Source organism: Staphylococcus pseudintermedius (genome assembly GCF_001792775.2).
Taxonomy (GTDB): Bacteria; Bacillota; Bacilli; order Staphylococcales; family Staphylococcaceae; genus Staphylococcus; species Staphylococcus pseudintermedius.
In genome coordinates, this window is the sequence record NZ_MLGE02000014.1 from 1 (window position 1) to 56,225 (window position 56,225).

Genomic DNA, 56,225 nt, shown 5'->3' on the forward strand with positions numbered 1-56,225 from the left:
AAATATCATACTAAGGCTATGATATTTCTGTTCGTCAGTGCGAGTGTTTGCGTCCGACTTCCTTCAGATTCCACTTCGCAATGGACACCCTTGTCTTTCGCTAACAGTTCCTACTACCAAGCCTGTAACGGACTTTCACCGTCAAGATGTTACCCATGCCGGGCGCACTGAAAAAGACATCTTCCCGCAATGAGAAGATGTCTTGAAACATAATATATAATCAATATTAACGTTTTGAGAATTGAGGTGAACGACGGGCTTTTTTAAGACCTGGTTTTTTACGTTCAAAAAACTTTAGGGTTTCGTATAGTTGTATAAACTATCGTAAGCCTTGAAATTAAAGGATTTCTAATTCTTTTCGATTGCATAGAATTAAACCAAATTATACTTAGGGGTAACTAAATAAACTGCTGGCCGGTGGTAAATACTCTTGTATCGTTCGATTATCGTCTGGTTATCACTGGATAAATTTATTAGCCTCTATATAAATAATTTCTAGTACCTAGGCCTCTACCTTCAGAACCGATAATCTCTATTTTCTTCAGTTCCGCAATTAAGTCAGATGTATAACTTTTTTGAAGACCCATTGTTTCTTGGATTTCTATTCTACTTGCTAACTTACCATCTGATAGAAATTCTACAATCTCTGTCAACTTTTGATTTGTAGGTATTTTATTTAACTTGTAATTCTTATTAAATAATACTACTCGAAAATTCCCCTCTTTACTCGAAAGCTTACAAAACCCTTGATATCATTGGTTTCACATGATTTTTTAATATTTTTCTTTTGAGTTACTCGAAAATTTTTTTCTTTACTCGAAAGCTCACAAAACCCTTGATATCATTGGTTTCACATGATTTTTTAGTATTTTTCTTTTGAGTTACTCGAAAATTTTTCTCTTTACTCGAATCCGAGTAAATAATATGTTCTCTTTGGATCATTTTTACTTGATCCATGTGTCGATATAATATTCATTTCCTCTAATTCTTTTAATCTTTTTCTAGCAGTAGGAACAGACCTTTGAATAATATTAGCAATTTTAGATGCTGTTAGTTCGCCTTGATTATATAAATGTCTCACAATTAATTCATGTTGCTCATTTAAACTTTCAAATAATTCAGGTGTTATTATATTACTCACTCTACCTGTTTCTCTTTCTTTTCTAGCTACGACATTATTCTTCAAAGTTAGTTGTACTGAACTATTATTAGGCTCTGAATAAACAGGATCATCTAAAAAATAATCCTTCATTTCGTCAAATATACGTCCCACGCCCTCATTTGATTCTCTCACCCATTTATATTGAGTTAATGCTGCAGCTAATTTTGGATTCCTTGAATATCTTTCTTCCTTAATATTCTCTAACGTAACAGAAGCAGGCAATACACCCGGGCTACTAATTTCTAACCTGTCGTCAAACATTTTTATTCTTATATGATCGCCTTGATTATCATATCTACGATGTATAATAGCATTTATCATTCCCTCAAACCAAGCAAATTCCGGATATTCCGGCAAAGTTACAAACCTTCCCTCTTTGCCTAAAAAAGTATATTCACGTAATTGTGTATTGATGAAAGCTCTCGCTTCTCTTATTGCTACTGGCAAAGCTTTGTCAAAAGTAATATCTTTTACAACGTTAAGTCTTGCCCCAGATTCTTCTTTTGTACCTTCATACCTCATGAATCGGATCCTAGCACTAGGTAAATAAACATTAATATTATTACTAAACAATAATAAACCTGCAACTGTCAATTTACCTTCACGCATAAACCCTCTAGCTTTTAATAATTTTTCATTATCTACATTAGTATCAAGTAATTGCTTAAACTCACTAACAAGGTTTTCATCCACATCTTCAATACTAGAATACTCGACCAATTCTTCTTCGAAACGACGTGAACCGCGATCGTATTCTAAATTGGTAATTTGATTGTGTGTCAATTTTCTACTTTTATCATTAATTCTTAAATATACTGAATCATCTTTTAAGGTGATAATAGCATCATAGCTAGGTTCAATGTCGAAAATAAGAATTTCATCCATAGTTCCATCGCGTTTCTTCACTTCTATTATTTCATGAGTATATTTAGGTATTCTATATAAATGTTCGAAAGGTGCTTCAATATATACCTCTTTATTTTTTGCTTTTGAATGATTAAATCCTGAAATTTCTCCATTATCTTCAATACCAATTACTAGTTTGCCACCTTCAGCATTTGCAAACGCACTAATATGTTGAGCAACATCTTTAGGATTTATAGACGCCCTCTTTCGATCTAGAAGCTGTCCTTCAACCTCATTTTGCAAATATTCAATATACTTACTACTAGTCATATATAAACCTCGCAATCACGCATCTTATTGACTTTATTATAACATTCAATAAGATATCTATCGAATATCATTATGACCTCTATCTGCTTGTCGTACAAACCCCAAAGTAATTTATCCAACCTCGCGTCACTTGGCTAATTTCAGTGATAATGTCTTTAAAGGTACCGGGTCTATTTCATTTCGTTATTTTCCTTAAGGTGCGTATTAAATTTCTTTTTGCTTCCGTAGTCGGTCTGAAACGACAAACCCCATTGACCTTGGTTATTAGACAAATCAAGAACTTTAAACGTGTGACTGCTCCTACTCCTACTACCAAAACTGTAACGGACTTTCACCGTCAAGATGTTACACATGCCGGGCGCACAATAAAAAGACATCTTCCCGCAATGAGAAGATGTCTTGAAACATAATATATAATCGATATTAACGTTTTGAGAATTGAGGTGAACGACGGGCTTTTTTAAGACCTGGTTTTTTACGTTCTTTCATACGTGGGTCACGTGTTAATAAACCAGCACGTTTTAATGAACCTCTGTATTCCGGATCAGCTTCTAATAATGCACGTGCGATACCGTGACGGATTGCTTGTGCTTGACCAGTGAAGCCACCACCGTGAACGTTAACTAAAACGTCATAGTTACCTTTCGTTTCTGTTACGTCGAATGGTTGGTTTAAGTCTAAGATTAATGATTCGAATGGTAAGTATTCACGTACGTCACGATCATTTACTTTAATGTTACCTTCACCTGGTACTAAACGTACACGTGCTACTGAGTTTTTACGACGGCCTGTGCCTCTATATTCAACTTGTGCCAATGTCATTTCCTCCTTCTAATTAACCACGTAACTCGTAGTTTTCTGGTTGTTGTGCAGCGTGTGGATGTTCAGCGCCACCATAAACGAATAATTTTTTACCTTGTTTTTCACCTAAACGTGAACTTGGTAACATTCCTTTAATAGATGTTTCAAGTAAACGTTCTGGGTTAGTACGTTTTAACTCGCCAGCTGTGATTGATTTTAAACCACCTGGGTGATTTGAGTGACGGTAGTAAATTTTATCGTTTTCTTTGTTACCAGTCAATTCGATTTTTGATGCGTTGATGATGATCACGTAGTCACCTGTATCAACGTGTGGTGTGTAAGTTACTTTATTTTTACCGCGTAAGATAGCTGCTACTTCTGATGATAAACGACCTAATGTTTGCCCTTCAGCATCGACAACGTACCATTTGCGCTCAATGTTTGATTCATTTGCCATAAATGTTTGACGCATAATTGAGTCCTCCTAGTGAATAAATGTTTCTATAGTTTTGGGGTGATTGTACGAAACAATCCAGTGCGCTATTTATTCCGTTAGCTGTTGCTCTTTCCTGCTTATATATCTTGTAACACAATAAGTTTCCGGGGCTTATCGTGGGGTGATATAAAACAATACCGTTAACTATGATATAGGTTTTAGCGCATAAAGTCAATGTGTTTCGTTAAATTTGTGTTGATTTTTTAGAGTGAATTTGAATGTGATCTCCAAAGTCCGCTGTTAACTGCTCTGCCGCTAAATAAATCTTCTCCAAATACAGTCCTTCTGCGGGTGCTGTATGAGGAACAAGATTTCTATCTTGCTGCGCTAACAAGTTGGGAACATCGTCTGCTGAACGTCTCCCTTTACCGACTTCTAATAGATATGCCATAATGACACGCACCATATTGTACAAAAACCCTGATCCTGTAATCACGAAATCGATACCGTCTGCAGTCTGTTCAACACGACTTTCATATATCGTACGTTCTTTGCTTTCAACTTCTGTTTTTTGTGAACAGAACGTCGTAAAATTATGTGTACCGACAAAATACTGAGCCGCACGTTGCATTGCTTCAATATCCAATGCTTTTGGCTCGAATGTTTTCAATTGTGACCAAAACGGGTTGCGATGTTCAGCTTGATAAATGCTATAGCGATAACGTTTCCCGACACAGTCATAGCGACAATGAAAGTCTCGATCAATAAAAGAAACATCATGAACATAGATATCATCAGGCAATGCACTATTCATCGCATGTTGCCAGCGTTCGGGCGTAATGTTTAAATGCGTATCAAAATGAAAATATTGTGCTTTAGCATGTACACCACGGTCCGTTCGACTGGATGGATGAATGCGTACATGTTGCTGATGCATGCGTTTTAATATTTTTTCAAAGTAGCCTTGAATTGTTCGCCCTTGATTTTGAATTTGAAATCCTAAAAATTGTGCACCGTTATAACTGATTTTAACGAGGACACGCTGCATAATATCGTCCTTTCTTTAAAAAGTATGGCCTAACCATAGAGAAACCGCTGCAATAGGAACGAGGCTGATAATTAATAATGTGTCTTTCAGCTGCCATTTTAAAATGCGATAACTCGTTCGTTCTGCATTGGCATCGTAACCTCTCACTTCCATCGCAATCGCAAGTTCTTCTGCACGTTGAAACGCAGAAATAAACAATGGAATGAGTAATGGAATAAATGCTTTAATTCTCGCAGCCAATGAACCTGAGCTAATGTCAGAGCCCCGTGATTTTTGAGATAAAATGATTTTATCCAATTCTTCCATTAATGTCGGAATAAAACGTAAGGCAATCGACATCATCATACTTAATGCTGCCACAGGAATTTTAATGTATTTTAACGGTTTAAACAGACGATCAAATGCATCTGTCAAATTGAGCGGACTCGTCGTTAATGTCAAAATCGTTGAGACAATCATAATGAATCCGAGTCGAAGCATGATAAGTATCCCTTCTCTAATCCCGTTTGAATCAATAGTAATGAAGCCCCATTCAATCAAACGTGTTCCACCTTTAGTGAGAAACAGATGCATCATAAAGGTTAAAATTAAAAAGAAGAATACCGGTAAGAGTCCTTTTATAAGAAACCATAATGGAATACGTGCAAGTTTAGTAACTGTGAGTAATATAAGTGCAAGCCACAAATAACTTAAAGACGCGTGACTAAAAAAAATAATGATAATAAACAAAAATACAAAAATCAGTTTCGCGCGCGGGTCCAATCGATGTATGACGGTATCGAGCGGAAGAAAACGTCCAATAATTAGCTTATCCTTCATGACGTTGCCTCCATTCTTCATAAATCGCTACAAACGATGCTTCTGTTAATGCCAACTTGTCGAACTGTACGCCCAATTTCGCCTCAACATCACGCTGTAACCGCACAATGTCAGGAAGGCATAAGTGCAAAGCATTGACGTCATCAGGGCGTTGGAAAAAGTCATACGGCGTCGTGGATTCTATTAAAGTTCCACCTTGCATGATTTTAATTTCATCCGCAAATTCAGCGACATCGTTCATATCGTGTGTCACTAGAATAATCGTTTTCCCTTCTTCCAACTGTAGTTTCTTAAACAACGCCATCACTTGAGCTTTACTTCGTGGATCTAAACCCGCTGTCGGTTCGTCTAAAATTAAAATATCCGGGTCCATCGCTAATATGGCAGCGAGCGCAATTTTACGCATTTGCCCTCCTGAGAGTAGAAACGGAGACTGCTGCATCACTTTTTCTGCATCAAAACCGAGTTCACCAAGCAACGTCATTGCTTTGTCACGTGCCTCTTCTATGTCAAGCCCATAATTACGTGGTCCGAACAATACTTCCTTTTCGACAGTTTCCTCAAATAACTGGGACTCCGGAAATTGAAAAACCATACCTATCCGTTGACGAATCGATTTCAGATGTTTATCTTTCGTTTTTCGGTTGACGGTGACATCTAGCACTTGGACCTTGCCACGGGTCGGTTTCACTAAACCATTGAAATGTTGAATCAATGTGGACTTGCCAGACCCCGTTTTACCGATAATCGCATAATAACGTCCAGGTAAAAACTCTGTTGAGATTTGATTTAACGCTTGATATTCATAAGGTGTATTCTTTTGATACGTATAGGAAACTTCTTCAAATTTAATCATGTCAACCGCTCCAATAATCCTTCATACGTTATAAACGATTGGCTAAGATTTAACTTTTGAGCCATGCGCATCTCAAAGGGCAAATCCAAACCAATTTCTACTAACGCTTCACCTTGCTCAAAAATCTTTTCAACCGTTCCTTCTAAAAACACTTCGCCGTGATTCATCACAATCACACGATCTGACGACACGACTTCTGAAAGGTCATGTGTAATCGCAATGACCGTAACACCTTTATGTCGATTGAGTGCTTTCACCATCGCTAGTATATCACGCTTACCTTCTGGGTCCAACATCGCCGTCGCTTCATCTAAAATAATCAATTGCGGTTCTAAAGCTAAAACACTCGCAATCGCGACACGTTGTTTTTGACCACCAGAAAGCGCAGTAGGTTCATGATGCTGTTTATCATACATATCTACATCTTTAAGGACTAAAGGCACAATGTCATGCATCTCATTGTAGGACAATCCTTTATTTTCTAAACCAAAAGCCACATCATAGCTTACTGTTGATCCTACAAATTGATTTTCAGGATTTTGAAACACGATGCCAATATGATGTTCAAAAGCTGAACGATCGACACCTTTAATCGAACTGCCGTTAATACGAATATCGCCTTGATAATCTTGTTCAATACCTGTGAGCAGTTTCGCTAATGTTGATTTACCCGAACCGTTATGACCGACAATAGATAACCATTCACCTTTGTTCACTTTGAATTGGATATCATTTAAAACTTTCGGTTGATCCTCATGATATTGAAATGAAACGTGATCAAATTCTATCAAGTGCTCGTGTTCCATTTCTAGTGCCTCCTTTATGTGCTAATATGACTATTTTACAAAAAACAACGCCATTTGTATATGTATCGGAAATGTTTGCCTGCGATTCAATCCCATCGTATGCCATTAGCGTTTCTGACTTGACTTAACGCTTATCGTCCCATTAAAAAAAGGATATGAGACAATCAACCATCATCTCACACCCTTGTCTATTATTGTCAGACTGAGACACATCTAAGTTTTCACAGTCTTGATCTTCTCATAGTCTTATTTTCAATCAGTAATGATAAAGCAGTCAAAAAAATGAGGACGATTGGAACACAAAAGTTTGACGTCCCGACCCATCCAACATTGACATAAAAAAGCGCGCACCCCATCTGAATTGAGTTCACGCTTTGTCGTCAATATTAAGTTAGATGGGGTACTCTGAGCTAGACAATATTTGTATGTGGCAAACATTATCGTTGCACTCATTTGCTTTCATGTAGTAGTGTGTATCAATTATACTAATTCAATGATTACTTTTAATGCGCCATCGCCTTGACGTGGAGCAACTTTAAGAATACGAGTGTAACCACCTTGACGCTCTTGGTAACGTTCAGCGATTTCACCGAATAATTTTTGAAGTGCAGTTTGAGTCGTTTCATCTTCGTTTAAGATTTGAACGTTGCGTAATGTTTTAGCAGCATTACGACGAGAAGCTAAGTCACCTTTTTTACCTAAAGTGATCAATTTTTCAACTACGCTACGAAGTTCTTTCGCACGTGCTTCAGTCGTTTCGATGCGTTCGCTAACGATTAATGATGTTGCTAAGTCACGTAACATTGCTTTACGTTGATCTGAAGTACGACCTAATTTTCTGTAACCCATGAGTTAACCTCCTTTATCAATCTTCTTTTCTTAGACCTAAACCTAAGTCTTCTAATTTGTATTTTACTTCTTCAAGAGACTTACGACCTAAGTTACGAACTTTCATCATATCAGCCTCTGATTTGTCAGCGAGTTCTTGTACTGAGTTAATACCCGCACGTTTAAGACAGTTGTATGAACGTACAGATAAGTCTAATTCTTCAATAGACATTTCTAATACTTTTTCTTTTTGATCTTCTTCTTTTTCAATCATGATTTCTGCATTTTGTGCTTCGTCAGTTAAACCAACAAAGATGTTTAAATGCTCAGTCATAATTTTAGCAGCTAAAGATACTGACTCTTGCGGTGTAATTGAGCCATCAGTCCATACGTCTAATGTCAATTTGTCGAAGTCAGAACTTTGTCCCACACGTGTATTTTCAACTGTATAATTCACACGCTCTACTGGAGAGTATAATGAATCTACTGGAATCACACCAATTGGAAGATCACTTGAGTTATTTTGATCAGCTAATGCATACCCACGTCCTGTATTCGCAACTAAACGTAACTTAAGGTGACCACCTTTAGACACTGTCGCAATTTTAAGATCAGGGTTCAAAATTTCAACATCACTGTCATGCATGATATCTTTTGCAGTGACTTCGCCTTCTTCTTTAATATCGATTTCAAGTGTTTTATCCTCTTCAGAATAAATCTTAAGTGCTAACTTTTTAATATTCATCACAATTGTAGAAACATCTTCAACGACATGATCAATTGCAGAGAATTCGTGTAACACACCTTCAATTTCGATATACTTCACAGCCGCACCTGGTAATGATGATAGTAGGATACGACGTAAGGAGTTTCCTAGTGTAGTACCATAACCACGCTCTAATGGTTCAACAACGAACTTACCGAATTTAGCATCATCACTAACTTCAATTGTCTCAATTCTAGGTTTCTCAATTTCAATCATTTACATATCCTCCTTAAGTACGTCGACTTGCATAACTTTAAATTCAAGTGATTTGTGACAAAACGAAAATTTAATTATACGCGACGACGTTTTGGTGGACGGCAACCATTATGTGGAACTGGAGTAACGTCTTTAATCGCTGTTACTTCTAAACCTGCTGATTGTAACGCACGGATCGCTGACTCACGACCTGGGCCAGGGCCTTTTACAGTTACTTCAACTGATTTTAAACCATGCTCCATCGCTGCTTTTGAAGCTGTTTCAGAAGCCATTTGTGCTGCGAATGGTGTAGATTTTTTAGAACCTTTAAAACCAAGCGCACCTGCAGATGACCATGATAAAGCATTACCGAATTCATCTGTAATTGTTACGATTGTATTATTGAATGTTGAACGGATATGAGCCACACCGTTTTCAATATTCTTTTTCACTCTACGTTTACGTGATACTTGTTTACGTGCCATAGTATAATTTGCCTCCTTTACCTATTATTTTTTCTTGTTAGCTACAGTTTTAACTGGGCCTTTACGCGTACGAGCGTTGTTTTTAGTTTTTTGACCGTTAACTGGTAAACCACGACGGTGGCGGATACCACGGTAAGATGAGATTTCCATCAAACGTTTGATGTTTAAGTTTGTTTCACGGCGTAAGTCACCTTCAACTTTATAACCGTCTACAACTTCACGAATACGACCTAACTCATCGTCAGTAAGGTCTTTAACACGTGTATCTTCTGAAACGTTTGCTTCTGAAAGGATCTTTTGTGCTGATGTTTTACCGATACCGTAGATATAAGTTAATGAGATTACTACGCGTTTATCACGTGGGATATCAATTCCTGCAATACGTGCCATTATAATTTACACCTCTCTTTTAATTAACCTTGTTTTTGTTTATGCTTAGGGTTTTCACAGATTACCATGACTTTACCTTTACGTTTAATGACTTTACATTTTTCGCAAATAGGTTTTACTGATGGTCTTACTTTCATTTTTATACCTCCTTCAATGTTGGAGTGACAATTATTTATAACGATATGTGATTCTTCCGCGTGTTAAATCATACGGAGACATTTCTACTGTTACTTTGTCGCCAGGTAGAATACGGATATAGTTCATTCGAATTTTACCACTCACATGTGCTAGAATTTCATGACCATTTTCTAATTCTACTTTAAACATTGCATTTGGTAAAGTATCTAATACTGTACCTTCAAGTTCGATAACGTCTTGTTTTGCCATTTGGAATAACGCCTCCCTTTTGTTGTAAGGATATAGAATATTTATTCATGAACGGTCTACTTTAGTTATACTCACTTTTACACAATCGTTATAAAGCCTTGTCACCATAAAAATCAATTTATGCTATCAAAGTTAACGACTGATTCAAAATGATCTCACCAAGCCGTTATGATTTAAGTGACTCTAAAATTTCAATCACATCTGATGTAACTTCATCAATGTGTTTTGACCCGTCGATGTTTTTCAAAAGACCTTTTTGATTGTAAAACTCTAAAATAGGTTTAGATTGCTTTACATTCACTTCTAAACGGTTCGCAACAGTTTCAGGGTTGTCGTCTTCACGTTGATAAAGCTTACCACCATCAATATCACAAATACCTTCAACTTTTGGAGGATTGAAAACAAGATGATATGTTGTGCCACAAGTCTCGCAAATACGACGACCTGTTAGACGATTCATGAGTTCTTCTTCTGGCACCTCGATATTCACAACTGCATCAATCGTTCTTCCAAGTTCTTCTAGGATTGAATTTAATGCTTCTGCTTGCTCAATCGTACGAGGAAATCCGTCTAATAAGAAACCTTTTTTTGCATCGTCTTCAGAGATACGTTCTTTTACAATCCCAACTGTAACCTCGTCTGGTACAAGTTCACCACGATCCATATAGGATTTCGCTTCTTTACCTAGTTCAGTTTCATCTTTAATCGCTTTTCTGAACATATCCCCCGTTGAAATGTGAGGAATAGGGTACTTTTTAATGATTTCACTCGCTTGAGTTCCTTTACCAGCACCAGGCAATCCCATTAAGATAATGTTCATAAGTGCCCTCCTACAAATTATCGTCTACCAAAGCCTTTATATTCTTTTTCATTCACTTGAGCTTCTAAACTTTTCATTGTTTCAATGGCAACACCGATAACGATGAGTAAGCTTGTACCACCCAATTGAATTGCTTGTGGTAAGTTCATAAATTTAGTTGCGATAATTGGTAAAATCGCAATGACCGCTAAGAAAATTGAACCTACAAACGTTAAGCGATATAAGACTTTAGTGATATATTTTTTCGTTTGTTCACCAGGACGAATCCCTGGAACGTAACTGCCTTGCTTCTTAAGATTTTCTGCCATCTTTTCAGGGTTGACTTGAACAAATGCATAGAAATAAGTAAATGCAATAATCAAGACAACATAAACTACCATACCCATATTATGAGATGGGTCAGCGTAATTTCCTAGCTTTTGTGCCCAGTCGGCATCCGGGAAGAACAATGATAATGTTCTCGGTAATAAAAAGAATGCCATTGAAAAGATGACTGGAATCACACCAGCTGAGTTAACTTTTAATGGTAAGTATGTTGCTTGTGAACCAAGACGCATATGAGATTGTTTCTTTGCATATTGAATAGGTATTTTACGAATCGCTTGTAATACATATACCGCGCCGACAGTTAATAAAATCATACCGACAACGAGTCCAGCGACTTTCAACCAAGCGAATGTAACATCATCTTGTCCGATAAACTCCTGTTGGTAAAATTGCATGAGTCCAGACGGTAATGTAGATAAAATACCTGCAAAGATGATAATAGAAATACCATTACCAACACCATATTGCGTGATCTGTTCACCTAACCACATTAAAAATGCAGTTCCTGACGTAAGTACTATTGCAATTAACAAATACGACCAAACATTTTGTTCTTTGATAAGTGCCCCGTCCAAATAATTATTGAATTGGAACGACATACCAATCGATTGAATAAATGCTAAAACAATTGTGAAATAACGTGTGAAGTTGTTTAACTTCTTACGACCAGTTTCACCTTGCTTTGCCCATTCAGTAAACTTAGGTACAATATCCATTTGCAATAGTTGCATAACAATTGAAGCAGTGATGTAGGGCATGATTCCCATAGCAAAAATGGAAAAGTTCTTCAAGGCTCCGCCACCAAACGTGTTTAACAAGTCAGTGACGCCTTGAGAACCTTGTCGATTATCAAATGCTGCTGGATTAACACCAGGTGCTGGGATATACGTACCTATTTTGAAAATGACTAACATTGCAAGAGTAAAAAGTATCTTGTTACGAACTTCTTTTGTTTTAAAAAAGTTCACAAGCGTGTGAAACATTAGATCACCTCTTGTGCTCCGCCTTTCGCTTCAATAGCGGCTTTAGCTGAAGCTGAGAATTTGTGTGCTTTAACAGTTAATTTCTTTTCTAATGAACCATTACCTAAAACTTTAATGCCAGCTTTTTCATTCTTAACTACGCCTGTTTCGATTAATAACTCAGGTGTTACCTCAGTACCATCTTCAAATTGATTAAGTTGGTCCAAGTTAACGATAGCGTATTCTTTACGGTTGATGTTTGTGAAACCACGTTTTGGAATACGACGGAATAATGGTAATTGACCACCTTCGAAACCTGGTCTTACGCCACCACCTGAACGTGCTTTTTGACCTTTTTGACCACGACCACTTGTTTTACCGTTACCAGTACCTGCACCACGGCCGACACGGTTACGTAATTTACGTGATCCTTCTGATGGTTTTAATTCATGTAATTTCATTTTGGCACCTCCTTAATTATTTTTCTTCTACTGATACTAAGTGACTTACTTTGTTAATTTGTCCACGAATTGCTGCGTTGTCTTCAACTGTAACAGATGAATTGACCTTACCTAGGCCAAGTGCTTTAACTGTTTTACGTTGTGTTTCTGGACGCCCAATAACGCTTTTAGTGAGGGTGATTTGTAATTTAGCCATTTATCTGTTTCCCTCCTTAATTGTATAATTCTTCTACTGTTTTGCCGCGTAAACGCGCAACATCTTCAGCATTTTTTAAGTTTTTCAAACCATTGATTGTCGCACGAACCATGTTGATTGGTGTATTTGAACCTAATGATTTACTTAAGATATCAGTGATACCTGCAAGCTCTAATACGGCACGAACTGGTCCACCTGCGATAACACCTGTACCAGGTGCTGCTGGTTTCATTAAAACACTTCCTGAACCGAAACGTCCAGTGATTGTGTGTGGTGTAGTACCGTCAACACGAGTAACTGTAATTAAATCTTTTTTCGCAGCTTCTACTGCTTTTTTGATTGCCTCAGGTACCTCTTGTGCTTTACCAGTACCGAATCCAACGCGACCATTTTTGTCACCTACTACTACAAGTGCAGTAAAACGGAAACGACGTCCACCTTTTACAACTTTAGCAACACGGTTAATCGTAACAACGCGTTCTTCAAATTCTTTAACTTCTTCTTCTCTACGAGCCATTTATATTGTCCCTCCTTTTAGATTAAAATTGAAGTCCATTTTCGCGAGCTGCATCTGCTAGTGCTTTCACACGTCCGTGGAATAAGTATCCTCCACGATCGAATACAACTGCTTCGATGCCTTTTTCATTTGCTTTCTTAGCAATTACTTCGCCGACTTTAGATGCCATTTCAACTTTTGTTGTAGAAGCATCTACTTCGCTATCTTTAGTTGAAGCTTGAACTAAAGTAACGCCTTTAGTATCGTCGATGATTTGTGCATAGATGTGTTTGTTTGAACGATATACGTTTAGACGTGGCTTTTCGCTAGTACCTGACAATTTCGTACGAACACGTGCATGTCTTTTTAAACGTACTTTATTTTTATCAATTTTGCTGATCATGTCAATACTCCTTTCTTATTAGAGTGATTTATTATTTACCAGTTTTACCTTCTTTACGACGTACATATTCACCTTGGTAACGGATACCTTTACCTTTGTAAGGCTCTGGAGGACGAACGTCACGAATTTTTGATGCTGTTGCACCTACTAATTCTTTGTCGATTCCTTCAACTTTAACTGTCGTATTTTTTTCTACTGAGAAAGTGATTCCTTCAGCAGCTTCAAATTCAACTGGGTGAGAGTAACCTACGTTTAATACAAGTTTGCTACCTTGAACTTGTGCACGGTAACCAACACCGATAAGTTCAAGTGTTTTTTCGTATCCTTTAGATACACCTTGTACCATGTTATTGATTAACGCACGAGTTGTACCATGAATTGTTCTATGTTCTTTAGAATCTGATGGTCTAACAACTTCAAGTGTGTTTTCATCTTGTTTGTAAGTCATTTCTTCATTTAAAGTTTGTGATAATTCACCTTTAGGCCCTTTTACTGAAACTGTATTTCCTTCGATCGTTACAGTGACATCGCTAGGGATTTCGATAATTTTTTTACCAACACGGCTCATGTTCTGGCACCTCCTTATTTATTTAATATTACCAAATGTAAGCTAATACTTCTCCGCCTACGTTACGTTTTCTAGCTTCTTTATCAGTGATTACACCTTCAGAAGTTGAAACTAATGCAATACCTAAACCGTTTAATACTTTAGGCACTTCGTTTGCTTTAGCATAAACACGTAAACCAGGCTTTGAAATACGTTTAAGACCAGTAATAACACGTTCGTTATTTGAACCATATTTTAAGAATAAACGGATAACACCTTGTTTATCATCTTCGATATATTCTACATTTTTGATGAAACCTTCATTTTTAAGGATTTCAGCAATTTCTTTTTTAATGTTTGATGCAGGTAATTCTAATTTTTCGTGACGCACCATGTTTGCGTTTCTTACACGAGTAAGCATATCTGCAATTGGATCTGACAATGTCATAGTTGTTGCCTCCTTTCAAGAGTTAAATTTTTACCAGCTAGCTTTACGTACGCCAGGAATTTGACCTTTGTAAGCTAATTCACGGAAACAAATACGGCAAAGTTTAAATTTACGATATACAGAATGTGGACGACCACAACGATCGCAACGTGTATATTCACGGACTTGGAATTTTTGTTTACGTTGTTGCTTAACAACCATTGATTTTTTAGCCATCTAATTCGCCTCCTTTAGAGATTATTTTTGAAACGGCATACCGAATTGAGTTAATAATTCACGCGCTTCTTCATCTGTGTTAGCAGTAGTAACGATAACGATATCCATACCACGTACTTTTGATACTTTATCATAGTCAATCTCAGGGAAGATTAATTGTTCTTTAACACCTAATGTGTAGTTACCGCGACCGTCGAATGCATTTTTAGATACACCGCGGAAGTCACGTACACGTGGTAATGAAACTGAGATTAATTTATCTAAGAATTCATACATTCTTTCGCCACGTAATGTTACTTTAGCACCAATTGGCATACCTTCACGTAAACGGAATGTCGCAACTGATTTTTTCGCTTTAGTGATTAATGGTTTTTGACCAGTGATTGCAGTTAATTCTTCAACAGCGTTATCTAATACTTTTGAGTTTTGTACTGCGTCACCTACACCCATGTTCACAACAATTTTATCGATTCTAGGTACTTCCATTACTGAGCTGTAGTTAAACTTTTTAACTAAGTTTTGTGTAACTTCTGAATTAAATTTTTCTTTTAAACGGTTCAAAGTGGATCCTCCTTTCAACTAGATATTAATTAGACTTAATTTCTTCGCCTGATTTTTTAGCGATTCTTACTTTTTTACCATCAACAAATTTGTAGCCTACACGTGTAGGTTCGTTTGTTTTAGGGTCTAATATTTGTACGTTAGAAACATGAATTGCTGCTTCAGTTTCTAAGATTCCACCTTCAGGATTCATTTGAGTTGGTTTTTGGTGTTTTTTAACGATGTTCACACCTTCCACAACGACGCGGTCTTTTTTAGGTTGAGTTGCTACAACTTTACCTGTTTTACCTTTGTCTTTACCTGCGATAACGATTACGTTGTCACCTTTTTTGATATGCATGTGGGCACCTCCTTGGAATTTATTATTTATGATTTACGATCGATTATAGTACTTCTGGTGCTAAGGAAACGATTTTCATAAAGTTTCCTTCACGTAATTCACGTGCTACTGGTCCGAAGATACGTGTACCACGTGGTCCTTTGTCATCACGAATGATAACACATGCATTTTCATCAAATTTGATGTAAGAACCGTCTTTACGACGTACACCTGATTTCGTACGTACAACGACAGCCTTAACAACATCGCCTTTCTTAACAACGCCTCCAGGTGTAGCATTTTTAACAGTTGCTACGATGACGTCACCGATGTTAGCAGTTTTGCGGCCAGATCCACCTAATACTTTGATTGTAAGTACTTCACGAGCACCAGAGTTGTCTGCTACTTTTAAACGTGTTTCTTGTTGGATCATGATTAAACCTCCCTTATCTTTATAGTCATTAAATGATTACTGATTCTTCGACGATTTCTACTAAACGGAAACGTTTTGTCGCTGATAAAGGACGAGTTTCTTGAATTTTAACGATATCTCCGAATTTAGCTGAATTGTTTTCGTCATGTGCTTTATACTTTTTAGAGTATTTTACACGCTTGCCATATAGTTTGTGCGTTTTGTATGTTTCAACTAAAACAGTCACTGTTTTGTCCATTTTGTCTGAAACAACTTTACCAACGTAAACTTTACGATCATTTCTTTCGCTCACTTTAGTAACCTCCTCTTTCAATCAATTATTGATTTGCTTTACCTTGTTCTAATTCTCTTTCACGTGCAACAGTTTTTAGACGTGCAATTGTTTTTCTTACTGTTTTAATTCTTGCAGTCTCTTCTAATTGACCTGTAGCTAATTGAAAGCGTAGGTTAAAAAGCTCTTCTTTTGAAGATTTGATTTGCTCTTCGATTTCTGAAGTGGTTAAGTCTCTAATTTCCTTAGCTTTCATTTGTTTCACCACCCAATTCTTCACGTTTTACAAACTTCGTTTTAACTGGAAGTTTGTGACTCGCTAAACGTAATGCTTCACGCGCAACTTCTTCAGATACGCCAGCAACTTCAAATAAAATACGACCTGGTTTAACAACTGCGATCCAGCCTTCAACCGCACCTTTACCAGCACCCATACGTACTTCTAAAGGTTTTTGTGTGTATGGTGTGTGAGGGAAGATTTTAATCCAAACTTTCCCGCCACGTTTCATGTAACGTGTCATAGCAATACGAGCTGATTCGATTTGACGAGAAGTAATCCAAGATGTTGTTGTAGCTTGAATACCATACTCACCAAATGTTACAAAGTTACCGCCTTTTGAACGACCTTTTGTATCAGGACGATGTTGACGACGATATTTTACACGCTTTGGTAGTAACATAATTATTTTCCTCCTTCACTATTTTTCTTAGTAGGAAGAACTTCACCACGATAGATCCACACTTTAACACCTAACTTACCATAAGTTGTGTCAGCTTCTGCATGTGCATAATCGATGTCTGCACGTAAAGTATGAAGTGGTACAGTTCCTTCTGAATATTGTTCAGCACGCGCGATGTCTGCACCGCCTAAACGACCTGAAACTTGTGTTTTGATACCTTTAGCACCTAATTTCATTGCTCTACCGATCGCTTGTTTTTGAACACGACGGAATGAAGCACGATTTTCTAATTGACGTGCAATGTTTTCAGCAACTAAACGTGCATCAAGGTCAACTTTCTTGATTTCAACTACGTTAATGTGAACTTTTTTGTCAGTAAGTTGATTTAATTTGTTGCGAAGTTTTTCGATTTCTGAACCGCCTTTACCAATTACCATACCTGGTTTACCAGTGTGAATAGCAATGTTGATGCGGTTAGCAGCACGCTCAATCTCAACGTGAGATACTGATGCGTCTTTCAATGCTTTATCAATAAATTTACGAATTTTTAAGTCTTCATGTAAAAGTGATGCGAAATCTTTTTCAGCGTACCATTTCGCGTCCCAGTCACGGATTACACCAACACGAAGTCCGATTGGATTAATTTTTTGACCCACGGTATTCCCTCCTTAAAATTTGATTAAGCTTCTTGAGCTTCCTCTTGTCCATCACTTACTACGATAGTGATATGACTTGTTCTTTTGTTAATTGCGCTTGCACGTCCTTGTGCACGTGGACGGAAACGTTTCAATGTTGGTCCTTCGTTAGCGTATGCTTCTTTAACAACTAATTGATCAGTGTTCATACCATAGTTGTGCTCTGCATTAGCTAAAGCGGACATTAATAATTTTTCTACTACTGGAGAAGAAGCTTTATTTGTTAATTTCAAAATAGCTACTGCTTCTCTTACGTCTTTACCTCGAATGAGATCCAATACTAATCGAACTTTACGAGGTGCGATTCTGATAGTTCTAGCAACCGCTTTTGCTTCCATTCGTATTTCCTCCTCTACTTACTAGAAATGGTATTATCTTCTTGTTTTCTTGTCGTCTGCAGCATGTCCTTTGAAAGTACGTGTTGGAGCAAATTCACCTAATTTGTGTCCAACCATATCTTCAGTTACATATACAGGTACATGTTTACGTCCGTCATATACTGCGAATGTGTGTCCAATAAAGTTTGGGAAAATCGTTGAACGACGTGACCATGTTTTAATTACTTGCTTTTTCTCGCTATCGCCTTGAGCCTCAACCTTTTTCATTAAGTGATCATCGACGAAAGGTCCCTTTTTAATACTACGAGCCATATTGGCGCCTCCTTTCTTATTATGTGCGTGCAGCGATTACGCCGCACACCCAAATAAGCTATTTTTATTTTCTCTTGCGTCCACGTACGATAAGTTTATCTGAACGTTTTTTACCACGACGAGTTTTCTTACCAAGCGTTGGTTTACCCCATGGTGACATTGGAGATGGACGTCCGATTGGCGCACGACCTTCACCACCACCGTGTGGGTGATCATTAGGGTTCATTACAGAACCACGGACTGTTGGGCGTTTACCTAACCATCTAGATTTACCCGCTTTACCAATGTTAACAAGTTCGTGTTGTAAGTTACCAACTTGACCAATAGTAGCACGGCAAGTTGAAAGAATCATACGTACTTCACCAGAACGAAGTCTTACAAGTACATATTTACCTTCTTTACCTAATACTTGCGCGCTAGCACCTGCTGAACGTGCAAGCTGTCCGCCACGACCAGGTTTTAATTCGATATTGTGGATAACTGAACCTACAGGAATGTCTTTTAATGGAAGTGCGTTTCCGACTTTAATGTCTGCCTCAGAACCACTTTCAATGATTTGACCTACTTCTAAGCCTTTAGGTGCAATGATGTAGCGTTTTTCACCATCTGCATATACGATTAATGCAATGTTTGCTGATCTGTTTGGATCATATTGGATTGAATCCACTTTACCAGGAATTCCATCTTTATTACGTTTGAAATCAATAACACGGTATTGACGTTTGTGTCCGCCACCATGATGACGTACAGTCAATTTACCTTGGTTATTACGACCCGCTTTTTTCGGTAGCGGTTGTAATAATGACTTTTCAGGCTCAGATTTTGTGATCTCAGCAAAATCTAATGTAGTCATATTACGACGACCATTTGTAATTGGCTTGTAATGTTTAAGAGCCATTGTCGCTTACCTCCTTATTGGTATTTAGTTTTTAGTTAAATAAGTCGATTTGACCTTCTTTTAATGTCACAATCGCTTTACGACGTTTGTTTGTATAGCCTTGATAACGGCCCATACGTTTTTTCTTTGGTTTATAGTTGATAATGTTGACATTAGCAACTTTTACTTCAAAGATTTCTTCCACTGCTTTTTTCACTTCTGTTTTGTTAGCACGTACGTCTACATCAAAAGTGTATTTATCTTCAGCCATAGCTGCAGATGATTTCTCAGTGATTACGGGGCGCTTTAGAATGTCTCTAGCTTCCATTATCCGAGCACCTCCTCAACTTTTTTAGCTGCTTCTTGAGTGATTAATACGCTGTCTGCGTGAGTTAACTCTAATACGTTTAAACCTTCTGGTGTTGTGATTGTTACACCTGGAATGTTACGTGCTGATAATTCAACATTTACATCTTCCCCAACTGTTACAACTAACACTTTTTTAGGTAATTCTAAGTTTGTTAAAGTTGTTTTGAATTCTTTTGTTTTTGGTGCTTCTAAGTTAAAACTATCAACAATTTTGAATCCATTTTCTTGTACTTTGTAAGAAAGTGCAGAACGTAATGCTAAACGACGCATTTTCTTAGGCATTTTGTAGCCATAGCTTCTTGGTGTTGGACCGAATACGATACCACCACCACGCCATTGTGGCGCACGGATTGTACCTTGACGCGCACGTCCTGTACCTTTTTGTCTCCATGGTTTACGTCCACCGCCACGAACAGCTGAACGGTTTTTTACCGCGTGTGTACCTTGGCGTAATGAAGCACGTTGTAAGTTAATTGCTTCGAATAAAACATCATTATTTGGTTCAATCCCGAATACTGAGTCGCTAAGTTCTACTGTACCAGCTTTTGAACCGTCAACTTTATATACATCATAATTTGCCATTATGCATTTCCTCCTTTCGCTACTAATTATTTGTTAGCTTTGATTGCTGATTGGATTTGTACAAAACCTTTTTTAGGTCCAGGTACATTACCTTTAACTAAAATTACGTTGTTTTCCGTATCAACTTGAACAACTTCTAAGTTTTGAACAGTTACTGTATTACCACCCATACGACCTGGTAATTTTTGCCCTTTGAATACGCGTGATGCATCTGATGCCATCCCGATAGAACCTGGTGCTCTGTGGAAATGAGAACCATGAGACATAGGTCCACGTGATTGGTTATGACGTTTGATTGCACCTTGGAAACCTTTACCTTTTGAAGTTCCTGTTACGTCAATAATGTCGCCAACTTCAAATGTATCTACTGAGACTTCTTGACCTACTTCGTAATCATCAACATTAACGTTTCTGAATTCACGAATGAAGCGCTTAGGTGCTGCGTCAGCCTTTTTAGCATGACCTTCAGCTGCTTTAGTCGCATATTTATTAGTTTTTCTACCTTTTTTGTATGCTTCTTTGTTTTCAAAACCAATTTGGATTGCGTTGTAACCGTCAACCTCTACAGTTTTCTTTTGTAATACTACGTTTTCTTTAGCTTCTACTACTGTAACTGGGATTAATTCACCGTTCTCACCGAACACTTGAGTCATCCCGATTTTTCTTCCTAAGATTCCTTTGGTCATCGAAAGTCCACCTCCTAAAATTTTCTATTATAATTTAATTTCGATGTCTACACCTGATGGTAAGTTTAAGCCCATAAGCGCGTCAACTGTTTTTGGCGTAGGATTTACAATGTCGATTAAACGTTTATGTGTACGTTGTTCGAATTGCTCACGAGAATCTTTGTACTTATGAACCGCACGAATGATTGTGTAAACTGCTTTTTCAGTTGGTAATGGAATTGGACCAGAAACATCCGCTCCAGAACGTTTTGCAGTTTCAACAATTTTTTCTGCTGATTGATCGATAACACGGTGATCATAAGCTTTTAATCTAATTCTGATTTTTTGTTTTGCCATGATTTACCCTCCTTATTCGTCTTCATTAAAGTGATAGACTTCTCCACGAAAACTATCTCACACAACGCCATGGCAAAGCGGCCGGGTGTGTCAGTAACCTTTCGCTTCATCGCATTAAAAGTCCAACATTAGACATGATACATGAAATGTGTTCACTTCGCAACTATTTATACAAAGTTTTTTTATGTCTAATTCACATACCTCATCATTTTACTTGATATATGCTTTAAGTTCAATAGCTTAGAGAGATTTTTTCAAATTTAATCTTACATTTTGTTTCTTATCATTTAAACAATTATAATAATGGTAAATCTTTTTTCCATTGTGATATGATAATCCGACAAAATGTTGAGGCACTGCATTAAAACTTTCTATATTATATAGTGTAGAATAGTTACAATGTATCCCCACATCGCAAGCGTCGTTTTAGGCGTTTGATTAAATCATTAAGGAGTTGCTTATTTTGACGAGAAATTCTAAAACAGCTTTAGTTATACTATCTATCATTGCACTTGTTTCTGAGTTCATTACTGGCTTTCCCCTTCTAGGTGGTTGGTATGTTCTTGCACTAGGTTGGCAGCCACTCGCATTTAATGCATTTATCTATTTAATTATGGTGCTTATCTTTATTTTCAATCGCCAAAATACGATTCGTCCTATGCTACTTATCCCAGCTGGCGGTATCATTGCAAGTGCCCTTGCGGTGATTCCTTTTGTAGGTATGATTTTGCATTGGATTATGTTCGTATTAATGATCTTCTTACTGATTGTATTATTCGTAACCCCTGTTTATCTTAAAGCTTCATATACGCGTTATACGCATTCTGAACGTGATCATAAACGTTATTAAATTATTTCATGGGGATTGAAAAAATATTGATGCTATTGTTGCAGCAGTTTGTTTAACTTGTTCTCAATGATTTCTGACTTTGATTACGTTTTCGTCTTCGCTTTCCGGGGGACTGGCCCTTCAATTCAATTCTGCTTGATTGAAGCACACATGAGATGGAAGTCGAATGAGATTTTGGGAGCAGTACAGAAATCTCCTGTGTCACAAAGATTTCATTTTACTGCCCCCGCAATGATGACTAGACTTCACAAAAGAGAGCGTATTGAGAAGCCAAACCACTACTGCGATAAACTGTAACCACTTTTAAAGTAAAGAAGTAACTGCTAGCAGTATACAGTCATTCCCACAGACGACTCAGCCTTCTGGGCAATCATACAGTAATCATTTTGAGGGCAAGTTAATAAAAGCAAGAAAACGATAGTATCATTTTTTAATATCCCATTACCCCTCATTTGGCTACCGTTTAAAATCATTATTGAATCATAAATCTATGAATGGATTGATGAATAAATTTTTCTATGCCCCACCCTTTGTGTCCTTTTGGCTGATCCATCCCAATCGCCTTTAACAATCGAGTAGGAGAATAACCGTTATCCTACTATTCGTCCTCTCACACAGTTACTTACTCGACGGTTCAATATCTTGCCTAAGCCCATTAAGAATGAGTTGTCTAATTCGTCGGTTTAACCAAGATTGTGTGGTTTCAATAAATTCTCTGATAAAACCTCTACCAAAGTATTTTATCCAACCTCGCGTCACTTGGTTAATTTTAGTGATAATGTCTTTAAATGTTCCAGGTCTATTTCGTTTTGTTATTTCCCTTAAGGTGCGTATTAAATTTCTTTTTGCTTCCGTGGTCGGTCTAAAACGACAAACCCCATTACCTTGGTTATTAGACAACTCAAGAACTTTAAGCGTGTGACTGCTCCTACTTTACTTTTCTCTTCCAAGCAGTTTTTTCGTTATCTGTGAAAAGTACTGCAAAAAGTGGACAAGAAGTTCACTGACTTTCATACTGTCAATTCCAAGAGCGCCTTTATTTTTCTTAACCTTCTTGATAGCATTTTCTATATTTTCAGGTCTTACAACAAGCTCCATCAGTGATGCAGATTCATCCATTCTACATAGCCTTAGTATGATGTTTCTGTTCGTCGGTGCGAGTGTTTGCGTCCGACTTCCTTCAGATTTCACTTCGCAATGGACTCCCTTGTTTTTCGCTAACAGTTCCTACTACGAAGCCTGTAATGGACTTTCACCGTCAAGATGTTACCCATTTCGAGCGCACCCTAAAAAAGCCCGAATAGTGCATGACACACTACTCGAGCTTCATTAAAGTGATTTTAACCATGTACAAATGCGAAATATAAAATAAAGATTACCATTAAACCATACATAATTGGATGTACTTCTTTATGACGTTTTGTTAAGACCATTGTAATTGGATAAAAAATAAAGCCACATGCAATCCCTGTTGCAATTGAATATGAAAGTGGCATCATAATAATCGTAATAAATGCTGGTACTGCCACTTCAAAACGTTTCCAGCTGATTTCCGCTAAATTCGAAGCCATTAATACGCCAACAACGACTAGTGCAGGTGTCGTTACTGCTGGCGTAACCACTGCCATTAACGGATTGAAGAATAATGCGAGCAAGAAACAGACCCCTGTCACAATACTAGCAAAACCTGTACGTGCGCCAACTGCCACACCTGAAGTTGATTCAATGTAAGACGTCGTCGTTGTTGTACCGAAGACTGCCCCCACCATTGTTGCTAATGAGTCTGAGAACAACGCACGTCCTGCACGTGGTAATTTGTTGTCTTTCATCATGCCCGCTTGAGATGCAACCGCAACGATTGTCCCTGCTGTGTCAAAGAAGTCGATGAATAGAAATGTTAAAATGACAATTAAAAACTGAATCGTAAACAGTTGTGACGGATCTTGGAGTGATTCAAACGCTGCCCCAAATGTCGGTGCGATACTTGGCACTTTACCTATAATCGCGTTTGGCGGTGCAATTTGTTGCGTCAATAAACCAACGATTGATGTCGCAACCATCCCAATAAAGATAGCACCCGGAATTTTCTTCGCGTATAACACAACTGTAATGATAATACCGAACACCGCTAATAATACACTGGGATCTGTAATTTTCCCTAAAGTTACAAGTGTCGCTTCTTCATTTTTAATAATTCCTGAACCTTGTAAGCCGACAAAGGTGATAAATAAACCTATCCCCGCTGAAACGGCCATTTTCATTTCAAATGGAATCGCGTTAATAATGGTTTCCCTCAAACCGGTAACTGTTAATATCGAGAAGATTAATCCTGAGAAAAAGACCCCTGTTAAGCCGGTTTGCCACGGAATCCCCATCGTTAATACGACTGTAAATGCGAAAAATGCATTCAACCCCATACCTGGTGCGAGTGCAATAGGATATTTCGCTATCAAGCCCATAAATAAACAGCCGACAAATGCAGCAAGTGCTGTCGCAACGAACACGGCACCTTGGTCCATTTTAAGTGCATCAGGTACCCCTTCAACACCTGCAAGACTCAATATTTGTGGATTGACAGCTAAAATGTATGCCATCGACAGAAACGTTGTTAAGCCACCTAAAATTTCGCGACGATAACTCGTTTGGTTTTCGTCAAATCGGAAATATTTTTTCACTTTAATTTTCTCCTTTAAATGAAATACTCCAATAGTCTAATACGATTACGGGTGAATTTCAACACTTTTTCCGAACTTTGTATACGAAAAACTATATTTCGTTCGATATTTATAAGCATCTTACAAGTTTAATCCTTTTAATGCATCTTTAAATGGATTGTTCTCCAACTCGTCTTCTTTCATATATTTCTTCATTTCTCGCTTCGACACTTTGTCTTTACCTTTATTTTTAAAGCGTTGATCCATATGTTCTTGCGTTTCGGTATAACCACAGACACAGCGATACGTCGCTTTTTTACCTGTACCGAATTTCGTCAATCGTTTCTTACATTGTGGGCATCTCGCATTCGTTTTCGTTTTTACATCTTTCTTCGTTTTACATGATGGATCTTGACAAACGAGCATCGAGCCATTTTTCGTATTCACTCTTAACATAAATTTGCCACACGTTGGACATTGGGCAGATGTTAAGTTATCATGTTTGTATTTTTGCTCACTCGATTTAATCGTATGAATAATCTCATGCGTAAACTGTTTCATTTCTTGCATAAATTGGTGCGCTTTGTACTGCCCTTTTTCAATTTTCATCAATTTATCTTCCCATTCAGCCGTGAGACGTGGTGAAGTTAATGCAGGTGGCGCGAGGTCTAAAATTTGTTTTCCTTTAGAAGTGACTTTAATTTTACCGTCATGACTTTCGATCGCATTCACATTAAACAACTTATCGATAATGTCTGCACGTGTCGCAACCGTACCAATCCCGCCTGTTGATTTTAGCGTTTGTGCGGACTTTTTATCTTTTAAGTCGAAAAACTTATCAGGTCTTTCCATCGCTTTAAGTAATGTACCTTCATTAAAATACGCAGGTGGTGTCGTTTCATGTGCCACAATCTGTAGTTGTCCTACATCGAATGTCTCACCTTGTTTAAATGACACTGCTCGTTCTGTTTGCGCGCGGTCTTGTTGTAACTTTTTAAAACCTAACTCTATCGGAACTTGTGATTGGTATGTGAATACATGTTTACCGATGTTCACTTCAACATGTTGTGCACGATAACGATATGGTGGCATCAACACTTCTAAATAGCGCTGTGCAATCATCGTATAAATTTTCTGCTCATTCGGTGATAATGACGCAACGTCCGCACGCACTTCTGTCGGAATAATCGCATGGTGATCCGAAACTTTTTGATTGTTCACAAATGATAATTTTTTCGCTAATGGTTGCTTTAAAATCTCGCGCGCATACGGCATCAACTCCGTTCCCATCGTTGCTTGTACACGTTCTTTCAATGTGTCCACCATATCTGTCGTCAAATAATTCGAATCTGTACGTGGATAGGTCACTAATTTGTGTCGTTCGTACAATTGTTGTAACGTATTTAAGGTTTGCTTAGCACCTAAATGATATTTTTGATAAGCCGCTTGTTGTAAATCAGTTAAATTAAATAACGGTTGCGGATAAACTTTTTTCTCTTTTTCATGCACACTGTTGACTTGTGCTTGCTTATTTTGCAATGTATTCACAATGGCCTCTAACTTTTCTTTCTGATAAACGCGTCCGTCATGTTGATAGGTCATTATCACGCCATTTACTTCTGCTTCTAAAGTATAATACTGTTGCGGTTTGAAATTTTTAATCTGTTCTTGGCGCATTGCTACAAGTTGAATCGTTGGTGTTTGTACACGTCCAAGTGATAATTGCGCATCATATTTCGTCGTCAATGCTCGTGTGGCGTTAATCCCGACAATCCAGTCCGCTTCACTTCTCGCTAACGCAGCTTCGTATAAATGTTGATACGCACGCCCATCTTTTAGCTTTTTGAAACCTTCTTTAATTGCTTTCGGTGTGACGGAGCTGATCCATAATCGTTTAATCGGCTTTTTCACATGCGCTTTTTCAATAATCAAACGTGCAACCAGTTCTCCTTCTCGTCCAGCATCCGTTGCAATAATCAACTCTTTGACGTCACTGCGCTTCATTAAATTCTGAATTGTATTAAATTGCTTCCGTGTCTTACTGATTACGACGGATTTCATTTGTTTCGGTATAATTGGCAAATCCTCTAACACCCATTGTTGATACTTTTTATCGTATTGTTCAGGTGTTGCATTTGTCACTAGATGCCCGAGCGCCCATGTGACGATATATTGTTGGTTTTCAAAATAACTTTCTTTGCGTGACCCTACATTTAAAGCATTGGCAATATCACGCCCCACTGATGGCTTTTCTGCTAATATCAGTGCTTTACTCATGATTCATTCCTCCATATTTCATTCCAATTATTTATCAAAAAACAACTCTTTAAATCCCAGTTGAAAGCTTCACAAGTTGCTTTCATTTCATATCAAAAAAACTTATAATTAAGCTAAGTATATCATTAAGGAGGCGCATGATGAAGATATCTCAAGTTACTCCCAATCCAACTATTGCGTCATTTATTCAAACGTATGTGTCAGAACGTCCTTCCTATACGAATAAGTTGCCATTAGATGATGAACAAGCACTCTTTACATTTTTAGAAGAAGCTGCAGATGAAACAGGGCTATTTGTCGTTGAAGAAGCCGATGAAATTCAAATGCTGTTACTCTGTATTTCTTATTCTGAAGACCGTTATAAAGTGATTGGTCCGATTGTAAAAAACGGTTATGAACCAACGAAAGAGACGTTCAAACAACTGTTCGATGCTATCACAGCACAACATTACCAACCATCGACATATTATTTTGCATTTACAGCTCAACACGCACTGATTAAAACGTTTATGAAAACTATTGGCGCATCGTACACATTTACAGATTATCACCTGGAAACAAGTCAAGATTTGGGCGAAACACAAAACTTACATCATATGATTCCCTATAGTAAAGCGTATTATCGCTATTTTCAACGGTTACACGAAGATACATTTACGCACAATGCGATGACTGCAAATGAAATTGTGACATCACTAGACGATCAACATGAACTTGTTTTGTATATGGCAGAGGGTATTTTAAAAGGGTACTTGTACTTAATATATGATGAGTCAGAGCGTCATGCAGAGATTAAGTATTTCTCAAGCCATGCAGACTATCGCTTAAAGGGTATTGCGTTCGACTTAATTCAGCATGCGATTCACCGTGCGTTAACGAGACCTGAGATCGAACGTGTCTATTTTAAAATCCGTAGCAAAAATCACAAACTGGTCGAACGTTTTCATGAGCTCGGCTTTAACATCTCATCTGAATATCAGAAGTTTAAAATTTATAAATAGTCGTCGGGCATGTATCGACAGGTTCGAACAATGGTGGCGATGAAGAAAGAGGCAGGGACACTGATTTCCCAAGCCTCTTTTTTATACGAACCAAAATTGATACAAATATAAAATCACTATACTGATTACAATCGTAACGTTACTCGCCATCGCAATCACCGGTAACGTCCGATATTTAAACTGAACCGCATATGACAGTGATGCAACCCCAACAGGTAACAACCAAATGAGCTGTAATGTCGTTTTGATCATCGCATCATCTACGGGTAAGAAGAAATAGACGAGCGTTCCGAATAGTGCACCAAAACCATAATGTAACACGAGATATTTAAGTGTTAACGGCAAAAAGCGACGTTCTAATCTAAAGTCCATTAAAACACCAAGTAAAATCATCGAAAGTGGTAAGTTGGCATGGCCTAAAATGTCGAAGAAACGAATTGCTGTGTGGGGTAAATGCCATTGAAGAATATTGAGTACTAACATGATAATATATGTCATCAACGGAACAGATTTCAACATGTTCCATAAGATTTGCTTAGGATTAAAACCGCCACCTACTTGTTTGAAATAACTCGCAGCGAAATACGTGAGGCCAAACATCACGATTGCCCCACCGATATCGGCCATCCCAAAATACAACAACCCTTGCTCAGGCCAAATTTGTTGGACTAACGGATATGCAAAAATACCAATGTTGAGTGCTGCCATCATCATTGCGACAGTTCCCCGCACTTCATTACTATATTTTATGAACATGAGTACAATAAGCACTTTTGTCACAACACCATATAAAATCATCATCACAGGTAATACGACGAGTGATGGCGTCAAATTAACATGATTTAAATTGACGATAACGACAGACGGCAAGGTCACATTGAGCACTAACGTCGAAATCACGCGACTGTCCTTCCCATTAATATAACCGATGCGCTTTAGGATGTACCCTAGTGCAATTAATAATAATATCATCAAAAAATTCTCTGTCATGATACATCCCCCTTTGAAACAACTTGCTTTTATATTACTGTAAAACGTTTTAATTAAGCAATGTTAACGTGCTATAATAAAAAGGATTGATATAAGGAGGTGCCCTATGGATTTAGAACAGCAATTACAAGAGCTTAAAATGGACTACGTACGATTACAAGGTGATTTGGAAAAACGCGAGTCCACATCTCAACAAGTCGATCCACTGATTCAACAACTTGAACAAATTGAACAACAAATTGCTGAAGTACGTAGGCAACTTCGAGAAAATCTTTAAAAGGAGCCATTCAACTCTAACTTAATCAACATTTGACTTCACTAGCAAGATATAGAAAGGATGTACTTCATGTTAGCTTACTTAATCTTATTACCCCTCATGTATTTGGTTGTTGCCTATATTAGCATTTTTAAAATGCGTATTATGATGCCGAAGTTATTAAGAGTAATTATGGGGCTATTACTCATCATTGTCGTTGCGACTTCACTCGTCTATTATCCTGCATCAACCTGGTGGGTATTTGTTGTCTTAATTTTATTAATCGGTAATGTTGAAATTACAGCATTCAAACATTCTAAAAATGATGAAAAAGGTGTACGTATTTTAAATATGATGAGTCTTTTCATTCTCGTTATTTATATCGTACTGGTTGCAGTTTTTATTTAAAACTGCCACTTACATATGCATATCATGTCCATGAAGAGCTAACGTTGCGTCTCAGTCATAGCGCACCGTTAGTTTTTTGTATATAACTAAACAAAAAGGACCGATGTGACATTATGTCATGTCACCAGCCCTCTTTTTTCTATGCTTGATGATAAAGTGGCTTCAATGAGACGAGTCGCGCAATGGCTTCATCTAATTGTATTTCATCAATCGCAAAAGATAACCGCACATAGCCCTCCCCTTCTTCACCAAAAGGATGCCCCGGTGCTGCCAAAATAGATTGTTCTTGCAATAAATGTTGAATAAAGGCATCGCTGGAAAAACCTTCTGGACATTGCAACCATAAGAAAATACCCCCTTTAATGGGTTCATGCGGGATGGCTGCTTCATTCAAAGCTGCTTCTATTTTATCGCGTCTTTTCCTAAATATGTCATTTTGTTTTTTCAGTTCATGATCACATGCATTTAATGCGACCGTACATGCATCTTGTAACGCCCCGTACATGCCAGCTTGGGTATGTGTGTGATACTTCCGAAGATTCGCAATCATTTCCTCGTTACCGACCGCAAAACCGACACGATACCCGGACATATTATAACCTTTTGAAAATGAAAAAACCTCTATAGCAGATGATTTCGCACCGTCTGCTTGAAGAATACTCGGGTTCGGTTGATCGAATCCAAATGCTTGATACGCAAAATCATGCACAATTTTGATAGAGGTGTTTTTAAAACGGTCAATCGTCTCTTGGAAAAACTCAAGCGTTGCGACAGAACCAGTCGGATTGTTCGGATACGTTAAATAGATGAGTTTTGTATTTGTAGTATCCACTTCATTCCAATCTGGTATGTAATGACGTTCAGGTGATAATTTTAATGGTTTAGGTATTCCCCTTGCGAGTCGCACGCCTGCATCATAATCTGTGTAGCCTGGATCGGGTAATAACACTTCGTCACCTGGCTCAATGACACACGTCGGCAATGCAACAAGCCCATTTTTGGTGCCATACAACAAACAAACTTCTTTGTCCGGATCCAAAGTAACATTGAATTGCCGTTGATAAAAATCAACAATCGCTTGTCTAAAGGCGTCTTTCCCTTGAAAGGCTAAATATTTTTGATTGGCGGGCTTCACAATCGCTTCCTGTAACGCTTTTATAATTTCAGGGGGTGTGTCGCCATCAGGTATACCAACTGCCAAATTAATCAATGGTAATGGCCCATGTTCAATTTTTTGTCCTACTGTTTTGCCAAAATAACTGTCCGGTATTTCACTCAAAATTGTTGTATATGCCATCGTCTTCCTCCTTACAAATCTTTATTTTTATATGGAAATCGTTATACCTATAAAGAGAAAGGGCTGAGACAAAGTCATATACATATCCTGTCTCAACCCTCTTGCTTATGTTTAAGGTACTCCGTGTCTTGCCTGACGAACCGACTTATTTTATTGAGGATAATGGTTTCATCTTACATAATGAACCGCTTTACGTCAATGGTTTATGCCTTCTTTTTACGTCGTGTTAACTTCGCTTTTAACGTAAACAAAATTTCATAAATAACAGGCACGACAATAAGTGTGAGCAATGTTGATGATAACAAACCACCGATAACTGTCGCCGCAAGTCCTTTCGAAATAAGCACAGAACTGTCTTGACCGAATAACAACGGAATTAATGCACCAATTGTCGCTATCGCTGTCATTAAAATAGGCCGTATCCGTGTGCCGCCCGCTTCTAATAGCGCTTCTTTCATAGGTAAACCGGCTTTTTCATTTGTAATAACACGGTCAATAAGGACAATCGCGTTTGTCACAACGATACCAATTAACATAAGTAGACCAATCATACTTGGTACAGATAATGTTTCACCAGTTATAATTAACGCCAAAACGACACCAATAACCGTGTATGGCAGTGCGAATAAAATCGTAAATGGTGCAAGGGCCCCTTTGAATGTCAGAACAAGTACGAGATAGACGATAATGATTGCCGCTAACATCGCTATCATCAATTGTGAAAAGGCCTCTTGAATATCCTCATTCGTCCCACCTAATGACGTATGCACATCACTTGGTTTATCAAGTTCATTTAACTGTTTCATCACTTTTTGAGAAATCGAGCCAACATCTTCACCAGAAATCGTCGCCGAAACAGTGCTGACATAATCGCCACCTTTTTTCACGAGTGCATTCGGTGTGGATGTCGTTTTTAACGTCGCAATGTCACTCAACTTACGATTATCCCCAGTTGGAGAAGGAATCGGCGTATTTTCTAACTTTTCTTTCGTCCAATCCGTGTCTTTTTCTTGTTGGACAACGACATCATAAGTTTGGTTTTGATCTTTCACTTTCGAAACCGTCATATCTGGGATGTTTTGATTGAGCATCATTGCCAGTTGACCCGCTGTCATCCCTGTTTTTGCCGCTTCATTTGGATTCACTTTCACTTCATATTGTTGATACGTTTCTGTTAAATCCGACTTCACATTCGTTAAACCAGGCACTTGAGACATTTTTTGTTGAATCGCCTTCACTGTGCCTTCAATCGCTGCAGTAGACGGTCCTGTCACTTCTACATTTAACGTGTTTGACGTCGCCCCTGTACCCATATCTAAGTTTTTCCATTCACCGTCATGATGATATGTCTTAATATGTTTCAACACGCGTTCAGGTTCTTGATCAAAGTTCGGTGTATCAGAATCGTACTCGACCATTAACGCCATGTTATTCGTAGAGCCAGTGGGGTCAACAGGTGATGCGCCACCCACGGAATATTGCACGTGACGAACATGTTGATTGCCGAGCAAATATTTTTCGACTTCTTCTGCATGTGATAATACTTTTTGCTTCGTTTCACCTGGTTTAGGTGTATAGGTTAATGCCATAAACTTATCTTCACCCGTACTAATGAAGCTCGTTCCAATTTTCATACTCCCTAATGCAATACTACCAATTAAAATGACTGTACTTAAAATGATGACAGTCCATTTATGGTTTAAACTCCAATTCAATACTTTTCGATATCCTCGTCCAACTGTACCGAGCTCAGATTTCGGTTTACGTTTCAAGCCATGTTTAAAGAAAATGGAACCGAGTACTGGCACGATTGTAATTGATACAAGTAATGAAGCAAGTAAACTAAACGTAATCGCGTAAGCAAACGGTCTAAACATTTCGCCAACCGAACCTGTCACAAATGCAAGTGGTGCAAATACGACGATTGTCACTAATGTGGATGACATAATCGGAATGAACACTTCTTTCGTCGCAGATACGATGAGCCCATCTCCTGATAATGATTCGTCTTGACGTGACAGTCGGCGATAGATATTTTCGATGACGACAATAGAATCATCAATGACACGACCAATCGCAACTGTAAGCGCACCTAATGTCAGTATGTTTAATGAGACATCTGTCAATTTTAATGCCACCATTGCGATGAGTAAAGACAATGGAATCGAAACAATCGAAATCGCTGTCATACGTACATTTCTTAAGAACAACATGATGACAATCACTGCCACGATAGATCCGAGGAGCGCTTTTTCAATCATAGTATTTAGTGAATCTTTAATCGGCTTAGAAGTATCCATAATTTTGACCGATTTAAGTTCTGGATGTGCTTTCACGAAATCTTGTATCGTTTGGTTTACATCGTTAGCGACTGCAACCGTATTGGCCCCTTGCGTTTTAACGATTTGAACATCGACAGCATCTTGACCGTTCGTTCTAGAAATCGATTCACGCTCATCTGATAACTTCACTTCGGCAAGATCACTTAACGCAACCGCTTGTGCACTTTGTGGATTGTTTAAAGATACTTGACCTGACGTTGCACGCCCCCTCTCTGATGCACCCCCGTCTTGTTGTTCTTGTGCGCTATTACCTGAAGACTGTGATGCAAGTGCTAACGGAATTTGCATATTTTTGAGTGCGTCAACGGAAGCATATTGCCCATCAACGACGACAGACTTTTCTGTATCACCAAATTGGAATAAACCTAATGGAGATTCTTTTGTCGCACCTTCAATATAGTCAGACACTTGTTTCGCATTGAGCCCTGCCTTTTGGAGTTTCGCATCATCGAACTTTATCGTCACTTTACGCTCGATTTGCCCATTCACTGTGGCACGTTGCACCCCGTCAATCATTTGTAATTTCGGAATCAACTGTTCTTTAACAGCTTTGGTACTTACTTTCACATCGTCTTTGTCATGTAAAATCGAATACGCCACGACAGGGAAAGCATTCATTGAATTACGTTTAATGTCTGACGTTTGTGCCTCGTCTGGTAAACCCACCTTTTTCAGCGCTTTTTCGATATCTTGTTCCGCTTTATCCATATCCGTACTTTCATCAAAATTGACCGTAACCATGGAGGCGTTAGATAAAGATTGTGTTTTAACACTTGTGACCCCTGCCATCCCCCGTATTTCTTCATCAATCGGGTCACTGATTTCTTTCATGACGGTTTCAGAAGTGGCACCCGGCATCGGTGTTGTAATCGTCAACATCGGTGGTTCAGTATCAGGCAACAATTCTAACCTCATTTTAAAACTTGCATAGACGCCTCCGAGTATGACAAGGAATACCATCAATAAAATGGCAAACTTGTTCGATAACGAGAAATCGATTAATTTTTTAACCACACGTATCTCTCCCTTTGAAATGACTTTGCTACATCATTATTTCAGTTCGTAAAAATGTAACCTTTCCATTGAATATATATGATACAACGACACGTTTCGTTCTATCACACTTAAAAGGTGACACGAATAAGCACCTACGAGATATGTAAATGCATAACGTCCCACCTTCTCTGTTTTCCTTTGTTGTACACTTTGGAATTACACCACGTTTAACTTATTTATGCGTTCTTTTGTCCTTTACGTTGTTGTATCGATTTGATTTGACGCACCAATTTAATTTTAAATTGTGTCAATTGCGGTTTAAATTGTTCGACCGCTTTATACACAATAGGGTTGAGTACATAGTCAAATTCCCCAATTTTCTCGCTCAAACGTGTACCCCATGCCTTTTTAAACGCCCACAAACCGTAATGACTTGAATCTTTGTCTGGATTATGATCTGTCCCTCCAAAATCATAAGTCGTCGCACCTTTTTCACGCGCAAATTGCATCATTTTAAACTGCATGTGATGGTTGGGTAAAAAGTCACGATAATGGTTAGATGAAGCACCGTAAAGATAATACGCTTTGTGGCCCGCAAACATCAGTAATGCCCCTGATAAATAAATGCCCTCTGGATGCGTCCGTTCAAGTTGTGTCATATCGTCAATGAGTGCTTGGTTTTTATTCATTTTTTGCACTGCATCTTTTAACTTATTTTGAACTTTTTTATTGTTTTGATCTTTTTCGGCTAACGTATCCATTTCAGTTTGTAAGTGTTGTTGTTCTACCTTTAACTCGGCTAAGACAGGTGTCGGTTCAAGTTTCACTAAGAACAATTCCGCGTCACCGTCGGGATGAAGCGCATCATAAATCGTTTCAAAATAAGAAACATCACGTGTTAAGAAGCCATCACGCTCACCTGTTTCTTTCATTAAATCCGCAAATATTTTCAAGTCTTCGCGACCTTTACGTTCCACTTTCGTTCCACGCTTCAATGCCAGTCTCACTTTTGAGCGATTGCGGTTTTCAAAGCTTTGAATTAACGCTTCATCTGACTGATTAATTGGGGTAATCATCGTCATACGTGGTTGAATGTAATCTTTAGCCAAGCCCTCTTTAAACCCTTTATGTTTGAAGCCCATTTTTAATAAATCTTGTACAACTGTCATCCCTTGATCAACTTCTACATCTGGGTCAATTTTAATCGTGTACGCTTTTTCACTTTGAGCAACTTGAATCGCTTCGGATAGTAACGCCTTCACCGCGACGGTATTCGTATAATCCACAACGAAACCGCGTGAAGCATAACAAAGCGTAAAAGGTGTGCGAGGAATCTTTTTAAAGAGTAATTGTCCCACACCTTTCAACTCACCGTTTTCTCCTACAGCAATACGTTTCGCATACCAACCTGTTAATTTTTTCGTATCGCCCCATTTTGTCAATTGTAGTAAATCACCATTCGGATGCGCTTTAACAAATGCATCATGTTCTTGATCGGTTATATTCATGCGTTTCATTTCTCGTTTAAAACTCCTTTTAGTTATCGTCTACTCTTATTTTCTAGTATAATCAATGACACATCCGATTGAAACGTTACAGAACAGATGTATTAATCCAAACTGGAGGTCTCGTTATGCGTCAATTGATTTTACTCTTACTCTCTATCATTAATATCATCTTTATCGTTTACACATTTGTATTTCATATCGGTATCGACTACTTAAGTTTACGCATTATCTTTGTCGCGTTTTCATTAGTTGTTGGGATATACAGTGTGCTACTCCATGAAACGAAACAACAACTCTTGCTATCAGTCATAGAAGCCATCATTGCACTGTTGCATATTGTGCTCATCATTAGTGCCGTATACAGCGTTGTTTATGCGTGAGGTGGAATAAACTGATATCTTGCGCCTCTTGTACGAAAAGCGATAGGTGCATCAATGGTTTGATCGATAAATTGAACAGCTTCTATGCCGTCTTCTTTATCTTCCATCACTTTAAACTTGATTTTTTTCGCAGGGGTTTGGAGGATTGTGTAGCGGTCTGAAGATTCAACTTCTTCCATATCAAACCATTGCTTCCAATGATCCACCATTGTTTGGCGTTGATATGTATTGACTGTAATCATATCTAAAGTCAAATGCTGATGAAAATGCTCTTGTAAATCAGCTTCTCGTGTTTCATCTGACGCGTGCCACTCTATAAAAAAGGGCATGATTACATCGAACTGATGGTTGGCTACATACAACAGTCGCCATTGAATCGTTTGTCCCTTTTTATTCTCTCTCGTCATTTCAACCGGCCCTACCGTTTCAAGCCCTCGCGCTTCAAATTGTACTTTTAATTGTTCAATATCGTGCGTTCTAAAACAAATCTTTTTAAATCCTTGTCGATAACCATTTTCCATAATCGACGTCGCAAACGAGTGCTTACCGACATCTGTTTTAGACTGTTGTTTCATTTTCCCTTGATGATATATATCTATCAATTCAATATAAGATAAATCGATTTGGACGAGACGATTATAAGTCCCTAAATTTTCATGTTGACCACCTGATTGAATTTCCAAATATTTCCCAGGAAACTCGAACTGATTTAATCCATCAATGTAATGAATCACGTGATCAAATTCTATATCTATCATTTATGCGCTCACTCCCAATTCTCATGCCATAATATTATTTTACCAAATATTTGTTGTGAAATCTCGATATAACACGCACTGCATTTTTGCTTTGACAAGCAGGCATTTATCCAACAACTTTCACATGAAGTGTTATAATATGCTTTAAGAACCTATTCAGAAAGGAGTCTCGTATGGAACCTTCAATATTATTTGATCATTTCACCAAGCTTTACCGTCCCTATATTAAACTCGTCCACCCATTACTTGATGAACACCAACTCTACCCCGCACAATGGTTAGTGATGAAAGATATCGCAATCAATCCTGGTACAACACTCGTTCAAATTTCAAAACGCCGTTCGATTGAAAAACCGACGACGCGAAAAATTTTAAAAGCGTTAGATGCACAAGGTTGGTTATTGATTCGCCCAGGTGAAATGGATAAGCGAGAAAAGCATCTCTATTTATCTGAATCCGGTCAAGCGATCCATCAAAAGTTAAAGTTACAGATTGGCCAACTTCAGCAACAAGTAATCGAGCCGCTCCAACTTTCGGACGATGAGATTGCACGTGCAACAGATATTTTAGAACAGTTGTATCAGTCGTTACTCGCACAACTTCAAAATGATGAAATGTAACATGACTTTGGAATGAGATACAAAAATTTTTGATGCTATTGATGCAGAATTCTTGTTAAACTTGCCCTCATTATTGAATTCAAGAAGTGACTGCTAGCCGTATACACGGATCCCCACAGGAGTCTCAGCCTTCCGGGCAATCTCACATTAAATCCAGGAAAGTAAGGGCAAGTTGATGAAATCATGAAAAACAATAGCATCAATTTTTTTGTCTTATTCATCCTCATTTTCGATGAGTTGATTAGTATAAAGTAAAAACAAAAAAGTAGCTAGCTATCGGGTAAACTTGATGTCTCAGCTTTTTTCAACAGCTTAGATGATGTCATACCCTTTCTTTTTTTGCTGTTTATCGAAAATCGTCATTATTTTAACCCCTCAACGCCATCGTCTTTTCACGCTATTGTCTTTTTTATCAATTCATCAAATTTTTACAATATTGTTATAGTTGTTTTGGTATACTTAACGCGTAAACAATATTTTTAAGGAGGCAATCTATTGAAAAGCAAATTAATAACTTCAACTTTAGTTTTAGGTCTTCTCACGACAGGCTCAATTTTCCAAGATTTGGCTGCACAAGCTGAAACGACATCCTCAACACAGATTCATGATATTCAAGGTGCGGGTCATACATCACCTTTGAAAGATCAACGCGTTGAAAAAGTACCAGGTATTGTGACTTATATTTATAAGGCCAACAACTCCTATTATTTCCATCTCCAAACACCAGACGCGCAAAAAGACAACAATCCTGCAACTTCTGAAGGCATTATCGTCTTTGCCGGTAAAGAGAAACCTAACGTTAAAGTCGGTGATCTGATTCAAGTTTCAGGTACGGTCCGCGAATATGCGATTGAAGGTTACGCGGAAAAACAACAAACAGATTTACCATTGACTGAAATTGATGCACGTCCAGATCAAGCGGGCCAAATCACCGTTCAAAAAACGCATCAACCTTTACCTCAACCGGTAAAAATCAAAAAAATCCCGCAACAAATCGCTTCTCCTCAACATTTTTCTGTTTTCAAACCGGATACATATGCAGTTGATTTTTGGGAAGCTTTAGAAGGCATGCGTGTAGAGTTTGGCGATGTCCGCAGTGTAGGTCCTCAAGACCACGGCGAAGTGTTTACAGTGCTGAATCAAAATCGTCGAGAAACGAAAAATGGTGGTATATTATTAAAACCTGATAATGCCAATGGTCAACGTATTGCCTTTAAAATGAATGATGACAACAAGCGCGCACAAGATTTTAACATTGTGACGGGGGATCGCTTCAAAGGGCCTTTAATTGGTTATGTGAACTACGGTTTTCAAAATTATAAAGTCAATATCGATTTAAAAGAGATGCAACAAGCGTATGTTAAAGGGAAAGCACAACCTAAAGGAACGACATTGAAACCATCCGAAAATAAACTGACTGTAGCATCATACAACTTAGAAAACTTTTCAAATGACGTTAAAAGTTCAAGTGATGATAAGGCACAGAAGCTCGCAAATGGTATCGTTAGCCATATGAAACAACCTGACATTGTCGGCGTCACAGAGGTTCAAGATAACAACGGACCGAATAAAGGCAGTTCTGATGCCTCTGCTTCATATAAACGTCTCATTCAAGCTATTAAAGATGCTGGTGGTCCGACATATCGTTATGTCAATATCGATCCCGAAAACAATGTAGATGGCGGTCAACCTGAAGCTAATATTCGTGTCGGCTTTTTATACAATCCTGAGCGCGTAACATTTAATGACCACATTCCAGCGGGTGATGCCACAACGAGCGTCGCGTATGAAAACAACCAACTTACACGAAATCCCGGTCGTATCGCTCCTCAAGATCCTGCTTTTGAAGATGTACGTAAATCATTAGCTGCTCAATTTGACTTTAAAGGTCAACAAGTCATTGCGATTGCTAACCATTGGAAATCAAAACGTGGAGATGATGGTTTATTCGGCAGTCATCAACCGGTTCGATTAACTTCCGAACCACAACGCGTAGAAATCGCACATCGTATTGGTGAATTTACAGCGCAAGTTCAACAACAAAACCCTAACGCCGCCATTATTTCAGTAGGCGATTATAATGATTTCCAATGGTCAAAACCACTTAAAACTTTTGAGTCATATGGTTTAACGAACAAGGTAAAAGATGTACCTAAAAACAAGCGCTATTCATATGTCTATCAAGGTAATACGCAAACGCTCGATCACATTTTAGTATCGGAACATTTAAAACGCCAGACGAAACTTGATATGATTCACGTAAATAGCGACTTCACTGATATGGCTGGCCGTGCAAGTGATCACGACCCAATCCTCGCTCAAATTGACTTTACTAAGCAAATTAACAAGCAGAAAAAACAGAAGTAACCATTGATGCAAAAAAAGCTGGGACGATGAAATTCCCAGCTTTTTCTACTTATATCAACGGATGTTCTAAAGTTTATCCACCTATATAATTCATATTAATCTTCTTCTGCTGTCTCTTTGCTACTGTTTCTGCTGTTCGTTCATCAGAATAACGATCGTCGCGAATATGCCACAATGCTTTCAATTGTGACAAAATTTCGGCATCATCCATCCCACTTCTCAATAGCCCTCGAATATCAAAGCCGCTTCCGGTACTGAATAAGCAACCATAAAATTTACCATCTGAGGATAGACGTGCTCGCGTACAGCTCGAACAAAATGAATCCGATACACTTGTAATCAGTCCAAACTGAGCTTGACTTCCGACATGGCGATAATATTGTGCGACTTCACCATAATATTTTGGAGATACCGGTTCGATGTCAAATTCACTCGCAATCATCGCCAACATCTCATCTTTAGTGACAACTTTACTAAAATCCCAACCGTTATCATTACCCACATCCATAAATTCAATAAAGCGAATCGTGACGGCTTTATCTTTAAAATAACGGACCATTGGCAAAATTTGATGATCGTTGACACCTTTTTGAACGACAACGTTAATTTTAACTTTCAAACCAATACTGATGGCATAATCGATTTGTTCAAGCACTGTCGTCGCCTTAATATCACGGTTGTTAATCGCTTGAAATACACGATCTTCAATTGCATCTAAACTGACATTAATGCGACGTAACCCAGCATCATACAGTTTTTGACCGTGCTTTTTCAATAATAAGCCATTCGTCGTCAATCCTATATCTTCAATGCCTTCAATCTGTGTAATTTGGGCGATTAATTGATGGAGGTCACGACGTAGTAGCGGTTCACCACCCGTAATCCTCACTTTTTTAACACCTAATTGTGCATATAACTTTGTGATACGTACAATTTCTTCAAAAGATAACAATTGATTTTTCGGCAAAAATACATAATCGTCACCGAAAATTTCTTTTGGCATGCAATAATCGCAACGAAAATTACATCTATCAGTTACGGAAATGCGCAAATCGCGAATGGGTCTGCCCAATTTATCTAGTATTTGGTCTGCCATATTGCGCCTCCTTTTCTTATTTCGCTAGTTCTGCTTCTAATGCTGCCAAATCTTGTTGATAATTCACATTTTGATACCAATAGCGCGGACTCCCAATCGTATTCGCCTCTAACCAATCTGTTGATACTTGATCATACACATGTTTCATACTCAGATCATCCGACTGTAAAACATTTTCAATAATAGGCAACACACGTTTATGATAAAAAGCAATGGTCGGTATCGGACGTGCATCATCCATAAAACCGGCGATGTCTAAATGTTCTTCAATGAGATTTGCAACCATAAACTGATACAGATGGCTGATTGCTTTTTGTGTGACCATCGGCGTATCAACAGAAATGACAAAATAAAGATCCTCATCTGTATCACGGGACATCACACTATAAATACCGGCGAGTGGTCCTTTATCTCGGTGTTTCGGTTCATCTACAACGACCGTGTCATGTTGAAATTGAGAAAATAGTTGTTCATTCGTACTAATTAAAATCTCATTGAACATGTTCGTCGCTTGTAACGTTTGGACAAGTTTATGATAAAACGTCGTCCCATTAATTTTCGCAAATGCTTTCGGTGAGCCAAATCTCTCTGAATGCCCACCTGCGAGTATAATAGCTTTCATGACTAATGTTTAACCTCCACTGACTGGCGGAATCAGTGCAACCACGTCGTATGGCTGAATGAGATCTTCCGCGCGTGCAAACTCTTCATTGATTGCAACTTGAAATTTTTTCCCTTGAATGACGGGATAGGTTTGGTATAAAAGTGTTGTTAAATCAGCAACAGGCACCGCATAATCAAAATGAAATACATCTTCTGAGCGATTCACAAGTTCTTTAATTTCTGCAAAGTATAACACCTTCACGTTGAAAGTCCTCCTTTATTGACAGCATCGTCGTGATAACCACGTTGATGACCTTGCCATTCTGCGCCATCTTCCCAAATTTCTTTTTTCCAAATTGGGACGACCTCTTTAATCCGTTCAATCGCATATTCATTTGCAGCATAGGCATCTTTACGGTGAGGTGATGATACGCTAATACAAACTGCAATATCAGAAATTTGAAGCGCACCAATACGATGACCTATCGCAATGATGGTACCAGGCCAACGCTCCGTTATTTCATCACCAATTTGCGCTAGTTTCTTTTCAGCCATAGGAACATACGCTTCATATTCTAAATACTCTGTGCGGACACCTTTCGTCCATTCACGGACATGCCCTGTAAACACAACCACCGCGCCTTGTTTTTCATTTAATGTGTATGCGCGGTATTTTTCTGGTTCTAACGGTTGTGTTGTCACTTCAAATTGTTTCAACCCAATCACCCTTCGTTCATTTCTATCCACTCAGTGAGCCACGCAAATAACGCATGCTCATCTGACGTTGTAGCATCTCTTTTAATTGCAAATTTCACATTCGACAACTGTTGAAGTTGCGCATATTCTGCTTCATTGCGATACACAATCACTTTATCGTAATGTTCATGTTTGTAACCTTCAACGAATATGATACTTTTTTTAATGGTAACACATTCATCAATTAAAGTCCGTAACGGCATTTCATCAGCACTTTGGACACTTTCAATATACTGGTGGCCTTGCACAATACTTTGATCCGCTCCAGCATTAAAATGGCGCATATGATCCAAATGGTCAGCCGGCAACTTAATGTCCTCTCCAGTATGACCATGGTGTTTGATCGTTACCACAGCATAGCCTAAACGTTTCACATATGCTACTAACTTTTCCATAAGCGTGGTTTTACCAACATCTTTAAACCCTACCACTTGTATAATCATAAGCTACTCTCACGTTGATACGCTTCTGATGATGTTAATATCACTTGTACGTCATGACCTTGTTCAAATCCACGTGTACCTCCTGGTAAAACAATCATGGCATTACTATGCGCAATGGACACAACTGCACCTGACTTGTTGAAACCTGATGGACGTACTGTCGCTTCACGTCCTGTGAGTACTACATTGGCACGAATAAAACGTGTAAATGGATTCGCCTTTTTAAAGTCTTCCATCAACGTCGCACGCACCATACTTGGATAACATTTTTCAGCATGCATCATGTGGTACATTGCTGGTTTAACAAATAATTCAAAGCCAGAATAACAAGCTGAAGGATTTCCCGACAAGCCGAATAAATATTTGCCTTCTGATACTGCGACAGTCGTTACACTACCTGGTCTCATCGCAACTTTATTAAATAACACATCAGCGTTTAATGCCTTATAAATATCTGGTAAATAATCAAAATCTCCTACCGACACACCACCTGTTGTTATGACAATATCGTGTTCATCAAATGCTTTTTTGACGACAGCTAAACTACTGTCAAAGTCATCTTGTTGAATTTTATATAGTTCAGCTTCAATACGTTCTTTACGCAATAATGCATCAATCATCGGTCCGTTTGAATTACGAATTTTACCTGGTTCTAACGGAGCATCGATATCAACGAGTTCGCTACCCGTCGCAATGATGGCTACTGTCGGTTTTTGAAATACAGGAACGTCAACATAACCAAAAGTGGCCAGAACTGCAACAACGCCCGCATTAATCCGTTGACCTTTCGTTAAAACAACATCACCCGTCGCAGTTTCTTCACCTTTTATTGACACATTTTCGAGTGACTCAAACGGCTTACGAATCGTAAAACCTTCTGCAGTTTCCACCGTTTGTTCGAGCATGATAACGGCATCTGCACCTTGTGGCATTTCAGCACCTGTCATGATACGTACGGCTTGTCCTGCTTCAAGTTGCTTCGTCGACACACTACCTGCACCGATATGGTCAATTACTTTAAATTGGATACGGTTGTCACTCGAAGCACCGACAGTATCGACACTTCTCACCGCAAAGCCATCGTAAGGGGATTTATCAAAACGCGGAATATCATATGTGGCAACGATATCTTCGGCGAGTATGTAACCTTCACTTTCATAGATGTTCACTGTCGTCGTTTTCATCTCGATATTTTGTTTCATAACACGTTGTATCGCTTCCGACACGGGGATAGGATGTCTTTTTTCTACTGGCATGATGAACCACTCCTAACAAAATGAAAAATTCATGCTATACTATCCTTGCATTCAAGTAAGGAGGAATAACATGTCTGAATTTACACACCTTAATGCACAAGGTCATGCAAAAATGGTAGATGTTTCTGACAAACAAGTCACGAAACGTACAGCCATCGCACGTTCAAGCATTCAAGTTAATACCACGATTTATGAACAAATTACGCAAAATACTAACAAAAAAGGAAATGTTTTAAATACCGCACAAATCGCAGGGATTATGGCAGCTAAAAATACGTCGTCTATTATTCCAATGTGCCATCCGTTAGCACTGACAGGGATTGATGTCGATTTTGATTGGGACACTTCTGAAAAGCAATACATTTTGCACATTACAACGACAGTGTCTACAAACGGCAAAACCGGTGTGGAAATGGAAGCCTTAACTGCCGCTTCTGTCACTGCGTTAACCATTTATGATATGTGTAAAGCCGTTGATAAGGGAATGGTCATCGGTGAAACTTACCTGGTTCAAAAAACGGGCGGTAAATCCGACTTCAATCGCACATCCGACTAAATCGCATCCATCTGTAAACGGACGGGACATCATTACTTTTGCAACTTTACTATGCTAAATGAAAAGTGCTATATGGAATGAAAAATCAAATACGATATGATTAGGCTGAAATTTTTGTCGTTTTTTCTTTTCAAAAGTTTGCCCTAATTGATTTACAGTCTTTGATATTCAATTGCTAAAATGGGCGAGATTCTTGACGGAATACGTATCTATAGTGGCATTTGTAGCATTCAAAATAGTTGTCAATAAGGGCATGCCTTTATTTATTCATTTCATAAACTAAATGTGTGAGTTCTGGTAATATGAGTCGATTCAGCGCTAATTTTACAGCACCTGTTGATCCTGGCAAGCAAAAGATTAACGTTCGTTTCGCTGTACCTGCAACAGCTCGAGATAACAAGGCACGTGTCCCGACATCTTCTGTAAAGCTTAAATAACGAAACAACTCACCAAATCCTTCAATTTCCTTATCTAATAAAGGTGTGACTGCTTCAATCGTCACATCTCTCGGTGCAATTCCTGTTCCGCCAGTCGTCACAATGACATCGACATCTCCCTTAAGCCATTGTTGCACTGTTGACTGAATGGCAGTCAGTTCATCTTTAACAATCATATAATGTTGAATTTCCACTTCAAAATCTGCCGTTTGTAATAATGTTTGAACGCTTTGACCGCCTTTATCTGTCTCAGTCGTTCGTGTATCGGAAACGGTCAATACTGCACAACGGATAGGTCGCTCTAGTTTAACGTTCGTATGCATGGAATCACTCCTTCATTAGCCGAATAATTTATGTATCATCACTTGTGCTGCGTCAATATCTTTTAAACCGTGAATGAGCAGACGACCATCTTGAAAAGCGACAATACGTGAATTTTCAAATTTAAATTGTAATAAATAGCCGTTGGACTTGTAGGGCATCTCTCGCGCATCTAAAAATGACTTTAATCGTTCAAACGTCAGTTCTGGATGATGATATTGTATCGTATCGCGACCACATAAAGCGGCATAAGTAGACGTTCGTGCATTTAAATACGGATAGCTCGGTTGATGACCACACGTTGGGCAAGCTTCACGCTGCAACCGTCGCATGCCAAACGCAAAATGTGCCCCCTCCCATATATCGCCATAAGTTAATTTAGGTTCAAATGGAGTCTCGGTTAAAATTTTAAAGGCGTCTCTCAACTGAAAACTTGTCGTCATCGTGACAGCTGGTTGAATGACCCCTACCGTATCACAAGTGAGGTTGAGAGAGGGTATTTGTGGAACTAAACATTGAAAACAAGGCGTTTGTCCAGGAATAAATGGTGCTGAAACATAGGTACTTTGTACGACGCCGCCATAAATCCAAGGCACCCGATAATAATACGCTGCGTCATTGATGAGCATGCGTGTTTCAAAATTGTCTGTCGCATCCAAAATTAAATCAACTGTCGGCACATGTGTTTCTAAAAAATCACGATCCACATGTGCAATGTAAGCCTCAATGTGTACATCACGACGTATCGCTTGGAGCATGTCTTTTGCGGCCATCACTTTCGGTACACTTTCATCCGCATCACGTTCCGTAAATAACGTCTGCCGTTGTAAATTAGAATGCTCGATATAGTCACGATCCACAATGATGAGCTTCCCGATTCCTGCGCGCACTAATCCTTCCGCAAGATGTGTGCCTAATGCGCCCATACCTATAATGAGTATAGCTTTCGCATTGATTTTCTGTTGACCCCCCGGCCCTATTCCTTTGTATAAAACTTGCCTAGAATATCGTTCTTCACCCATCATCATAATCCTCTCCACAATACTATTTTCAATTATACGGATTTTTCGAAAGGGACTCAACGGATTGAAACGGCTGATTCCCCTATTCATCGCAAGGTAAAACGATGAAACCGTAAGTGCTGATTCCCTATATATTAAAGCAGCGAACCAAAGTAGTTACAAGCATGCCTTTGATCCGCTTTTAAAATGATTTTTATTTTCTACTATGTTGATGTCTTATCTGAACAACTGAGCCTCGCAGTTCCTAAATCTACCACATTTTCACATGTACGACGTTGACATCAGGGGGTCTCATTCTATCACAATGACTTCATCAGCTAATGTGTCTGCCTCCCATTTCGAATGTGTCACAAAAATGATTGGAATATGCCACTCATCAAAAACCTGCTTCACCAAGTCCATGCTTTCTTTGCGCGTCCCTTCATCCAAACTTGAAAATGGCTCGTCTAATAATAATATTTCTGGGCGCATACTTAATGCTCTTGCTAGTGCGACACGTTGCTTTTCCCCACCCGAACAACGCTCTGGATAAACATGCTTCAAATGTTCGATATTCAAATGTTTCATCAAATTTGCAATATGTGTGTTCAAACGTATCATAAAGGTAATGTTGTCCAACACGGTCATATGCGGAAACAATTGATAGTCTTGAAACAAATAACCGATATGACGTTCGCGAATAGGAACGTGTCGTTGTTGCTCCGTATCAGTCAATACACGTCCATTAATTTCAATTTTGCCATAATCTGGATTACAAATACCTGCAATGACGTTCAATAAAGTCGTTTTCCCAATCCCTGACACACCTTGAATAGCATAAATTTTGGGTTGATTACTTTGAATTTGAAGACCGATGTGACGTTCGTTAATGGTCATATTGATTTGAAGGTTTAACAATTAATCCACCTCACGATAACGCTCTTGATTCATCATATTCATTGTTCCTATGATACTAATTGCAAAAGACACTAAAACGAGTACCCATAGCCATGCTTGATGTTCTCTACCCTGTTGAACTAGAAAGTATATTTCTAACGGCAACGTATTGGTTTTACCAGGAATGTATCCCGCAATCATGAGGGTCGCCCCAAATTCACCAATCGCACGTGCAAAGGCAAGCATCGTTCCTGAAATGATGGCACGTTTCGACAAAGGTAACGTGATTTTGAAAAATATTTTTCGTTCAGAAGCCCCCATCGTTCGAGCAGTATTCAGCATACGCGGGTTGATATTGCGAAAACCTTGGACCGTATGTTGATACATGAGCGGGAAACTGACGATGACTGAGGCCACAACAGCTCCAACCCATGTGAACACGACTTTAATCCCTAAAATGTCAGTGAGGAGATGCCCCACAGGATGGTCCACCGAAAAAAACATGAGTAGTAAAAAGCCTAATACGGTCGGTGGTAAGACGATAGGTAGCAGTATAATACTTTCAATCAGATGTGTCCATTTCGATTTTCTATAATACATGATACGTGCGAGTGTTATTCCAAGGATAAATACGATAACTGTACTCACGAAAGCCACTCTAATGGATATCAAAAAAGGCGTTAAGTCAGGCATAACAATCACCTATTTTTCAAAATGATAATCTTTTAAAATACGTTGTGCAGTGTTACTTTTCATAAAATCATACCAAGCATTTGCCGCTTCAGTATCAGTCACAGTACCCATGCGATAAACAATCGGTGACTTTAATGGCGCGTCCAAAACTTTTTCTACGCCATCATGTGGTGTTTTACCGACGTATAAATCTGTTTGATAGACAAAACCGAGCTGTGTATTTCCTTTATTGACATAGTTTAACACTTCACGCACGTCTTTCGCATACACGATATGATTTTCAACTGATGACCACTTGTTTTGATCTTCTAAATAGGTTTTCGCATATTTCCCTGCTGGCACGGATTTTACCTCACCGATTGCTAGCTGATCGTTATCTCCCAGTTGATCAATGCTTTGAATGTCACTGCCTTTGCGACGGATTAATACCAATTTGTTATGTGCGTAATCATATGTATGTCGCACTTTCCCTTTTTCTTTTAACATATCGACGTCTTTCGTATTCGCTGACATGAACACGTCCACAGGCGCCCCTTTGTCAATTTGTTCACGTAATGCACCAGAACCACCATAATTAAATGACACACTAATGTTGGGATGTGCTTTGTGGAACTCTTTTTCTAATACTTTCGTTACATCTGTTAAACTTGCTGCCGCAGAAATGACCAATGGTTGTTCGGATGTCGATTTTTTATCATCCGACTGCGTACCTTTTTGCCCACACGCAGATAAAATGACAGCGAAAAGCCCGATAACCATTAACAAGCCAACCCACCTTTTCATATGTCGCACCTCCTCAATTGCTTTTTTACGTTAAAAATACGCTCGAAATCAGTATATCAAATTTCGAACGTATTTTGAGTCGATTCCTATTTAGTTTTTAACATTTAACGTTGCAATAAAACGTTGAAAGGCAACTTGACCCGCTTCATCTCTTTTAAAGACCCCTGCATCTTGAAGGACGCGTTCAAATTTATAACCGACTTCTTGACGCACAATCGCTTCTGCATCATCCGTACCAAAGTCATACTCTTCTTTCATGTCTTGTGCCCATGCAGTATGCACACCAAGGTCTACCGTTTCATCGCCATTTAAAAATGCAATCACATTTTGCAATTCATTTTTTAAACGTCCCGGTAAAATCGCTGTTCCCATCACTTCGATTAAACCAATGTTCTCTTTTTTAATATGTTGAACATCTTGGTGCGGATGGAATAGACCGTCCGGAAACTCTTCTGTACGCTGATTATCACGTAACACGATATCCATTTCGTATCGGCCATCACGGAATCTCGCAATCGGTGTCACCGTATGATGACGTTCTCCTGAATCACTATACGCTTTCACTTGCACACTCGCATCACTGTAACTCTCCCATTGATGACGTATCCATTCGCTTGCCTCAATTAACTGTTCCGTATCTGTCGCCATTAAACGAATGACACTCATCGGCCATTTGACGATACCAGCGTGTACAGTTGGAAAGTCCTTTAATTCAAAGGCGCGTTCGATTGGTGCCAGTGCCATTGGAAAAGTATGGCGTCCTGCTTGATAATGGTTGTGCGATAAGATCGAACCACCAACAACAGGAATATCTGCATTCGATCCAATCGTATAGTGTGGAAATTGCTTTACGAAATCAAGCAAGTTTTCAAATGTTGCTTGATTGATTAACATCGGTGTATGTTCACGAGATAACAAAATGCTATGCTCATTAAAATACAGATACGGAGAATATTGAAACCCCCATGCTTCACCATTAATTTGCATTTGCACAATACGATGATTCGAACGTGCCGCAGAAGTCATCGTGCCATAGTAGCCTTCATTTTCCATACAAATCGCACACTTTGGATAAAAGGACTCAGGTGCATTTTTCTCTCGCTCAATTTGTTTTGCATCTTTTTCAGGTTTTGATAAATTGATCGTAATCTCAAAATCACCATACGCTGTCGGCACGTGATAAACGATATTTTTCGCAATCGCTTCTTCTTTAATGTAATGATTCAGATGGCTCAGTTGATAAAAATAATCTGTCGCTGCTTTTGGCGAAAGTTGATAACGCTTATAAAATTCACGATTTACTGTCGAAGGTTTCGGCGTGATTAAATCCATCAAAGTCGCTTCTAACTGTTCACGCGCTGACAAAATATCTTCAAACGCTCCTCGCTCAATTGCATCTTCAATGAGTAAATTCACGATTTCAATCGGCGCTTGCGGTTGAATGTCATGTTCAGTGTCTAAAAGTGCAATATCGTTTGCCTTTAAACGTGACAAAATTTGGTTGACGACATAAATACGGTCCCCCGCTTCATAGTCACCATACGCAATAATAGCATCTGCAAATTGATACACATGTGCTGCGTTTGCCATAATGAACCTCCTTTAGACATTTTCGTAGCCATTCGGGTGTTTTTGGTGCCATTCCCAAGCAGTACGGATAATTTCATGAATATCATCATGTTGTGGTTGCCACTTCAATAACGCTTTCGCTTTATCACTTGAAGCGACTAATTTACTTGGATCACCCGCACGTCTTGGTGCAACAACTGCCGGAATGTCTCGACCCGTCACTTCGCGTGCAGCATTTAAAATTTCTTTGACTGAGTATCCGTGATTTGTCCCTAAATTGAACGCACCACTTTCACCACCCGCTTTTAAATAATCGTACGCCAAAATATGTGCTGAAATTAAATCTGTAACATGTAAATAGTCTCGAATTGGCGTTCCGTCTGGTGTATCGTAATCATCACCAAACATTTTCAATTCATCACGTTGACCTAATGCGACTTGAAGGACAACAGGAATGAGGTGGGTTTCTGGATGATGATCTTCACCAATCGCACCGTTTTCTTTAGCCCCTGCAACATTAAAGTAACGTAACGCAGCGTAGTTCACACCATACGCTTCATGACACCACCGCATCATTTTTTCCATCACAAGTTTACTTTCACCGTAAGGACTCGTTGGTAATTTATGTGACGTTTCAACAATAGGAACTGCTTCAGGTTCCCCGTAAACTGCAGCTGTTGAACTAAAAATAATATGTTGAACATCATGTTCTCGCATCACTTCAAGTAACACTTGCAATCCATAAACATTGTTGTTGAAATATTCAAGTGGATATTCTACTGATTCACCGACTAACGAATAGGCACAGAAATGGAACACGCCCTCAATGTCCTCTTTTTCGAAAACGTCATTTAAAAATTCGCGATTACGGACGTCCCCTTCATAAAAACGCGCATCTGCATGAACCGCTTCACGATGTCCTTTGACTAAATTATCAACGACAACGACATCATAACCGACTTCAACTAATTGATCGACACAGTGGCTTCCGATATAACCCGCACCACCTAATACAAGCATAGACATACTCCATACACTCCTTTATTTTTCCTCTAAAGTACGTACACCGTTTGCGATATCCACATGATAGAACGACGGTGCATACCCTACCGTTTCCGTATATGCTTTAGTCACCTTTGCTTCGAGGTCAGCAATTTTATCTTTGTGTACTAGCGCAATCGCACATCCTGCAAAGCCTGCACCTGTCATACGTGCCCCTAACACACCGTCGACTTGTTGTGCCGCTTCTGCTAATGTATCTAACTCTAATCCTGTCACTTCATAATCATCTTTTAGTGACGCATGAGACGCATTTAACAATTGACCAAACGCTTCGAAATCATGTGCTTGTAATACTTCGTACGCTTTTTTTGTACGTTCATTTTCTGAAATGGCATGTTTCGCGCGGCGTCGAAGCACATCATCATCAATTTTGTCTCCATATTTTTCAAATTGTGCTACTGAAATCTCACCTAGTGATTGCACATCAAGATAATTTTGTAATTGAGCTAATGCACGCTCACATTCACTTCGACGTTCGTTATATTTCGACTCTGCAAGTTCTCGGCGTTTGTTTGTATTCATAATCGAGATTTTGTAATCACCAAACTCTGTCGGTACGTAGTGATACTCTAACGTATTCGTATCTAACAAAATCGCATGGTCCTTTTTACCAAATCCGACAATAAATTGATCCATAATCCCTGAATTCACACCGATAAATTCATTTTCGACACGTTGTCCCATTTTCACGAGTTCAAGGCGCTCCATTTCAATACCGAATAAAGTCGTCACAAGGTGTCCTGTTAATAACTCGATAGACGCAGATGATGATAAACTTGCGCCATTCGGGATGTTACCTTCAACAACGATGTCAAAGCCACGGTTAATCTCCGGAAATTGCTCAACTAAATAACGAATCATTCCTTTTGGATAGTTCGCCCACTGATGTTCAGCATTGTAATCTAAATGGTCTAGATCGAACGCCATCACACCTGCCGATTCAAAATTCACTGAGTAAAGTTGAATCTTACGGTCGTCACGTAAACGCCCAACACCATATGTTCCTAATTCGATTGCTGCTGGAAATACAAAGCCACCATTGTAATCTGTATGTTCGCCAATTAAATTGATACGCCCTGGTGCAAAAGCTGACAATGTTGGTTCTCCGTTAAAAATATTTTTAAATGTTTGAGTTAGGTTTTGCATATCTCACACCCCAAAGTCTTTATAGTAAACAACAAATACAGTTTACTGTTTATCCTTTTGACTGTCAACTGAGACCGCTTTCAAAAAACTTTCCCGATAGTTTAAATACGTATTCAACTGCATATGAATCGCGACTTGACGTTGTCCTTTCATTTGATCTTGTGCTAAACGCACCGCTTGACGACCAAACTCTTCAATAGGAATACGAACGCTTGAAATCATCGGCGCTGTATATTGCGTTATTTCAGAATCATTAAAGCTGACTAGTTGTACGTCTTCAGGTACACGTATTTGCGCTTGTTGTAACCCTTGCAATACGCCAACTGCAAGCACATCATTGCCAGTAATGACGACTTGTGGTAGCGCGCCAGACTGTGCAATTCGTTGCCCTATTTCTAGACCATTGTGACGCTCCCAATTTGACGGATAATAAAGTTCTTCTGCATTTGTTTGTGCACACCAATCAATATAGGCGCGTTGTCTCGCATCAGCAACCGTATCATGCGTTTGACCCACATCACGCACCTTTGTTTCTCCACCAACGTATGCCACTTTGCCGACATGTTGCTGTTGAAGTGATTCGAGTAACACTTGCATGCTGTCATATAAATCAGAAGAAACTGCATCGATATGGTTCGGTGCATCGATTTGATTAATTAAAATAAGCCGTGCATTGTATGTATAAAGCTGTTGAATCACTGATTGTTTAAATGGTCCAATGACAATTACAGACCCCGCCTTTTCCACTTGTTGCAGTTGTTCAATCGACGTCAATGTATTCGTTCGAATCGTTTTCTTCAGCGTTAAATTCAAATGCTTCACTTCTTTTTCAATCGCTAATCGGAGTTCTCGATAATACGGGTCAATCATTTCTTTTTCTTTTGACGCATGTGTCACAATTTGGATTTGCCGTGTCAGACGCTTTTGTTTTGTATAATTACGTGCATTGGCAATTTCGATAATGCGCTGTCTCGTCTTTGTTGCAACAGAAAGCGAAGGATCCTCATTCAATACACGCGACACCGTACCAGGACTTACACCTGCCTCTTTCGCAATCTCTCTAATACTCGCCATCATTCAACCTACTCTCTTCATTTGTTTACTACAGTTTACTTCTTTTGTTTTTTCTTTTCAACTCTCTTCATATTTCAAATTCTGTTAATATCATTTCAGAAAGTTTAAAATTGAAATATACATAAAAGCATTTGTACGTTTTTTGAAAGGAGGTTGTACCATTGAGTCCTGACTTTAAAACGAACCAACCGATTGTACGTTTTGAAAATGGTGTTTTATTTGAAACAGAAGATGATTATGTGACAGAGGTGCCGCTCACAATCATGGTGAACCGAGAAGAATTTGCGACAGTCATTTGTAGCCCCAATCAATTGGAAGAACTAGTGCTCGGATTTCTCGCTTCTGAAGGGGTCATTTTAAAACGAGATGAGTTAAAATCGCTTGAAATTGATGAACGGCGTGGGTATGCACACGTAGAAATCACATCGTCTATACATGATCGTGTGCAACTCTCAACGAAACGCCTTGTCGCTTCATGTTGTGGGAAGAGCCGAGAGTTTTATTTCCAAAACGATGCCGCCATTGCGAAAACATCAATGTCCAACCTTCAATTGACACCTTCTCAAATTTTAAGCATGATGGCACGTTTACAAGCGCAAAGTCGTGTCTTTAAAGCAACAGGGGGCTTACATAACGCAGCCATTAGTGACGGCAATGCATTTTACATTCATCGTCAAGATATAGGGCGGCATAATGCACTCGATAAACTTTACGGCTACTGTATTCAACGACATATTGGGGTGCGGGATAAGGTACTCATTTTTAGCGGGCGTATCTCCTCAGAAATTTTAATCAAAGCCGCTAAAATCGGTGTCGGTATGATTATTTCTAAATCTGCTCCGACGACATTAGCAGTGCAACTTGCCCATGATCTAAACATTACTGCAATCGGTTTCGTGCGTGACGATTACTTTAACATTTACAGTCATCCAGAACGTGTCAAACAAGCAGAAATGTAAAAAACAGGCGCTGATGAGAGCTGTCTCACCATCCGCCTGTTTATTTACATTTCTGTTGTCATGTGCGAGTACCCCCATCAATACGATACTGAAACTGTTAATTCCTTCAGGGCACTATACTGAAAACTAACAAATGTATAACCTTGTTTCATATACATTTCTCTCGCTGTATCTTCAGCATCAGCAACTAAAATGACCGGACGTTCACGCGCGATTTCCCCCATAAACGCCTGCATCCGTGAGCCCACGCCACGTCCACGCGCTGCTTCAGTTACTGCAAAACCATCCAGTTCCACCGTTCGCTCCGTTTCAATCACATTCATAATGCCAACAGGTTGTGCATTTTCATAAGCGATATAAGGTTGGAGCGCACGCGTGTCTTTTTTCAAATTCGTTAGCAATGCCTGTGCACTTTCTTTAATATAATCTGCGCCAAATTGAATAGAGAGTGGCTCATAGACGTGCATGTAATCTGCCATGTTCTTTATTGTCACAGGTTCTATCTCAAGACTCGGTCCAGTCAACTGACGTAAATCTGCTGCCTCAATCATATACAGCTCAAGATTACCGACTTGAAAACCTTCAGCACGTAAAAGTTGCATGATATCTATGTTCGGTTTGACGTTTTCTGGAAATTCAAATTTGAGATGTGTCAACACACCATGGTCAGCATGAAGTGATTGTTGCCGTTTCATATCTGCTTTAAACTGAGTCACATCCGGCATTTGATGATATACCCACTTATTATTATCATAAGTCAGAGGTGTCGTTGGCGTCATATAAATCGTTACGTCGTCATCTTTAGAATAAATATCGCCTTCACTGTAAATATCACTCATCTGAACTTCCATTTACATCCCCTACTTTCAAGGTTTATTTTGCTAATTGTTGCATGATTCTCGACACCACAGGATTATTAAACAGTGCGATTGCAATGAGTGATGCTATAGCTGCTTTAACTAAGTCACCCGGTAAAAATGTTAATGATAAATAGATCGCTTTAGACAATGGCATATGAATCACAAAGCCCATCACGATGGCACCGACTAAGTCTAATAACACCACCCCGAAGATAACAATAATCGCAAAAGTACGTTTAAAATCTAATGTTTCAAAATATTTATCACGCATCCAACCAATTAAAAATGCGACGATAGGATACATGATTAAAAAGCCGACACTCGGTCCAACAAAGACACCATAACCACCACGTCCGCCTGAAAGCAATGGCGCACCCATGAATACAAGTAATAAAAATACGATAACACTTAATGTGCCATAGCGGCGTCCTAACAAAATACCTGCCAAAAAAATCCCAACGTTTTGGAGCACAATCGGTACAGGGATAAATGGTAAAGGAATAGCTGGAATAAAACCCA

The 56,225-nt window shown here is 38.8% G+C and carries 72 protein-coding genes and 2 pseudogenes (1 of these 74 running past the window's edge); 9 read left to right on the forward strand and 65 right to left on the reverse strand.

All coding sequences use genetic code 11. The features are described 5' to 3' along the window. Positions 1–226: 226 nt before the first annotated feature. The 39 genes and pseudogenes from rpsI (BJK46_RS12680) to rpsJ form a co-directional block, all read right to left on the reverse strand. Positions 227–316, reverse strand: coding sequence for a 30S ribosomal protein S9 (gene rpsI / locus BJK46_RS12680; protein WP_110148278.1), 90 nt, complete (start codon positions 314–316; stop codon positions 227–229). A 157-nt stretch (positions 317–473) separates the two neighbouring features. Further along, on the reverse strand, positions 474–653 hold the full coding sequence (locus tag BJK46_RS09500) for a hypothetical protein (protein WP_014613246.1): 180 nt from the start codon (positions 651–653) through the stop codon (positions 474–476). 248 nt (positions 654–901) lie between these two features. After that, positions 902–2,338, reverse strand: a complete 1,437-nt coding sequence (locus BJK46_RS09505) for an ATP-binding protein (protein ID WP_014613245.1) — start codon at positions 2,336–2,338, stop codon at positions 902–904. A gap of 79 nt (positions 2,339–2,417) precedes the next feature. Continuing rightward, positions 2,418–2,642, reverse strand: a pseudogene (locus BJK46_RS09510) (group II intron maturase-specific domain-containing protein); the annotation flags it as partial. A gap of 119 nt (positions 2,643–2,761) precedes the next feature. Then, positions 2,762–3,154 carry a 30S ribosomal protein S9 gene (rpsI, locus tag BJK46_RS09515; RefSeq protein ID WP_037542446.1) on the reverse strand — a complete coding sequence of 131 codons (393 nt, stop codon included), beginning with the start codon at positions 3,152–3,154 and terminating at the stop codon, positions 2,762–2,764. Positions 3,155–3,173: 19 nt separating this feature from the next. After that, complete coding sequence (gene rplM / locus BJK46_RS09520) at positions 3,174–3,611, reverse strand: 50S ribosomal protein L13 (RefSeq protein WP_014613242.1); 438 nt, start codon at positions 3,609–3,611, stop codon at positions 3,174–3,176. Between the two features lie 208 nt (positions 3,612–3,819). Further along, complete coding sequence (gene truA, locus BJK46_RS09525; protein ID WP_015729510.1) at positions 3,820–4,623, reverse strand: tRNA pseudouridine(38-40) synthase TruA; 804 nt, start codon at positions 4,621–4,623, stop codon at positions 3,820–3,822. A 15-nt stretch (positions 4,624–4,638) separates the two neighbouring features. Next, positions 4,639–5,442, reverse strand: a complete 804-nt coding sequence (locus BJK46_RS09530; protein WP_015729511.1) for an energy-coupling factor transporter transmembrane component T family protein — start codon at positions 5,440–5,442, stop codon at positions 4,639–4,641. Further along, on the reverse strand, positions 5,432–6,298 hold the full coding sequence (locus tag BJK46_RS09535; RefSeq protein ID WP_014613239.1) for an energy-coupling factor transporter ATPase: 867 nt from the start codon (positions 6,296–6,298) through the stop codon (positions 5,432–5,434). Before BJK46_RS09535 ends, BJK46_RS09530 begins: the two co-directional genes overlap by 11 nt. Beyond that, the gene (locus BJK46_RS09540) at positions 6,295–7,104 is read right to left on the reverse strand and encodes an energy-coupling factor transporter ATPase (RefSeq protein WP_014613238.1); all 810 of its coding nucleotides are present in this window, start codon (positions 7,102–7,104) and stop codon (positions 6,295–6,297) included. Before BJK46_RS09540 ends, BJK46_RS09535 begins: the two co-directional genes overlap by 4 nt. A gap of 480 nt (positions 7,105–7,584) precedes the next feature. Beyond that, entirely contained in the window at positions 7,585–7,953 is a 369-nt protein-coding gene (gene rplQ / locus BJK46_RS09545) for a 50S ribosomal protein L17 (protein ID WP_014613237.1), read from the reverse strand. Between the two features lie 16 nt (positions 7,954–7,969). Beyond that, positions 7,970–8,914: a DNA-directed RNA polymerase subunit alpha gene (locus tag BJK46_RS09550; protein WP_014613236.1), complete on the reverse strand. Its 945-nt coding sequence runs from the start codon at positions 8,912–8,914 to the stop codon at positions 7,970–7,972. Positions 8,915–8,988: 74 nt separating this feature from the next. Further along, complete coding sequence (gene rpsK / locus BJK46_RS09555; RefSeq protein WP_014613235.1) at positions 8,989–9,378, reverse strand: 30S ribosomal protein S11; 390 nt, start codon at positions 9,376–9,378, stop codon at positions 8,989–8,991. A 24-nt stretch (positions 9,379–9,402) separates the two neighbouring features. After that, positions 9,403–9,768, reverse strand: a complete 366-nt coding sequence (gene rpsM, locus BJK46_RS09560; RefSeq protein WP_014613234.1) for a 30S ribosomal protein S13 — start codon at positions 9,766–9,768, stop codon at positions 9,403–9,405. A 23-nt stretch (positions 9,769–9,791) separates the two neighbouring features. Then, the gene (rpmJ, locus tag BJK46_RS09565; protein ID WP_002509257.1) at positions 9,792–9,905 is read right to left on the reverse strand and encodes a 50S ribosomal protein L36; all 114 of its coding nucleotides are present in this window, start codon (positions 9,903–9,905) and stop codon (positions 9,792–9,794) included. 31 nt (positions 9,906–9,936) lie between these two features. Beyond that, positions 9,937–10,155 (reverse strand): translation initiation factor IF-1, encoded by a 219-nt coding sequence (gene infA, locus BJK46_RS09570; protein WP_001118443.1) that lies wholly within the window; start codon positions 10,153–10,155, stop codon positions 9,937–9,939. 166 nt (positions 10,156–10,321) lie between these two features. Beyond that, positions 10,322–10,975, reverse strand: coding sequence for an adenylate kinase (locus BJK46_RS09575; protein ID WP_014613233.1), 654 nt, complete (start codon positions 10,973–10,975; stop codon positions 10,322–10,324). A gap of 17 nt (positions 10,976–10,992) precedes the next feature. Then, positions 10,993–12,285, reverse strand: a complete 1,293-nt coding sequence (gene secY / locus BJK46_RS09580; RefSeq protein ID WP_014613232.1) for a preprotein translocase subunit SecY — start codon at positions 12,283–12,285, stop codon at positions 10,993–10,995. Then, the gene (gene rplO / locus BJK46_RS09585; protein WP_014613231.1) at positions 12,285–12,725 is read right to left on the reverse strand and encodes a 50S ribosomal protein L15; all 441 of its coding nucleotides are present in this window, start codon (positions 12,723–12,725) and stop codon (positions 12,285–12,287) included. Before rplO ends, secY begins: the two co-directional genes overlap by 1 nt. A 16-nt stretch (positions 12,726–12,741) precedes the next feature. Further along, positions 12,742–12,921 carry a 50S ribosomal protein L30 gene (gene rpmD, locus BJK46_RS09590; protein WP_014613230.1) on the reverse strand — a complete coding sequence of 60 codons (180 nt, stop codon included), beginning with the start codon at positions 12,919–12,921 and terminating at the stop codon, positions 12,742–12,744. Between the two features lie 16 nt (positions 12,922–12,937). Continuing rightward, positions 12,938–13,438 carry a 30S ribosomal protein S5 gene (rpsE, locus tag BJK46_RS09595; RefSeq protein WP_014613229.1) on the reverse strand — a complete coding sequence of 167 codons (501 nt, stop codon included), beginning with the start codon at positions 13,436–13,438 and terminating at the stop codon, positions 12,938–12,940. Positions 13,439–13,460: 22 nt separating this feature from the next. Continuing rightward, entirely contained in the window at positions 13,461–13,820 is a 360-nt protein-coding gene (gene rplR, locus BJK46_RS09600) for a 50S ribosomal protein L18 (protein WP_014613228.1), read from the reverse strand. A gap of 31 nt (positions 13,821–13,851) precedes the next feature. Next, complete coding sequence (gene rplF, locus BJK46_RS09605) at positions 13,852–14,388, reverse strand: 50S ribosomal protein L6 (protein ID WP_014613227.1); 537 nt, start codon at positions 14,386–14,388, stop codon at positions 13,852–13,854. A 28-nt stretch (positions 14,389–14,416) separates the two neighbouring features. Continuing rightward, positions 14,417–14,815: a 30S ribosomal protein S8 gene (gene rpsH, locus BJK46_RS09610; RefSeq protein WP_014613226.1), complete on the reverse strand. Its 399-nt coding sequence runs from the start codon at positions 14,813–14,815 to the stop codon at positions 14,417–14,419. 30 nt (positions 14,816–14,845) lie between these two features. After that, positions 14,846–15,031 carry a type Z 30S ribosomal protein S14 gene (locus BJK46_RS09615; protein ID WP_014613225.1) on the reverse strand — a complete coding sequence of 62 codons (186 nt, stop codon included), beginning with the start codon at positions 15,029–15,031 and terminating at the stop codon, positions 14,846–14,848. A gap of 21 nt (positions 15,032–15,052) precedes the next feature. Further along, positions 15,053–15,592 carry a 50S ribosomal protein L5 gene (gene rplE, locus BJK46_RS09620; protein ID WP_014613224.1) on the reverse strand — a complete coding sequence of 180 codons (540 nt, stop codon included), beginning with the start codon at positions 15,590–15,592 and terminating at the stop codon, positions 15,053–15,055. Positions 15,593–15,617: 25 nt separating this feature from the next. Then, complete coding sequence (rplX, locus tag BJK46_RS09625; RefSeq protein ID WP_014613223.1) at positions 15,618–15,932, reverse strand: 50S ribosomal protein L24; 315 nt, start codon at positions 15,930–15,932, stop codon at positions 15,618–15,620. 43 nt (positions 15,933–15,975) lie between these two features. Beyond that, entirely contained in the window at positions 15,976–16,344 is a 369-nt protein-coding gene (rplN, locus tag BJK46_RS09630; RefSeq protein WP_014613222.1) for a 50S ribosomal protein L14, read from the reverse strand. A gap of 28 nt (positions 16,345–16,372) precedes the next feature. Then, positions 16,373–16,636, reverse strand: coding sequence for a 30S ribosomal protein S17 (rpsQ, locus tag BJK46_RS09635; protein WP_014613221.1), 264 nt, complete (start codon positions 16,634–16,636; stop codon positions 16,373–16,375). Positions 16,637–16,661: 25 nt separating this feature from the next. Further along, the gene (gene rpmC, locus BJK46_RS09640; protein WP_014613220.1) at positions 16,662–16,871 is read right to left on the reverse strand and encodes a 50S ribosomal protein L29; all 210 of its coding nucleotides are present in this window, start codon (positions 16,869–16,871) and stop codon (positions 16,662–16,664) included. Then, positions 16,861–17,295, reverse strand: a complete 435-nt coding sequence (gene rplP / locus BJK46_RS09645; protein ID WP_014613219.1) for a 50S ribosomal protein L16 — start codon at positions 17,293–17,295, stop codon at positions 16,861–16,863. Before rplP ends, rpmC begins: the two co-directional genes overlap by 11 nt. A 2-nt stretch (positions 17,296–17,297) precedes the next feature. Further along, positions 17,298–17,951: a 30S ribosomal protein S3 gene (rpsC, locus tag BJK46_RS09650; RefSeq protein ID WP_014613218.1), complete on the reverse strand. Its 654-nt coding sequence runs from the start codon at positions 17,949–17,951 to the stop codon at positions 17,298–17,300. 23 nt (positions 17,952–17,974) lie between these two features. Next, entirely contained in the window at positions 17,975–18,328 is a 354-nt protein-coding gene (rplV, locus tag BJK46_RS09655; RefSeq protein WP_014613217.1) for a 50S ribosomal protein L22, read from the reverse strand. A 33-nt stretch (positions 18,329–18,361) separates the two neighbouring features. Further along, positions 18,362–18,640 (reverse strand): 30S ribosomal protein S19, encoded by a 279-nt coding sequence (gene rpsS, locus BJK46_RS09660; RefSeq protein WP_014613216.1) that lies wholly within the window; start codon positions 18,638–18,640, stop codon positions 18,362–18,364. A gap of 64 nt (positions 18,641–18,704) precedes the next feature. After that, positions 18,705–19,538 carry a 50S ribosomal protein L2 gene (rplB, locus tag BJK46_RS09665; RefSeq protein ID WP_014613215.1) on the reverse strand — a complete coding sequence of 278 codons (834 nt, stop codon included), beginning with the start codon at positions 19,536–19,538 and terminating at the stop codon, positions 18,705–18,707. A gap of 31 nt (positions 19,539–19,569) precedes the next feature. Then, positions 19,570–19,845, reverse strand: coding sequence for a 50S ribosomal protein L23 (gene rplW, locus BJK46_RS09670; protein WP_014613214.1), 276 nt, complete (start codon positions 19,843–19,845; stop codon positions 19,570–19,572). Further along, positions 19,845–20,468, reverse strand: a complete 624-nt coding sequence (gene rplD, locus BJK46_RS09675; protein ID WP_014613213.1) for a 50S ribosomal protein L4 — start codon at positions 20,466–20,468, stop codon at positions 19,845–19,847. Before rplD ends, rplW begins: the two co-directional genes overlap by 1 nt. A gap of 26 nt (positions 20,469–20,494) precedes the next feature. Further along, positions 20,495–21,154, reverse strand: a complete 660-nt coding sequence (gene rplC / locus BJK46_RS09680; RefSeq protein ID WP_014613212.1) for a 50S ribosomal protein L3 — start codon at positions 21,152–21,154, stop codon at positions 20,495–20,497. A 27-nt stretch (positions 21,155–21,181) separates the two neighbouring features. Then, positions 21,182–21,490, reverse strand: coding sequence for a 30S ribosomal protein S10 (gene rpsJ, locus BJK46_RS09685; protein ID WP_014613211.1), 309 nt, complete (start codon positions 21,488–21,490; stop codon positions 21,182–21,184). Between the two features lie 463 nt (positions 21,491–21,953). Between rpsJ and BJK46_RS09690 the strand changes: the two genes are divergently transcribed. Then, positions 21,954–22,340 (forward strand): hypothetical protein, encoded by a 387-nt coding sequence (locus tag BJK46_RS09690; protein WP_014613210.1) that lies wholly within the window; start codon positions 21,954–21,956, stop codon positions 22,338–22,340. 657 nt (positions 22,341–22,997) lie between these two features. Here BJK46_RS09690 and BJK46_RS12490 read toward each other — a convergent pair. The 4 genes and pseudogenes from BJK46_RS12490 to BJK46_RS09705 form a co-directional block, all read right to left on the reverse strand. Then, positions 22,998–23,287, reverse strand: a pseudogene (locus BJK46_RS12490) (group II intron maturase-specific domain-containing protein); the annotation flags it as partial. Then, positions 23,274–23,459 (reverse strand): hypothetical protein, encoded by a 186-nt coding sequence (locus BJK46_RS12495; RefSeq protein ID WP_226957582.1) that lies wholly within the window; start codon positions 23,457–23,459, stop codon positions 23,274–23,276. The gene BJK46_RS12495 and the pseudogene BJK46_RS12490, both read right to left, overlap by 14 nt. 221 nt (positions 23,460–23,680) lie before the next feature. After that, the gene (locus BJK46_RS09700; protein ID WP_099986756.1) at positions 23,681–25,015 is read right to left on the reverse strand and encodes an NCS2 family permease; all 1,335 of its coding nucleotides are present in this window, start codon (positions 25,013–25,015) and stop codon (positions 23,681–23,683) included. 120 nt (positions 25,016–25,135) lie between these two features. Further along, on the reverse strand, positions 25,136–27,271 hold the full coding sequence (locus tag BJK46_RS09705; RefSeq protein WP_103263564.1) for a DNA topoisomerase III: 2,136 nt from the start codon (positions 27,269–27,271) through the stop codon (positions 25,136–25,138). A 140-nt stretch (positions 27,272–27,411) separates the two neighbouring features. Here BJK46_RS09705 and BJK46_RS09710 point away from each other — a divergent pair, with 140 nt between their 5' ends. Further along, entirely contained in the window at positions 27,412–28,272 is an 861-nt protein-coding gene (locus BJK46_RS09710) for a GNAT family N-acetyltransferase (protein ID WP_014613207.1), read from the forward strand. An 81-nt stretch (positions 28,273–28,353) separates the two neighbouring features. On the opposite strand, the gene BJK46_RS09715 is transcribed toward BJK46_RS09710, so the two are convergent. Continuing rightward, complete coding sequence (locus BJK46_RS09715; RefSeq protein ID WP_096548263.1) at positions 28,354–29,262, reverse strand: AEC family transporter; 909 nt, start codon at positions 29,260–29,262, stop codon at positions 28,354–28,356. A gap of 106 nt (positions 29,263–29,368) precedes the next feature. Here BJK46_RS09715 and BJK46_RS12210 point away from each other — a divergent pair, with 106 nt between their 5' ends. Both BJK46_RS12210 and mspA read left to right on the forward strand, forming a co-directional pair. Then, positions 29,369–29,539, forward strand: coding sequence for an SE1832 family protein (locus tag BJK46_RS12210; protein WP_014613205.1), 171 nt, complete (start codon positions 29,369–29,371; stop codon positions 29,537–29,539). A 69-nt stretch (positions 29,540–29,608) separates the two neighbouring features. Further along, positions 29,609–29,926: a membrane stabilizing protein MspA gene (gene mspA / locus BJK46_RS09720; RefSeq protein ID WP_014613204.1), complete on the forward strand. Its 318-nt coding sequence runs from the start codon at positions 29,609–29,611 to the stop codon at positions 29,924–29,926. Between the two features lie 139 nt (positions 29,927–30,065). Here mspA and BJK46_RS09725 read toward each other — a convergent pair whose 3' ends face one another. The 3 genes from BJK46_RS09725 to BJK46_RS09735 form a co-directional block, all read right to left on the reverse strand. Then, complete coding sequence (locus tag BJK46_RS09725) at positions 30,066–31,223, reverse strand: aminotransferase class I/II-fold pyridoxal phosphate-dependent enzyme (protein WP_014613203.1); 1,158 nt, start codon at positions 31,221–31,223, stop codon at positions 30,066–30,068. 203 nt (positions 31,224–31,426) lie between these two features. After that, complete coding sequence (locus BJK46_RS09730) at positions 31,427–34,579, reverse strand: efflux RND transporter permease subunit (RefSeq protein ID WP_101457740.1); 3,153 nt, start codon at positions 34,577–34,579, stop codon at positions 31,427–31,429. A 218-nt stretch (positions 34,580–34,797) separates the two neighbouring features. Next, complete coding sequence (locus BJK46_RS09735; protein WP_037542429.1) at positions 34,798–36,078, reverse strand: lipid II:glycine glycyltransferase FemX; 1,281 nt, start codon at positions 36,076–36,078, stop codon at positions 34,798–34,800. Positions 36,079–36,146: 68 nt separating this feature from the next. Between BJK46_RS09735 and BJK46_RS09740 the strand changes: the two genes are divergently transcribed. Further along, entirely contained in the window at positions 36,147–36,449 is a 303-nt protein-coding gene (locus BJK46_RS09740) for a hypothetical protein (RefSeq protein WP_228064253.1), read from the forward strand. Here BJK46_RS09740 and BJK46_RS09745 read toward each other — a convergent pair. Next, the gene (locus BJK46_RS09745; protein ID WP_037542428.1) at positions 36,440–37,207 is read right to left on the reverse strand and encodes a VOC family protein; all 768 of its coding nucleotides are present in this window, start codon (positions 37,205–37,207) and stop codon (positions 36,440–36,442) included. The genes BJK46_RS09740 and BJK46_RS09745 overlap by 10 nt on opposite strands. A 173-nt stretch (positions 37,208–37,380) precedes the next feature. Between BJK46_RS09745 and BJK46_RS09750 the strand changes: the two genes are divergently transcribed. Further along, positions 37,381–37,827 (forward strand): MarR family winged helix-turn-helix transcriptional regulator, encoded by a 447-nt coding sequence (locus BJK46_RS09750; RefSeq protein ID WP_014613198.1) that lies wholly within the window; start codon positions 37,381–37,383, stop codon positions 37,825–37,827. A gap of 495 nt (positions 37,828–38,322) precedes the next feature. Next, positions 38,323–40,194 (forward strand): endonuclease/exonuclease/phosphatase family protein, encoded by a 1,872-nt coding sequence (locus tag BJK46_RS09755; protein ID WP_103263565.1) that lies wholly within the window; start codon positions 38,323–38,325, stop codon positions 40,192–40,194. Between the two features lie 73 nt (positions 40,195–40,267). Here BJK46_RS09755 and moaA read toward each other — a convergent pair whose 3' ends face one another. From moaA to BJK46_RS09785, 6 genes are read right to left on the reverse strand one after another with little or no spacing between them, the layout of a single operon-like run. Then, positions 40,268–41,290: a GTP 3',8-cyclase MoaA gene (gene moaA / locus BJK46_RS09760; protein ID WP_037542424.1), complete on the reverse strand. Its 1,023-nt coding sequence runs from the start codon at positions 41,288–41,290 to the stop codon at positions 40,268–40,270. Positions 41,291–41,306: 16 nt separating this feature from the next. Further along, positions 41,307–41,912, reverse strand: a complete 606-nt coding sequence (mobA, locus tag BJK46_RS09765) for a molybdenum cofactor guanylyltransferase MobA (protein WP_037542422.1) — start codon at positions 41,910–41,912, stop codon at positions 41,307–41,309. Positions 41,913–41,921: 9 nt separating this feature from the next. Continuing rightward, complete coding sequence (locus BJK46_RS09770) at positions 41,922–42,155, reverse strand: MoaD/ThiS family protein (RefSeq protein WP_014613194.1); 234 nt, start codon at positions 42,153–42,155, stop codon at positions 41,922–41,924. After that, complete coding sequence (locus BJK46_RS09775) at positions 42,152–42,610, reverse strand: molybdenum cofactor biosynthesis protein MoaE (RefSeq protein WP_014613193.1); 459 nt, start codon at positions 42,608–42,610, stop codon at positions 42,152–42,154. The genes BJK46_RS09770 and BJK46_RS09775 overlap by 4 nt, the downstream gene beginning before the upstream one ends. A gap of 5 nt (positions 42,611–42,615) precedes the next feature. Continuing rightward, on the reverse strand, positions 42,616–43,092 hold the full coding sequence (gene mobB, locus BJK46_RS09780) for a molybdopterin-guanine dinucleotide biosynthesis protein B (protein ID WP_037542419.1): 477 nt from the start codon (positions 43,090–43,092) through the stop codon (positions 42,616–42,618). Beyond that, positions 43,089–44,348, reverse strand: coding sequence for a molybdopterin molybdotransferase MoeA (locus BJK46_RS09785; RefSeq protein WP_037542418.1), 1,260 nt, complete (start codon positions 44,346–44,348; stop codon positions 43,089–43,091). Before BJK46_RS09785 ends, mobB begins: the two co-directional genes overlap by 4 nt. A gap of 70 nt (positions 44,349–44,418) precedes the next feature. Between BJK46_RS09785 and moaC the strand changes: the two genes are divergently transcribed. Further along, positions 44,419–44,904, forward strand: coding sequence for a cyclic pyranopterin monophosphate synthase MoaC (gene moaC / locus BJK46_RS09790; protein WP_014613190.1), 486 nt, complete (start codon positions 44,419–44,421; stop codon positions 44,902–44,904). Positions 44,905–45,163: 259 nt separating this feature from the next. On the opposite strand, the gene BJK46_RS09795 is transcribed toward moaC, so the two are convergent. The 9 genes from BJK46_RS09795 to BJK46_RS09835 form a co-directional block, all read right to left on the reverse strand. Then, the gene (locus tag BJK46_RS09795; protein WP_037542416.1) at positions 45,164–45,664 is read right to left on the reverse strand and encodes a MogA/MoaB family molybdenum cofactor biosynthesis protein; all 501 of its coding nucleotides are present in this window, start codon (positions 45,662–45,664) and stop codon (positions 45,164–45,166) included. Positions 45,665–45,679: 15 nt separating this feature from the next. Then, on the reverse strand, positions 45,680–46,684 hold the full coding sequence (locus BJK46_RS09800; RefSeq protein WP_238410019.1) for a ThiF family adenylyltransferase: 1,005 nt from the start codon (positions 46,682–46,684) through the stop codon (positions 45,680–45,682). 291 nt (positions 46,685–46,975) lie between these two features. Continuing rightward, the gene (locus BJK46_RS09805) at positions 46,976–47,581 is read right to left on the reverse strand and encodes an ATP-binding cassette domain-containing protein (protein ID WP_014613187.1); all 606 of its coding nucleotides are present in this window, start codon (positions 47,579–47,581) and stop codon (positions 46,976–46,978) included. Then, a complete protein-coding gene (modB, locus tag BJK46_RS09810) occupies positions 47,582–48,253 on the reverse strand; it encodes a molybdate ABC transporter permease subunit (protein ID WP_103263567.1) in 672 nt (223 codons plus the stop codon). A gap of 9 nt (positions 48,254–48,262) precedes the next feature. Continuing rightward, positions 48,263–49,036, reverse strand: a complete 774-nt coding sequence (gene modA / locus BJK46_RS09815) for a molybdate ABC transporter substrate-binding protein (protein ID WP_103263568.1) — start codon at positions 49,034–49,036, stop codon at positions 48,263–48,265. Positions 49,037–49,126: 90 nt separating this feature from the next. Next, positions 49,127–50,626, reverse strand: coding sequence for a UDP-glucose--hexose-1-phosphate uridylyltransferase (gene galT / locus BJK46_RS09820; protein WP_070407684.1), 1,500 nt, complete (start codon positions 50,624–50,626; stop codon positions 49,127–49,129). 12 nt (positions 50,627–50,638) lie between these two features. Then, positions 50,639–51,631, reverse strand: a complete 993-nt coding sequence (gene galE, locus BJK46_RS09825) for a UDP-glucose 4-epimerase GalE (RefSeq protein WP_015729527.1) — start codon at positions 51,629–51,631, stop codon at positions 50,639–50,641. Between the two features lie 15 nt (positions 51,632–51,646). After that, positions 51,647–52,813, reverse strand: coding sequence for a galactokinase (locus BJK46_RS09830; protein WP_014613182.1), 1,167 nt, complete (start codon positions 52,811–52,813; stop codon positions 51,647–51,649). 42 nt (positions 52,814–52,855) lie between these two features. Beyond that, on the reverse strand, positions 52,856–53,890 hold the full coding sequence (locus BJK46_RS09835) for a LacI family DNA-binding transcriptional regulator (RefSeq protein ID WP_103263569.1): 1,035 nt from the start codon (positions 53,888–53,890) through the stop codon (positions 52,856–52,858). 158 nt (positions 53,891–54,048) lie between these two features. Here BJK46_RS09835 and fdhD point away from each other — a divergent pair, with 158 nt between their 5' ends. Beyond that, complete coding sequence (gene fdhD / locus BJK46_RS09840) at positions 54,049–54,846, forward strand: formate dehydrogenase accessory sulfurtransferase FdhD (protein WP_015729530.1); 798 nt, start codon at positions 54,049–54,051, stop codon at positions 54,844–54,846. Positions 54,847–54,923: 77 nt separating this feature from the next. On the opposite strand, the gene BJK46_RS09845 is transcribed toward fdhD, so the two are convergent. Together BJK46_RS09845 and BJK46_RS09850 are read right to left on the reverse strand one after the other, a co-directional pair. Beyond that, entirely contained in the window at positions 54,924–55,697 is a 774-nt protein-coding gene (locus BJK46_RS09845; RefSeq protein ID WP_037542406.1) for a GNAT family N-acetyltransferase, read from the reverse strand. Positions 55,698–55,719: 22 nt separating this feature from the next. Then, positions 55,720–56,225: the 3' portion of a biotin transporter BioY gene (locus tag BJK46_RS09850; protein WP_037542405.1), read on the reverse strand. The gene runs 55 nt beyond the window's last position; the window shows 506 of its 561 coding nt (coding positions 56–561); its start codon lies beyond the right edge, outside the window; the stop codon is at positions 55,720–55,722.

Coding starts and splice junctions, on each gene's coding strand:
- BJK46_RS09535 (WP_014613239.1), bottom strand. CDS start 6,298: ATGATTAAATTTGAAGAAGTTTCCTATACGTATCAAAAGAATACACCT.
- rpsH (WP_014613226.1), bottom strand. CDS start 14,815: ATGACATTGTCAGATCCAATTGCAGATATGCTTACTCGTGTAAGAAAC.
- BJK46_RS09750 (WP_014613198.1), top strand. CDS start 37,381: ATGGAACCTTCAATATTATTTGATCATTTCACCAAGCTTTACCGTCCC.
- BJK46_RS09745 (WP_037542428.1), bottom strand. CDS start 37,207: ATGATAGATATAGAATTTGATCACGTGATTCATTACATTGATGGATTA.
- moaA (WP_037542424.1), bottom strand. CDS start 41,290: ATGGCAGACCAAATACTAGATAAATTGGGCAGACCCATTCGCGATTTG.
- rplQ (WP_014613237.1), bottom strand. CDS start 7,953: ATGGGTTACAGAAAATTAGGTCGTACTTCAGATCAACGTAAAGCAATG.
- rplF (WP_014613227.1), bottom strand. CDS start 14,388: ATGAGCCGTGTTGGTAAAAAAATTATCGAAATCCCTAGCGATGTCACT.
- secY (WP_014613232.1), bottom strand. CDS start 12,285: ATGTTTCACACGCTTGTGAACTTTTTTAAAACAAAAGAAGTTCGTAAC.
- mspA (WP_014613204.1), top strand. CDS start 29,609: ATGTTAGCTTACTTAATCTTATTACCCCTCATGTATTTGGTTGTTGCC.
- moaC (WP_014613190.1), top strand. CDS start 44,419: ATGTCTGAATTTACACACCTTAATGCACAAGGTCATGCAAAAATGGTA.
- BJK46_RS09800 (WP_238410019.1), bottom strand. CDS start 46,684: ATGGGTGAAGAACGATATTCTAGGCAAGTTTTATACAAAGGAATAGGG.
- BJK46_RS09845 (WP_037542406.1), bottom strand. CDS start 55,697: ATGGAAGTTCAGATGAGTGATATTTACAGTGAAGGCGATATTTATTCT.
- rplC (WP_014613212.1), bottom strand. CDS start 21,154: ATGACCAAAGGAATCTTAGGAAGAAAAATCGGGATGACTCAAGTGTTC.
- BJK46_RS09795 (WP_037542416.1), bottom strand. CDS start 45,664: ATGCATACGAACGTTAAACTAGAGCGACCTATCCGTTGTGCAGTATTG.
- rplP (WP_014613219.1), bottom strand. CDS start 17,295: ATGTTACTACCAAAGCGTGTAAAATATCGTCGTCAACATCGTCCTGAT.
- modB (WP_103263567.1), bottom strand. CDS start 48,253: ATGCCTGACTTAACGCCTTTTTTGATATCCATTAGAGTGGCTTTCGTG.
- BJK46_RS09735 (WP_037542429.1), bottom strand. CDS start 36,078: ATGAAACGCATGAATATAACCGATCAAGAACATGATGCATTTGTTAAA.
- BJK46_RS09715 (WP_096548263.1), bottom strand. CDS start 29,262: ATGACAGAGAATTTTTTGATGATATTATTATTAATTGCACTAGGGTAC.
- BJK46_RS09550 (WP_014613236.1), bottom strand. CDS start 8,914: ATGATTGAAATTGAGAAACCTAGAATTGAGACAATTGAAGTTAGTGAT.
- rpsK (WP_014613235.1), bottom strand. CDS start 9,378: ATGGCACGTAAACAAGTATCACGTAAACGTAGAGTGAAAAAGAATATT.
- rpmJ (WP_002509257.1), bottom strand. CDS start 9,905: ATGAAAGTAAGACCATCAGTAAAACCTATTTGCGAAAAATGTAAAGTC.
- rplD (WP_014613213.1), bottom strand. CDS start 20,468: ATGGCAAATTATGATGTATATAAAGTTGACGGTTCAAAAGCTGGTACA.
- BJK46_RS09530 (WP_015729511.1), bottom strand. CDS start 5,442: ATGAAGGATAAGCTAATTATTGGACGTTTTCTTCCGCTCGATACCGTC.
- infA (WP_001118443.1), bottom strand. CDS start 10,155: ATGGCAAAACAAGACGTTATCGAACTTGAAGGTACAGTATTAGATACT.
- galE (WP_015729527.1), bottom strand. CDS start 51,631: ATGTCTATGCTTGTATTAGGTGGTGCGGGTTATATCGGAAGCCACTGT.
- rpmD (WP_014613230.1), bottom strand. CDS start 12,921: ATGGCTAAATTACAAATCACCCTCACTAAAAGCGTTATTGGGCGTCCA.
- modA (WP_103263568.1), bottom strand. CDS start 49,036: ATGAAAAGGTGGGTTGGCTTGTTAATGGTTATCGGGCTTTTCGCTGTC.
- BJK46_RS12210 (WP_014613205.1), top strand. CDS start 29,369: ATGGATTTAGAACAGCAATTACAAGAGCTTAAAATGGACTACGTACGA.
- rplV (WP_014613217.1), bottom strand. CDS start 18,328: ATGGAAGCAAAAGCGGTTGCTAGAACTATCAGAATCGCACCTCGTAAA.
- rpsM (WP_014613234.1), bottom strand. CDS start 9,768: ATGGCACGTATTGCAGGAATTGATATCCCACGTGATAAACGCGTAGTA.
- BJK46_RS09615 (WP_014613225.1), bottom strand. CDS start 15,031: ATGGCTAAAAAATCAATGGTTGTTAAGCAACAACGTAAACAAAAATTC.
- galT (WP_070407684.1), bottom strand. CDS start 50,626: ATGGCAAACGCAGCACATGTGTATCAATTTGCAGATGCTATTATTGCG.
- rpsE (WP_014613229.1), bottom strand. CDS start 13,438: ATGGCTCGTAGAGAAGAAGAAGTTAAAGAATTTGAAGAACGCGTTGTT.
- mobA (WP_037542422.1), bottom strand. CDS start 41,912: ATGAAAGCTATTATACTCGCAGGTGGGCATTCAGAGAGATTTGGCTCA.
- rplO (WP_014613231.1), bottom strand. CDS start 12,725: ATGAAATTACATGAATTAAAACCATCAGAAGGATCACGTAAATTACGT.
- rplX (WP_014613223.1), bottom strand. CDS start 15,932: ATGCATATCAAAAAAGGTGACAACGTAATCGTTATCGCAGGTAAAGAC.
- BJK46_RS09785 (WP_037542418.1), bottom strand. CDS start 44,348: ATGCCAGTAGAAAAAAGACATCCTATCCCCGTGTCGGAAGCGATACAA.
- rplM (WP_014613242.1), bottom strand. CDS start 3,611: ATGCGTCAAACATTTATGGCAAATGAATCAAACATTGAGCGCAAATGG.
- rplN (WP_014613222.1), bottom strand. CDS start 16,344: ATGATCCAACAAGAAACACGTTTAAAAGTAGCAGACAACTCTGGTGCT.
- BJK46_RS09835 (WP_103263569.1), bottom strand. CDS start 53,890: ATGATGGCGAGTATTAGAGAGATTGCGAAAGAGGCAGGTGTAAGTCCT.
- BJK46_RS09540 (WP_014613238.1), bottom strand. CDS start 7,104: ATGGAACACGAGCACTTGATAGAATTTGATCACGTTTCATTTCAATAT.
- rplR (WP_014613228.1), bottom strand. CDS start 13,820: ATGATCAGCAAAATTGATAAAAATAAAGTACGTTTAAAAAGACATGCA.
- rpsS (WP_014613216.1), bottom strand. CDS start 18,640: ATGGCTCGTAGTATTAAAAAGGGACCTTTCGTCGATGATCACTTAATG.
- truA (WP_015729510.1), bottom strand. CDS start 4,623: ATGCAGCGTGTCCTCGTTAAAATCAGTTATAACGGTGCACAATTTTTA.
- BJK46_RS09710 (WP_014613207.1), top strand. CDS start 27,412: ATGAAGATATCTCAAGTTACTCCCAATCCAACTATTGCGTCATTTATT.
- rplB (WP_014613215.1), bottom strand. CDS start 19,538: ATGGCTCTTAAACATTACAAGCCAATTACAAATGGTCGTCGTAATATG.
- BJK46_RS09575 (WP_014613233.1), bottom strand. CDS start 10,975: ATGAACATTATCTTAATGGGATTGCCTGGTGCTGGTAAAGGAACTCAA.
- BJK46_RS09830 (WP_014613182.1), bottom strand. CDS start 52,813: ATGCAAAACCTAACTCAAACATTTAAAAATATTTTTAACGGAGAACCA.
- rpmC (WP_014613220.1), bottom strand. CDS start 16,871: ATGAAAGCTAAGGAAATTAGAGACTTAACCACTTCAGAAATCGAAGAG.
- rplW (WP_014613214.1), bottom strand. CDS start 19,845: ATGGAAGCTAGAGACATTCTAAAGCGCCCCGTAATCACTGAGAAATCA.
- rpsJ (WP_014613211.1), bottom strand. CDS start 21,490: ATGGCAAAACAAAAAATCAGAATTAGATTAAAAGCTTATGATCACCGT.
- BJK46_RS09705 (WP_103263564.1), bottom strand. CDS start 27,271: ATGAGTAAAGCACTGATATTAGCAGAAAAGCCATCAGTGGGGCGTGAT.
- BJK46_RS09505 (WP_014613245.1), bottom strand. CDS start 2,338: ATGACTAGTAGTAAGTATATTGAATATTTGCAAAATGAGGTTGAAGGA.
- BJK46_RS09725 (WP_014613203.1), bottom strand. CDS start 31,223: ATGGCATATACAACAATTTTGAGTGAAATACCGGACAGTTATTTTGGC.
- mobB (WP_037542419.1), bottom strand. CDS start 43,092: ATGATTATACAAGTGGTAGGGTTTAAAGATGTTGGTAAAACCACGCTT.
- BJK46_RS12495 (WP_226957582.1), bottom strand. CDS start 23,459: ATGGATGAATCTGCATCACTGATGGAGCTTGTTGTAAGACCTGAAAAT.